The organism is Rhizobium sp. R339 (assembly GCF_002211395.1).
In the GTDB taxonomy this organism is placed as follows: domain Bacteria; phylum Pseudomonadota; class Alphaproteobacteria; order Rhizobiales; family Rhizobiaceae; genus Rhizobium.
Map to the genome: position 1 here is coordinate 57,672 of NZ_LOKV01000023.1, position 55,177 is coordinate 112,848.

At 62.0% G+C, this 55,177-nt stretch carries 56 protein-coding genes and 1 other RNA gene (2 of these 57 only partly in view); 24 read left to right on the forward strand and 33 right to left on the reverse strand.

The window, feature by feature from the left end:
- From ATY76_RS19475 to ATY76_RS19490, 4 genes are all read left to right on the forward strand, one after another.
- Window positions 1–829, forward strand: partial view of an HlyD family secretion protein gene (locus tag ATY76_RS19475; protein WP_088676378.1) — the 3' portion only. It extends 329 nt beyond the left edge of the window; 829 of the gene's 1,158 nt are visible here — the last part of the coding sequence; its start codon lies off the left edge, out of view; the stop codon is at window positions 827–829.
- A gap of 105 nt (window positions 830–934) precedes the next feature.
- Window positions 935–2,635 carry a SulP family inorganic anion transporter gene (locus tag ATY76_RS19480; RefSeq protein ID WP_245310016.1) on the forward strand — a complete coding sequence of 567 codons (1,701 nt, stop codon included), beginning with the start codon at window positions 935–937 and terminating at the stop codon, window positions 2,633–2,635.
- A 19-nt stretch (window positions 2,636–2,654) separates the two neighbouring features.
- Complete coding sequence (gene ppk2 / locus ATY76_RS19485) at window positions 2,655–3,491, forward strand: polyphosphate kinase 2 (protein WP_088676380.1); 837 nt, start codon at window positions 2,655–2,657, stop codon at window positions 3,489–3,491.
- Window positions 3,492–3,631: 140 nt separating this feature from the next.
- Window positions 3,632–4,786 carry an AI-2E family transporter gene (locus ATY76_RS19490; protein ID WP_088676381.1) on the forward strand — a complete coding sequence of 385 codons (1,155 nt, stop codon included), beginning with the start codon at window positions 3,632–3,634 and terminating at the stop codon, window positions 4,784–4,786.
- 29 nt (window positions 4,787–4,815) lie between these two features.
- On the opposite strand, the gene ATY76_RS19495 is transcribed toward ATY76_RS19490, so the two are convergent.
- Entirely contained in the window at window positions 4,816–5,052 is a 237-nt protein-coding gene (locus ATY76_RS19495; RefSeq protein ID WP_088676382.1) for a hypothetical protein, read from the reverse strand.
- 269 nt (window positions 5,053–5,321) lie between these two features.
- Here ATY76_RS19495 and ATY76_RS19500 point away from each other — a divergent pair, with 269 nt between their 5' ends.
- Entirely contained in the window at window positions 5,322–7,085 is a 1,764-nt protein-coding gene (locus tag ATY76_RS19500) for a hypothetical protein (RefSeq protein ID WP_190233699.1), read from the forward strand.
- A gap of 26 nt (window positions 7,086–7,111) precedes the next feature.
- Here the strand turns inward: ATY76_RS19500 and ATY76_RS19505 are convergent, their stop codons facing one another.
- The 4 genes from ATY76_RS19505 to ATY76_RS19520 all read right to left on the reverse strand — a co-directional run bounded on the left by ATY76_RS19505 (window position 7,112) and on the right by ATY76_RS19520 (window position 12,490).
- Window positions 7,112–8,077 (reverse strand): hypothetical protein, encoded by a 966-nt coding sequence (locus ATY76_RS19505; RefSeq protein ID WP_088676384.1) that lies wholly within the window; start codon window positions 8,075–8,077, stop codon window positions 7,112–7,114.
- Window positions 8,078–8,142: 65 nt separating this feature from the next.
- Complete coding sequence (locus tag ATY76_RS19510) at window positions 8,143–10,077, reverse strand: mechanosensitive ion channel family protein (RefSeq protein ID WP_088676385.1); 1,935 nt, start codon at window positions 10,075–10,077, stop codon at window positions 8,143–8,145.
- 11 nt (window positions 10,078–10,088) lie between these two features.
- Complete coding sequence (locus ATY76_RS19515; protein ID WP_088676386.1) at window positions 10,089–11,306, reverse strand: alpha/beta hydrolase; 1,218 nt, start codon at window positions 11,304–11,306, stop codon at window positions 10,089–10,091.
- Between the two features lie 152 nt (window positions 11,307–11,458).
- Window positions 11,459–12,490: an AraC family transcriptional regulator gene (locus tag ATY76_RS19520; protein ID WP_088676387.1), complete on the reverse strand. Its 1,032-nt coding sequence runs from the start codon at window positions 12,488–12,490 to the stop codon at window positions 11,459–11,461.
- A gap of 239 nt (window positions 12,491–12,729) precedes the next feature.
- Between ATY76_RS19520 and ATY76_RS19530 the strand changes: the two genes are divergently transcribed.
- Complete coding sequence (locus tag ATY76_RS19530) at window positions 12,730–13,881, forward strand: ROK family transcriptional regulator (RefSeq protein WP_088676389.1); 1,152 nt, start codon at window positions 12,730–12,732, stop codon at window positions 13,879–13,881.
- Window positions 13,882–13,901: 20 nt separating this feature from the next.
- On the opposite strand, the gene ATY76_RS19535 is transcribed toward ATY76_RS19530, so the two are convergent.
- The 3 genes from ATY76_RS19535 to ATY76_RS19545 form a co-directional block, all read right to left on the reverse strand.
- Complete coding sequence (locus ATY76_RS19535) at window positions 13,902–14,261, reverse strand: carboxymuconolactone decarboxylase family protein (RefSeq protein ID WP_088686701.1); 360 nt, start codon at window positions 14,259–14,261, stop codon at window positions 13,902–13,904.
- A 220-nt stretch (window positions 14,262–14,481) separates the two neighbouring features.
- The gene (locus tag ATY76_RS19540; protein WP_088676390.1) at window positions 14,482–15,024 is read right to left on the reverse strand and encodes a YbhB/YbcL family Raf kinase inhibitor-like protein; all 543 of its coding nucleotides are present in this window, start codon (window positions 15,022–15,024) and stop codon (window positions 14,482–14,484) included.
- A gap of 38 nt (window positions 15,025–15,062) precedes the next feature.
- On the reverse strand, window positions 15,063–15,917 hold the full coding sequence (locus ATY76_RS19545; protein ID WP_088676391.1) for a helix-turn-helix transcriptional regulator: 855 nt from the start codon (window positions 15,915–15,917) through the stop codon (window positions 15,063–15,065).
- Between the two features lie 213 nt (window positions 15,918–16,130).
- Between ATY76_RS19545 and ATY76_RS19550 the strand changes: the two genes are divergently transcribed.
- Window positions 16,131–16,853: a YoaK family protein gene (locus ATY76_RS19550; RefSeq protein WP_088676941.1), complete on the forward strand. Its 723-nt coding sequence runs from the start codon at window positions 16,131–16,133 to the stop codon at window positions 16,851–16,853.
- Between the two features lie 69 nt (window positions 16,854–16,922).
- On the forward strand, window positions 16,923–17,708 hold the full coding sequence (locus ATY76_RS19555; RefSeq protein WP_088676392.1) for a YdcF family protein: 786 nt from the start codon (window positions 16,923–16,925) through the stop codon (window positions 17,706–17,708).
- Between the two features lies 1 nt (window position 17,709).
- Here ATY76_RS19555 and ATY76_RS19560 read toward each other — a convergent pair whose 3' ends face one another.
- A complete protein-coding gene (locus ATY76_RS19560; RefSeq protein ID WP_088676393.1) occupies window positions 17,710–18,183 on the reverse strand; it encodes a hypothetical protein in 474 nt (157 codons plus the stop codon).
- A gap of 171 nt (window positions 18,184–18,354) precedes the next feature.
- Between ATY76_RS19560 and ATY76_RS19565 the strand changes: the two genes are divergently transcribed.
- The gene (locus ATY76_RS19565; RefSeq protein WP_088676394.1) at window positions 18,355–18,990 is read left to right on the forward strand and encodes a trimeric intracellular cation channel family protein; all 636 of its coding nucleotides are present in this window, start codon (window positions 18,355–18,357) and stop codon (window positions 18,988–18,990) included.
- 12 nt (window positions 18,991–19,002) lie between these two features.
- On the opposite strand, the gene irrA is transcribed toward ATY76_RS19565, so the two are convergent.
- A complete protein-coding gene (irrA, locus tag ATY76_RS19570) occupies window positions 19,003–19,422 on the reverse strand; it encodes an iron response transcriptional regulator IrrA (protein WP_088676942.1) in 420 nt (139 codons plus the stop codon).
- Between the two features lie 301 nt (window positions 19,423–19,723).
- Between irrA and fabA the strand changes: the two genes are divergently transcribed.
- The 3 genes from fabA to fabI are packed head-to-tail and all read left to right on the forward strand — an operon-like array spanning window position 19,724 to window position 22,327.
- On the forward strand, window positions 19,724–20,239 hold the full coding sequence (gene fabA / locus ATY76_RS19575; protein ID WP_088676395.1) for a 3-hydroxyacyl-[acyl-carrier-protein] dehydratase FabA: 516 nt from the start codon (window positions 19,724–19,726) through the stop codon (window positions 20,237–20,239).
- Window positions 20,240–20,283: 44 nt separating this feature from the next.
- A complete protein-coding gene (gene fabB / locus ATY76_RS19580) occupies window positions 20,284–21,516 on the forward strand; it encodes a beta-ketoacyl-ACP synthase I (RefSeq protein ID WP_088676396.1) in 1,233 nt (410 codons plus the stop codon).
- Between the two features lie 4 nt (window positions 21,517–21,520).
- Window positions 21,521–22,327: an enoyl-ACP reductase FabI gene (fabI, locus tag ATY76_RS19585; RefSeq protein ID WP_088676397.1), complete on the forward strand. Its 807-nt coding sequence runs from the start codon at window positions 21,521–21,523 to the stop codon at window positions 22,325–22,327.
- A gap of 99 nt (window positions 22,328–22,426) precedes the next feature.
- Here fabI and ATY76_RS19590 read toward each other — a convergent pair whose 3' ends face one another.
- The 11 genes from ATY76_RS19590 to rimP form a co-directional block, all read right to left on the reverse strand.
- Window positions 22,427–23,443: a class I SAM-dependent methyltransferase gene (locus ATY76_RS19590; protein WP_088676398.1), complete on the reverse strand. Its 1,017-nt coding sequence runs from the start codon at window positions 23,441–23,443 to the stop codon at window positions 22,427–22,429.
- A 123-nt stretch (window positions 23,444–23,566) separates the two neighbouring features.
- Entirely contained in the window at window positions 23,567–25,705 is a 2,139-nt protein-coding gene (pnp, locus tag ATY76_RS19595) for a polyribonucleotide nucleotidyltransferase (protein WP_088676399.1), read from the reverse strand.
- 384 nt (window positions 25,706–26,089) lie between these two features.
- The gene (gene rpsO / locus ATY76_RS19600; protein ID WP_064693303.1) at window positions 26,090–26,359 is read right to left on the reverse strand and encodes a 30S ribosomal protein S15; all 270 of its coding nucleotides are present in this window, start codon (window positions 26,357–26,359) and stop codon (window positions 26,090–26,092) included.
- Between the two features lie 150 nt (window positions 26,360–26,509).
- Window positions 26,510–27,361 (reverse strand): alpha/beta hydrolase, encoded by an 852-nt coding sequence (locus ATY76_RS19605; RefSeq protein WP_088676400.1) that lies wholly within the window; start codon window positions 27,359–27,361, stop codon window positions 26,510–26,512.
- 78 nt (window positions 27,362–27,439) lie between these two features.
- Window positions 27,440–28,372: a tRNA pseudouridine(55) synthase TruB gene (gene truB / locus ATY76_RS19610; protein ID WP_088676401.1), complete on the reverse strand. Its 933-nt coding sequence runs from the start codon at window positions 28,370–28,372 to the stop codon at window positions 27,440–27,442.
- A 12-nt stretch (window positions 28,373–28,384) separates the two neighbouring features.
- Entirely contained in the window at window positions 28,385–28,789 is a 405-nt protein-coding gene (rbfA, locus tag ATY76_RS19615; RefSeq protein ID WP_088676402.1) for a 30S ribosome-binding factor RbfA, read from the reverse strand.
- A gap of 114 nt (window positions 28,790–28,903) precedes the next feature.
- Entirely contained in the window at window positions 28,904–29,512 is a 609-nt protein-coding gene (locus ATY76_RS19620; RefSeq protein WP_088676403.1) for a YcxB family protein, read from the reverse strand.
- Between the two features lie 31 nt (window positions 29,513–29,543).
- Window positions 29,544–32,285, reverse strand: a complete 2,742-nt coding sequence (gene infB, locus ATY76_RS19625; RefSeq protein WP_088676404.1) for a translation initiation factor IF-2 — start codon at window positions 32,283–32,285, stop codon at window positions 29,544–29,546.
- A gap of 102 nt (window positions 32,286–32,387) precedes the next feature.
- Window positions 32,388–33,080, reverse strand: coding sequence for an RNA-binding protein (locus ATY76_RS19630; protein WP_190233700.1), 693 nt, complete (start codon window positions 33,078–33,080; stop codon window positions 32,388–32,390).
- Window positions 33,077–34,678, reverse strand: a complete 1,602-nt coding sequence (gene nusA, locus ATY76_RS19635) for a transcription termination factor NusA (RefSeq protein ID WP_088676405.1) — start codon at window positions 34,676–34,678, stop codon at window positions 33,077–33,079. The genes ATY76_RS19630 and nusA overlap by 4 nt, the downstream gene beginning before the upstream one ends.
- Before the next feature lie 59 nt (window positions 34,679–34,737).
- Entirely contained in the window at window positions 34,738–35,343 is a 606-nt protein-coding gene (gene rimP, locus ATY76_RS19640) for a ribosome maturation factor RimP (RefSeq protein WP_088676406.1), read from the reverse strand.
- A 245-nt stretch (window positions 35,344–35,588) separates the two neighbouring features.
- Here rimP and ATY76_RS19645 point away from each other — a divergent pair, with 245 nt between their 5' ends.
- Window positions 35,589–37,220, forward strand: coding sequence for an MFS transporter (locus ATY76_RS19645; protein WP_088676407.1), 1,632 nt, complete (start codon window positions 35,589–35,591; stop codon window positions 37,218–37,220).
- A gap of 8 nt (window positions 37,221–37,228) precedes the next feature.
- Window positions 37,229–37,684, forward strand: a complete 456-nt coding sequence (locus ATY76_RS19650; RefSeq protein WP_088676408.1) for a GNAT family N-acetyltransferase — start codon at window positions 37,229–37,231, stop codon at window positions 37,682–37,684.
- 5 nt (window positions 37,685–37,689) lie between these two features.
- Here the strand turns inward: ATY76_RS19650 and ATY76_RS19655 are convergent, their stop codons facing one another.
- Entirely contained in the window at window positions 37,690–38,928 is a 1,239-nt protein-coding gene (locus ATY76_RS19655; RefSeq protein WP_088676944.1) for a lytic murein transglycosylase, read from the reverse strand.
- Between the two features lie 11 nt (window positions 38,929–38,939).
- Entirely contained in the window at window positions 38,940–39,545 is a 606-nt protein-coding gene (gene recR / locus ATY76_RS19660; protein WP_088676409.1) for a recombination mediator RecR, read from the reverse strand.
- A gap of 57 nt (window positions 39,546–39,602) precedes the next feature.
- Between recR and ATY76_RS19665 the strand changes: the two genes are divergently transcribed.
- Window positions 39,603–40,220, forward strand: coding sequence for an MOSC domain-containing protein (locus tag ATY76_RS19665; protein WP_190233701.1), 618 nt, complete (start codon window positions 39,603–39,605; stop codon window positions 40,218–40,220).
- 84 nt (window positions 40,221–40,304) lie between these two features.
- Here the strand turns inward: ATY76_RS19665 and ATY76_RS19670 are convergent, their stop codons facing one another.
- From ATY76_RS19670 to ffs, 3 genes are all read right to left on the reverse strand, one after another.
- Complete coding sequence (locus tag ATY76_RS19670) at window positions 40,305–40,628, reverse strand: YbaB/EbfC family nucleoid-associated protein (protein ID WP_003571208.1); 324 nt, start codon at window positions 40,626–40,628, stop codon at window positions 40,305–40,307.
- Between the two features lie 22 nt (window positions 40,629–40,650).
- Entirely contained in the window at window positions 40,651–42,522 is a 1,872-nt protein-coding gene (locus tag ATY76_RS19675) for a DNA polymerase III subunit gamma/tau (RefSeq protein ID WP_088676411.1), read from the reverse strand.
- Between the two features lie 42 nt (window positions 42,523–42,564).
- Window positions 42,565–42,661: signal recognition particle sRNA small type (ffs, locus tag ATY76_RS19680), an RNA gene on the reverse strand.
- Window positions 42,662–42,749: 88 nt separating this feature from the next.
- Here ffs and ATY76_RS19685 point away from each other — a divergent pair.
- The 5 genes from ATY76_RS19685 (at window position 42,750) to ATY76_RS19705 (ending at window position 45,649) form a co-directional block, all read left to right on the forward strand.
- Window positions 42,750–43,160 carry an HIT family protein gene (locus ATY76_RS19685; RefSeq protein ID WP_088676945.1) on the forward strand — a complete coding sequence of 137 codons (411 nt, stop codon included), beginning with the start codon at window positions 42,750–42,752 and terminating at the stop codon, window positions 43,158–43,160.
- Window positions 43,157–44,116, forward strand: coding sequence for an NAD(+) diphosphatase (gene nudC, locus ATY76_RS19690; RefSeq protein ID WP_088676412.1), 960 nt, complete (start codon window positions 43,157–43,159; stop codon window positions 44,114–44,116). The genes ATY76_RS19685 and nudC overlap by 4 nt, the downstream gene beginning before the upstream one ends.
- Before the next feature lie 4 nt (window positions 44,117–44,120).
- The gene (locus tag ATY76_RS19695; protein ID WP_088676413.1) at window positions 44,121–44,816 is read left to right on the forward strand and encodes a YafY family protein; all 696 of its coding nucleotides are present in this window, start codon (window positions 44,121–44,123) and stop codon (window positions 44,814–44,816) included.
- Between the two features lie 70 nt (window positions 44,817–44,886).
- Window positions 44,887–45,147: a hypothetical protein gene (locus ATY76_RS19700; RefSeq protein ID WP_088676414.1), complete on the forward strand. Its 261-nt coding sequence runs from the start codon at window positions 44,887–44,889 to the stop codon at window positions 45,145–45,147.
- 133 nt (window positions 45,148–45,280) lie between these two features.
- Entirely contained in the window at window positions 45,281–45,649 is a 369-nt protein-coding gene (locus tag ATY76_RS19705; RefSeq protein WP_039617221.1) for a VOC family protein, read from the forward strand.
- Between the two features lie 21 nt (window positions 45,650–45,670).
- On the opposite strand, the gene ATY76_RS19710 is transcribed toward ATY76_RS19705, so the two are convergent.
- Window positions 45,671–46,525 (reverse strand): prephenate dehydratase, encoded by an 855-nt coding sequence (locus tag ATY76_RS19710; protein ID WP_088676415.1) that lies wholly within the window; start codon window positions 46,523–46,525, stop codon window positions 45,671–45,673.
- Window positions 46,526–46,648: 123 nt separating this feature from the next.
- A complete protein-coding gene (locus ATY76_RS19715; RefSeq protein ID WP_088676416.1) occupies window positions 46,649–47,404 on the reverse strand; it encodes a 3-deoxy-manno-octulosonate cytidylyltransferase in 756 nt (251 codons plus the stop codon).
- Between the two features lie 154 nt (window positions 47,405–47,558).
- Between ATY76_RS19715 and ATY76_RS19720 the strand changes: the two genes are divergently transcribed.
- Entirely contained in the window at window positions 47,559–48,122 is a 564-nt protein-coding gene (locus tag ATY76_RS19720; RefSeq protein ID WP_088676417.1) for a cytochrome c family protein, read from the forward strand.
- 69 nt (window positions 48,123–48,191) lie between these two features.
- On the opposite strand, the gene ATY76_RS19725 is transcribed toward ATY76_RS19720, so the two are convergent.
- Complete coding sequence (locus ATY76_RS19725; protein WP_088676418.1) at window positions 48,192–49,139, reverse strand: AEC family transporter; 948 nt, start codon at window positions 49,137–49,139, stop codon at window positions 48,192–48,194.
- Window positions 49,140–49,556: 417 nt separating this feature from the next.
- On the opposite strand from ATY76_RS19725, the gene ATY76_RS19730 reads away from it, so the two are divergent.
- Window positions 49,557–50,549 (forward strand): adenosine kinase, encoded by a 993-nt coding sequence (locus ATY76_RS19730; RefSeq protein ID WP_088676419.1) that lies wholly within the window; start codon window positions 49,557–49,559, stop codon window positions 50,547–50,549.
- Here the strand turns inward: ATY76_RS19730 and ATY76_RS19735 are convergent.
- Entirely contained in the window at window positions 50,542–51,081 is a 540-nt protein-coding gene (locus ATY76_RS19735) for an SH3 domain-containing protein (protein ID WP_088676420.1), read from the reverse strand. The two genes, ATY76_RS19730 and ATY76_RS19735, sit on opposite strands and share 8 nt — an antisense overlap.
- Window positions 51,082–51,267: 186 nt before the next feature.
- Between ATY76_RS19735 and ATY76_RS19740 the strand changes: the two genes are divergently transcribed.
- A complete protein-coding gene (locus ATY76_RS19740; RefSeq protein ID WP_088676421.1) occupies window positions 51,268–52,269 on the forward strand; it encodes a D-glycerate dehydrogenase in 1,002 nt (333 codons plus the stop codon).
- Window positions 52,270–52,288: 19 nt separating this feature from the next.
- On the opposite strand, the gene ATY76_RS19745 is transcribed toward ATY76_RS19740, so the two are convergent.
- From ATY76_RS19745 to recF, 3 genes are read right to left on the reverse strand one after another with little or no spacing between them, the layout of a single operon-like run.
- On the reverse strand, window positions 52,289–52,777 hold the full coding sequence (locus ATY76_RS19745; RefSeq protein ID WP_088676422.1) for a GNAT family N-acetyltransferase: 489 nt from the start codon (window positions 52,775–52,777) through the stop codon (window positions 52,289–52,291).
- Window positions 52,774–53,592 carry a molybdopterin-synthase adenylyltransferase MoeB gene (locus ATY76_RS19750; RefSeq protein WP_088676423.1) on the reverse strand — a complete coding sequence of 273 codons (819 nt, stop codon included), beginning with the start codon at window positions 53,590–53,592 and terminating at the stop codon, window positions 52,774–52,776. The genes ATY76_RS19745 and ATY76_RS19750 overlap by 4 nt, the downstream gene beginning before the upstream one ends.
- Entirely contained in the window at window positions 53,589–54,713 is a 1,125-nt protein-coding gene (gene recF, locus ATY76_RS19755) for a DNA replication/repair protein RecF (protein WP_088676424.1), read from the reverse strand. The genes ATY76_RS19750 and recF overlap by 4 nt, the downstream gene beginning before the upstream one ends.
- 383 nt (window positions 54,714–55,096) lie before the next feature.
- On the opposite strand from recF, the gene ATY76_RS19760 reads away from it, so the two are divergent.
- Window positions 55,097–55,177 carry the beginning of a helix-turn-helix transcriptional regulator gene (locus ATY76_RS19760; RefSeq protein WP_088676425.1) on the forward strand. It continues 285 nt past the right edge of the window, so 81 of the gene's 366 nt are visible here — the first part of the coding sequence; it begins with the start codon at window positions 55,097–55,099; the stop codon falls past the right edge of the window.

The window sequence follows — 55,177 nt, forward strand, 5'->3', positions numbered from 1 at the left end:
CGCCGAAGCCGAGCAGACCGTGCTGCAATTGAAAGCGGCGGTGGACGCCGCCAATTCGGCGGTTACGGGCGCAGAAGCCTCGAGGGACAGGTCCTTGCAGGCCTTCGAAAAGTTCCAGCAGTCGAACGAAAATGCGAAGTCGAGCGGCAGGGGCGCGGTCTTTTCCGAACTCGAGGTCGAAAACCGGCGCGGCATCTATCTGACTTCCGAGGCTGCAGTCGATACGGCCCGCGCGCAAGCGGTGCAGGCAAAGCTTGCCTATGAATCCGAAATCAACGGAACGAATCCGACGGTCGCCAGGTTGCAGGCGGAATTGAAGAATGCCGAATACGAGCTCGACCAGACGGTCGTGCGGGCGCCGACAGACGGCTATGTCACGCAGGTCTTCCTTCGTCCCGGAATGATGGCCAATCCGCTTCCGCTGCGGCCGGTCATGGTCTTCATCGACAGCCAGGACCGCATGCTGGCGGCCGCCTTCATCCAGAACTCGCTGCAGCGCGTCCGCGTCGGCGACGAGGCGGAGGTTTCCTTCAAAGCCGTGCCCGGCAAGATATTCAAGGCCCGGGTGCAGGAAGTCATCGATGTGATGGCCCAGGGCCAGCTGCAGCCGAGCGGCGCGCTGATCGACCCGCAATCACCCGAGCGCCTGGCTGCCGGGCAAACGCTGGCTCGGATCGAGCTGCTCGAAAATACCGATGAATATCAGCTGCCGGGCGGGGTGGTCGCGGACGTCGCTGTCTACACGCACCATTGGCACCACGTCGCCATTCTCCGCAAGGTCCTGCTGCGCATGAGCAGCTGGATGAATTACGTGTTCCTCGAGCACTGAAACGGATGCCGCTCCTGGAGCCGTCGCCGATGCGATTTGGGCGAGGATGGGCACAAGGGCGCCAGGGCAAGGGATAGGGAGCCAGCCGTGATAGGAAGTCTTCCGATGTTGCGGGGCCTTGCCGGCTTCAACAGAGACTGGCTCCGCAGTGACATTCCGGCCGGGCTGTCGATCGCCGCCGTCGGCTTGCCGAGCGCCATCGCCTATCCCGCCATCGCCGGCCTGCCACCGGAAACGGGCATCTATGCCAGCATCGTCGCGCCGATCGCATATGCGATCTTCGGTCCCTCCCGGCTTCTGGTCGTCGGCCCCGATGCCGCGACCATGACGGTGCTGGCGGCCGCCATGGGCGCCATCATCGCAGCCGAACCCGCTGGCGCGGACGCCAATAGGGTCGCCATCGCCGCCGCCCTTGCCCTCGGTGTCGGCATTTTCTGCATCGCGGCAAAATTGCTGAGGCTCGGCGTTCTCGCAAGTTTCCTATCCCGTCCCATCCTCGTCGGATTTTTTGCCGGCGTGTCGCTGTCGATCCTCGTCGGGCAAATCGGCCGTTTCACAGGGGTGAAGATCGAATCGGACGGATTGATCCCGCCGCTCGCCGAGATGCTCGCCAAGAGCGGCCTGATCCACTGGCCTTCGCTCGTGCTCGGCCTCGCCATGTTCATGCTGTTATGGATTGTCCGGGCCTTTCGCTTCAGAATTCCAGGCCCGGTTCTAGTGGTCGTCCTCTCGGTCGTTCTTTCCGCGGTCTTTGACTTTGAGGGCCGGGGCATCGCCGTTGTCGGCGACATTCCAAGCGGACTGCCGAGCCTGTCCCTGCCCGCATTGCATCAGATGCCTCTCGACAAGATCGTGCTCGGTTCGGCCGCGATCTTCCTCGTCAGCTTCGGCGCCGGCATCGTCGCGGCCAGAAGCTTCGGATCGCGGACCGGCGAGGAAGTGGATGCCAATCAGGAGCTGGTCGGGCTTGGTGCCGCCAATATCGCACCCGGCCTTTTCGGTTCGTTTCCCGTCAGCGTCTCGGATTCGCGAACCGCGATCAACCTGGCGACAGGTGGCGTTTCGCAACTCGCCGGCCTGGTTTCGGCCGCGACCTTGATTGCCGCCCTCGTCTTCCTTCAAAGCGCGCTGCGGATCCTCCCGATCCCGGCACTTGCCGCAATTCTCGCAACAGCGGCGATCAGCCTCATCGACGTTCACGAATTGAAAAAGATCTGGCGCATCAGCCGCATGGAATTCATTTTCGCGCTGATCGCCATGTGGGGCGCGATCAGCTTCGGCGTTCTCAACGGCGTCGTCGTCGCGGTTGCCGCAACCCTTGTCTATCTCTTGCGTCGGACGATGTTCCCCCGCGACGGCCTTCTCGGTCGCATCGAAGGGCGGCCCGGTTTCTTCGAGCTCGCGCGCTTTCCGGAGGCTCGCCCCATCGAGGGTGCGGCCGTCTTCACGATCCAGGGCAGCATTCTGTTTTACAACGCCGATTATGTGCGCTTGCGGCTGACCTCGGTCGCAAAGGAGCTTCCCGCCGACACAAGATGCCTCGTGCTCGATGCCGGCGCCGTCACCCATATCGACAGCACCGGCGCGGCTGCGCTCGACGCCGTGGCGAAGGTTCTGGCCAAACGGAATATCGTCTTCGCGGTGGCCGATCTCGGCGAGCAAAGCCGCGGCATTCTCGAGCGTGCGGGCGTCGTCAAGGAGATCGGTCCCGATAATTTTTTCAACGGCAGAGAAGAGGCGTTGAGAGCGCTGACTGGAAATGCCGGCGAGGCCGGCAATGCCGCTTCGGCGGGCCATGCACTTTAGGCAAACGGGAGGGAGAAAGATGGACGAGAATTACGAGCCGAGACAAACGGATGGAGAGGCCCGCGTCGCAAAGGACAAGAAGAAAAAGAAATGGGATTACGACAAGGAAATCGAGCGGCTGCAAGTGGAACTGGCCCATCTGCAGGCCTGGGTTAAGAAGGCGGGCGCCAGGGTCGTCATCATCTTCGAGGGACGAGATGCCGCCGGCAAAGGCGGCATGATCAAGCGTATAACCGAAAGGGTCAGCCCGCGCGTCTTTCGCGTCGTGGCGCTGCCGGCGCCCACGGACCGCGAGAAATCCCAGATCTACATGCAGCGTTATATCGCGCATCTGCCGGCCGCCGGTGAAATCGTCATCTTCGACCGCAGCTGGTACAACCGCGCCGGCGTCGACCGCGTCATGGGGTTCAGCAGCGAAAAAAAGGCGCAGCGTTTCCTCGAACTGGCGCCCCGCTTCGAGGCCGCGATCGTCGAAAGCGGCGTCATTCTGCTGAAATACTTCCTGACCGTCAGCGAGGAAGAGCAGGAACGTCGCTTCCGGCGCCGGATCGATGACCCGGTGCGGCAGTGGAAGCTCAGCCCGATGGATGTCGAATCCTATCAGCGCTGGTGGGACTACACACGCGCCTATGACGAGATGCTGCGGATGACCGACAGCAATCATGCGCCGTGGTGGATCGTGCCTTCGGATGACAAGAAACGCGCCCGGATCAACTGCATCTCGCACATCCTGCAGTCCATCCCCTACGAGCGCGTGAAATTCGAAGCGCCGGATCTCGGGAAGCGCCAGAAGCGGCCGGCCGGCTTCATGGAAGACCGCAGCGTCCGTCACGTCGTGCCGGACGCGACGTCGTAAGGCGACCTCGGCCTGAAGCAATTCCCAGGCGAAGCGCGAAGCGCTTTTGCCAAAAATTGCGTCAGGACAAAAGGTTAGGGCGGTCCTGCTTTTTCCTGAAAAGCTGAGCCGCTCTGGAATGAGGCGGACGGGATGCAGCGATGGAGAATACAGGCGATCGGGCGGCCCAGGCAGCGGGGCCGGGGCAGATTTCGATAGAGGCAAGGATAAGCGATCTCGTCCGATTGGGCATCATCGGGCTTTTCGCTTATTGGACCTTGGTTCTCATCGCCCCTTTTGCACTGATCGTCATCTGGTCGGCCATCCTTGCGATAGCGCTGTTCCCGATGTTCGAGGCGCTCTCCCGGGTGATGGGAAACCGGCCCGTCATCGCGGCCATCATCATCGTCCTCTTTTGTCTCGTCCTGATCATCGCGCCGCTCGCCCTCGTTGCGGTCAATTTCGCCGATGCCGCGCAGGCGCTGATCGGCAAATTATGGACAGAGAACTTTACGCTGCCCTCGGCGCCGGCCACCATTCGGGAATGGCCTGTCGTCGGCGAACGGCTTCATACCATCTGGAATCAAATTGCAGGCGATCTGGCTGCCACCGTCGTCAAATTTCAGGCGCCCATTCGTGAAGTTGCGGCCGTTATCGTCGCAAAGCTCGCCTCGATCGGCGGCGGCGTATTGAGCTTTGTCGCTTCGATCATTCTTTCCGGCATCTTTCTGACGAGAGCGGCACGGCTGGCTGGAGCAATACAGGTGCTGGCGAGCCGGATCGCCGGTGAAAAGGGCGTCGGCTTTGCCCGGCTGGCGGGAGCCACGGTGCGCAACGTATCCCGAGGCGTCATCGGCGTTGCCTTCCTGCAGACGCTCCTCTGCGGGTTATGCTTTGCCGTCTTCGGCGTCCCGGCACGCGGTGCGCTGACGTTCTTGATCTTCATGCTTTGCCTGATGCAACTGGGACCTGGCCTCGTGCTTCTTCCGGTCATCATCTGGTCGTGGTTTTCGTGGTCGCCCTCCATTGCCTTCGCCTTCACCGTCGTTGCGGTGCCAATCATGGTCATCGACAACATATTGAAGCCCATCCTGATGGCGAGAGGCCTCTCGACCCCGATGCCGGTGATCCTGATCGGCGTCATCGGCGGCACTCTTTCCCACGGGCTTCTGGGCCTGTTTCTGGGGCCGATCGTGCTCAGCGTCTTCTATGAGCTCCTGAGGGCCTGGGCATGGCCGCAAGTGATCTCGAGCGAGCCGGAAAGCAGCACAGCCGGTTTCGATGTCCAGACGGGACGCATCGGGCCCGCTGAATGAGTGGTTGTCGCAGCCTGTACCAGCCGAGTTCACCGGCTCTTGCAGTAGACCACGACCTCCTGCTCGATTTCGCGGCAGAGCTGTTCATACTCGCTGATCAGTTCTTCTGCCATCGGGCTCTGTTTTCGAAACCGCTCCAGCGCATCGACGGCAAGATCATAGGCTTCGAACATTTCCCCGAGCGCCTCACTGGTCATGCCGGCCAGAAGATGCCGGATATCGGGGAGTCTCAACATCAGTTTTCTGCGACCGCGCTCCTGGCTCATCGATCAGCTCCGCATTCAAGACATGCCCCGCAATGAATACGAAGCGATGAAAGCGTCGGATCGTTCCCGGGATCACAAAGAAATGTGCCGGATTTGGCAACGAATCCTCGGTTGTTGCGCTCGGGAAAAAATCCCGGCGACTTGCCGCAGGTCCGCTTGCTTCAACGTGTGCTCGATAATGCGAAGCGGCTCTTGCAACTCCAGGCTCCTGGGATATGATGCTTTAGAAGGTGCTTACATAATTGCGTGATCTTGTCGTAGGGGCGAGCATGAGAAACGCAACGAAGGTCAATGCGTTCAGCAGCCTTGGGCCGACGGCTGAGGAAATCTGCCGACAAGTCGAGCGAATTCTCGCAAGCGAGGAATTTCACGCGCCGAAGCGCGGCCGAAATTTCCTGGAATTCGTCGTCAGCGAAACGCTCGCCGGTCGGTCGAGCTTCCTGAAGGCGTTCACCATAGCCAATGTGGTGTTCGGCCGGGAAGCTTCGTTCGACCCGCAGAATGATCCGGTCGTCCGGATCGAGGCCGGACGGATTCGAAAGGCGCTGGAGCGTTATTATCTCGTCGCAGGCCAGGCGGACGAGGTCATCATCACGGTGCCTAAAGGCGGATATGTGCCGCATTTCGAATATCTGCGGGACGAACCGGCTCCGCCGCCGGCTGAGCCGGAACCTTCCCGCATCGAAGAATCGGCCGATCCAAATCCTCCGCTTCAGCAAGCGCCTTCTCCGGCTCCGCCGGCCACTCGCCGCCTTGGAGCCGGTCTCCCGACTGCCCTCGTGCTTCTCCTCCTTGCGCTTGCATCTGCGGTTTTCATTCTGCGAGGTGTACCGACAGGCTCACAGCCATCAGCCATGCCGACCGTTGCTGTCGAGGCGTTTGCGGAGAACAGTTCGGTTGAGCCGGGTTCGGATATCGCCCGTGGCCTGAGAGACGACGTTATCGGCCAGCTTGCCCAGCTCGATGACATTGTCGTGATGGCCGATCCCATAACCGGCGGTCGTGCCGGCTACGTGCTTCAGGGCAATGTCCAGATGGACGGGACGAGGCTGCGCTCCGTTGTGAGGCTGGTGCGCCAGGCGAACGGAGCCGTCATCTGGGCCGATAATTTCGATGGCGATCTTCGTGTTCAGAACAAGCTTGCAATTCAGGCAAGTATCGCCCGGCAGATCGCCGACGCGATAGCGCAGCCGCAAGGCGTCATTTTTCAGGCCGAGACAGATGTCGTCGCAGAGCCGGCCCGGAAGGCGGATCAGCATGTTTTTGCCTGCCGCCCCGCCTATGCCGGCTATACGAGGGCGATGACCGCGCAAAGCCACAGTGCGGTGCGCGAGTGCCTGCAACAGGCCACCCGGCGGGATCCCGACGATGCTGCGTCCTGGGCGCTCTTGTCTTTGGTCTACCTCGATGAAGTGAGATTCCGCTACAAGCTCGGCACGCCGGTTTCGGCCGCACCTCTCGAACTGGCAAACGCTTCGGCGGAGCGGGCAGCATCGCTCGCCCCCGACGATCCCAGGGTGCAGCGCGCCGTCATGCTGGCGAACTTCTTCAGAGGAGATATCGACAAGGCGCTGGCGGCAGGGACCGCGGCCTATGCCGCAGATCCCAACGACGTGGAAGTCGCGGGCGAATATGGCTTGCGGCTGGCGATGTCCGGAAAATGGCAATCGGGTTGCGAGTTGGTAGCCATCGCCATTGACAAGAATGCCGGCCTCAGAGGCCATTACGAGGGCGGGATGGCGATGTGCGCATTGATGAGGGGCGATCTGGAAGCTGCGGAACAATGGGCGCGAATATCCGATCTCGACGGCAACCCCATGCGTCATCTCGCATTGCTGTCCATTCTCGGAGCCGCAGGCAAGATGGACGAGGCCAGGCTGGAGCGCGATTGGCTCCAAAACCACGCACCGGCATTGATGACGAACATCCGCCAGGAGATTTCCCTGCGCCTGCAACGGCCGGAGGACCAGGAGAAGTTCTTCGACGGGCTGCGCGCCGCCGGGGTGACCGTCGCCTCGCCGGCGGAAAGGTGACGAACGATTTGGAACGGACGATTCCGCTACGGAAGAAGGCCCGCGGCGCCGAGCTTGCGGCTGCGTGAAATCTCCATGGCGATTTGAGCCGCAATCTCGTCCTCGACATCGAGAATTGTTTGGCCGCGCAGGTCGCGATCATATTGATTGGCCCAGACGACCGCGCCGTCGGCGCCGTTTATCAGGCGGACTTGCAGATGCAGGACCGTGCCGTCGATAAGAGCGCTTCCCTGCAGATTAAGCAGCGAACCGAGCGTCTCCATGCCGGATCGGCCGGGCGCAAGCACGACAAGGCTGTCCACCTTCATCAGTTTGGCGATCAGCTGATCGACCAATCCCTTGGCAAAATCCGCTCCTCGCTCGGTGCCGCCGAGGGCCGCGAAGGGTTCGACGACAATCCTCGTCTTGCCGTTCACCGGCGAGGCGGTGGAAGTCGGCGGGGCTTCGGGCGTTGCAAAGTAGGATGCAAGCGGACGGACGAGGATGAGTGCCGCTACCGCACCGATCAGGACGGCAATGCCGGCCGGCAGCAGAAGATCGCGATAAGCTATCGGTCGCCGATGCCCGGGCCGTCGCTGGATGTTCTCGCGATGGGACGCAACGACCGCTTCGCCTGCATTCGAGATGGCTTCACCACTCGAAAAGCGCGGGGAATAGCCGCCTTTGGGAATGGTGATGTTTATCGGGTCGCTGCTTCCGCATACGAGATAATATCGTTCGAGTGCGCGGCGGATGCGTCCGGCCTCGATTCGGACGACAGGATCGTTCTGCGCATCGAAGGAGGCGTCGCGCCCGAAGACTGCCTGTGCGATTGCAAAGGCCTTGATCTGTTCGCCATGCCCTTCCAGCGTCTGTTCCACGATATATTGCAGGAAGCGGCGGCCGCGTTCGGAGGCAAGAAATTCCGGGCTTGCCAATATGCGATCAAGCTGCGCGCGAATGCTTGCAGGTTCATGACGCGCCTGGCCGTGCCCGTTCTCCATCGGTGCCATTTCGATCTCCCGCGATATCGCCTAACGGCGACAGCGTTCTTCCCTGCAGCCGCCAGCCGACCAGATCATTTAGCCGGCGTCGCAGCGCTCGCCTGCTGCGCGCGGATCGCTTGCGTGGCCGCCGCCGCGCCGCCGCCCTTGTCGTCGCCTCCGACTTGCACCGTCGGCTGCGCGAACGAGATCCCGTTTGCCAGAAACACCTCCCGGATCTTGGCGTAGGCCTTGCGGCGGATATAGGTCTGCATGCCGGGAACCGTCGTCATGGCAAAGCTCAGCACGATGCCGTAGTCGGCGAATTGCTCGACACCCTTCATCTTCAGCGGTTCGATGAAATGCTGGCCGAGTTCAGGATCTTCCATCAGTTCGGCACCGATCTTCTTGGTCAGCTTGCGCGCTTTTTCGATGTCGGTATCGAAGCCGACGGTGATCCTGAATTTGTCGATCACCCAATCCCGGCTCAAGTTCTCGACGGCGCCCAACTCGCTGAAGGGCACCGTGTAAACCGGCCCGCGATGATGGCGCAGGCGGACCGAGCGCAGGCTGAAGCTCTCCACCGTTCCCTTGTAGTCCTTGGCTTGGATGTACTCGCCGACGCGGAAGGCGTCGTCCAGCATGTAGAATACGCCGTTGATGACATCCTTGACCAAAGTCTGCGAGCCGAAACCGATGGCCACGCCGAAGATTCCCGCGCCAGCGATCAGCGGGCCGATCTGCACGCCGAGTTGCGCCAGCACGATCAATCCGGCCATGACGGCAACGGCGACGGCCAGCGCGTTGCGGAAGATCGGGAGAAGCGTGCGGAACCGCGCACGCCGGGCCGCGTCGGCGGGCGCGAGCGATGTGGTCGTGGTCGATACCCGGAGCGTTCGGTCGATCCAACCCCGCGCCACCTGCCAAAGAAGGTCGGCGACCACGAGGATGAGAACGCTCTTCAGGCCACCGTAAAATAGAGCGACGACCGTCGGGTCGCGCTGGCCCAGCGTATCGGGATTGAGGCGCCAGACGAGCGCAAGCCATCCGACGGCGAGCGCGATAACGGCGGCGCGCGCGCCGCGGGCGATGAGGATGCCGCGCAGGCTGCCGGAATCGCTGGTGAAGGACAGTGCGATGCGGCCGACGGCTCTCAGGATTCCCGGCAATACGAGCGCATAGATGCCGATCCAGAACAGGCCCTTCATGCCGACACACCAGACGAGCCACAGGATGACGAGGAAGCCCGTTATCGCCACTTTCCAGCTGCGGCTTCCCGCCCAGATCGACCACACGGCCTCGATGGCAAGCAGCAGTCCAAACACCGAGAAACAGTAATTGATTGCCTCGCTGACGGCAGCGGAAACGCCGAGTGACTCGCCGACGGCCGCTGTGGCGACCGCAAAACAGATTACTCCGAAGAGGATCAACAGCCTTCTGCGCAGCGGGGAGTCGATTGCCGCCGCCGACAGCAGCACCGCCGTCAGTCGAAACAGGATGAACGCCGAGAGATAGGCAAGAAGCGTCAGGCGCGCGAGAGGCGGCCATTCGATCGCGAAAAACACGATGCTCATGGCGCCCGCGAATATGCCGACCGGGATAAGCCGGCCAACCAGCGTATCGCGGCGAACGGCAAATCTTCGATACGCAGCCTCGGCAACAAGGCCAAAGGCGATGAGGCCGGCGAAAATGACGAAAACCGGTGCATAGCCTCTACTGATGGCATCCTGCCTTGCCCTTGTCGCCGCCGCCGCCACTTCGACAGGTATGGCGGGTATGGCCGCCACGATCTCGTTCACCCGCGCCCGCGCACCGGCCTCCCATCTGGCCAAGCCTGAATTGGCCGATGGTGAGGCCGGTGTCGCAGGCCCGCTCCCCTGTTTGCGGCTATCAAGCCAGGCCTTGACATCGGGATCCTGCAGAAGGCGCACAAGTTCGTCGATCTTCTCACCGGGATCGGCCGCAGGCGTTTGCGCGAAAGCGTTCAACGCGAAGAGCAAGGCGGCGGTAAAGGAAAGAAGCCATCTCAACCCGGAACTCCTCACTGCGTCAGCGTCTGTTGCTTCAGGTCGCCGTCGAGCGTCTGGTCGGCGGAACGAGGCGGTCTTTTCTTCGTCACAGGCTGTTCGATGATCGCAACCGGTGCTGCGACTGCGGTGGCGGCGACGGTGCCGATATTCGTCATCGTTCCGCCGACGACGGCCGTAATGCCCTGGCCCAAAGTGACCTTGGAATCCGTCAAGGTCTGGCCGGTCATGAGGCGTTCGCCGATGAGCTGGACGATCTCGGGACTTTCGGCAAATTTGCCGTGATTGAGCCTGTCGTGCGTTTTCACCTTCGTCAGGTCGATGGCCGTGATGCCGGCTTTTTCCAGCCTCGAGCGGTAGGGCTCTTCCGCCGGATTGATGGCGCCGAGACGGGAAACGCGTCCGGTGATGAAGCTGGAAACCGCAAGAGCCTTATCGTCCTGAGAGACAAAGATCGTGAATTTCGGACGCGGATCGCCCATCTCCACATATTGCTTGGCGAAAACCTGGATATCGATGTCGGGCGAGGCGAGGATGACATTGCGGATCTTCGAGTTGACGTGGCCATCGCGTATCCCCATCTGCCGCAGGGATTCCATGGCAAGCCAAGTGCCCATCGAGTGAGCCATGATGGTGATGTCCTTGACGTCAGGATCGGCGGCCAGGGTGCGCAGCGCCTGCTCCAGCGCCGTGCGCGAATAATTCGTGCTTTCCTTGTCGTATTGGTAGGCGGTGATCTCAGCTCTCGACGGCCAGGTGAACAGGATCGGGGTCGCCTGCATCTTGCTGTCGTGCACGATCTGCGCCAGCCGGAAAACCGAATCCTCATAGGTGTTGTTGAAGCCGTGAATGAAGACCAGCGCATGTCCGCCCTTCACATGCTGGCGGAACCACACGCGCCCCTGTGCGACGGTGTCGATCTGCTGAACATGGGTCACGGCAAAATCGGTGGCAGGATCGGGTGGAAGGCGCTTCGGCCACTGCACCGTGCCCGCTTCGCGTTTTGCCGGGATCGAAATCGAGATCTGGGTCAGATGCGGCTTGGAACTGCGTTCGCCGTTGAAGAGCGTTGCCGGATCCCCGGAAGGCGATCGCGTGGTCGCAACCAGCATATCGACCTTGGATGTCCGCGCCGTCGACAATGACGTTGAAACCGGCGTCATTACGCCTTCCGGATATCCGCAACTCGTCAGAATCAAAAGGAAAAAAAGAACCGCATTATGCTTTGCCATTCACGCATCCAGCAATCGCTCGGGGAGGAGGCTTCTGGGCTTGAATATTAGCAGGCGGCACAGGCCGGCGCCTGTAGCATCACGTAATATCTGTTCGCCTTCAAGGCGGTCGACAGGACCGTGCGATTGCTCCTGAGATGTGAGCTCGAAGCCTATGCGGTCGCACCGAAGCCGATGGCGGCGCGCAAGCGCGTGTCCCTGGGGCTTTCTCCGAAAGCGCTGCGGTAGATCGCGGAAAATCTGCCGGGATGAAAAAAGCCCCAGGTCGTGCAGATGTCGCGGAGGGTTTGCTGGTTCAATGGATCTCGCAGCTGGTCGTGAACGGCTTTCAGCCTGATCGTGCGCAGGTAGGCGCCGGGTGACGTTCCGCGGAATGTCTTGAAGCCGGTTTGCAGCGCGCGCAGTGAAATCCCGACTTCATCGGCCACCATCGACATGGTGAAAGGCTCGGCGATGTTGGCATGCATGTAGTCGATCGCGCGCCGGACATGCCACGGCGCAACCGCCGAGATTTTCTTTTTTTCGAAATGGCCGGAAAGACGATGCTGGGCGAAGCGGATCACCAGGTCGGCCAGCGCTTCGCTCATTGTCGACAGGGCGAGCGGGGAGGAGAGAAGGGGACCGCCGTCGCGCATGCCCTGGATGATCGTCTGCGTCAGATTGCCGATGAGCCGGCCCGCCGGACTTGAAAGGTCCACGACGGGCTCTAGGTCGAGCGATTCGAAGGTCGGCGTTTCCAGGAGCGAGAAGAGCGTTCGTCTCATGACCTTCCAATCCAGGAAAAGCACGTCCGAACGGTGCGGACCGTGCACCAACCGATCGTCGGCCTCATGATTGTTGGCCATGAGAATCTGGCCTGGTCCGCCATCTGCGGTCCTCTTCCCGATCGTCAGCTGAAAGGACCCTTTATGGGGAATGAAAAGCGCAAGATGTTGCGGGCTTTCGTCGAGCGTCCGGATTTTCCAGGACGTCGGGTAAACCGAGTGAACCGCCGTCAGCGGGCCACCTCGTCTCATGTCCGCTGCCCAGTTGAAGGCTCGGTCGTCGCCCAGCGGCTTTGCGCCGAAGACGCCGTAGCCGGTTGTGAAGGCTCGCACCATCGACTCGAAGTCGTCACCTTCAAGAGTCGGTACAAAGCCATAATCATGCTCGCGCCGCGAGTTATTAGATCTTAGCCATACCATGCAGCTCGGCTCTTTCCGTTTTCCACACCCTGCCGGTCGAAACGCCCTCTTCTATCTCGGGCGGCATGGCTATATCCTTCCCTCCAACGCTCAGAATCAGTCTCCCTTTCTCTTCCCAAAATACTGTCGTCCCGGCTGGCTCGGCCAATCTCGACGCAGCAGGCAGGACCTCGGTTTGGCAGAAGCAAAGCATCCCCGACGAGTTTCACACCCCCAGTGTAAATCAAAATGATCTGAAAATGAAGTACGTCCCTCTAAACCATGTTGCGCCGCATTTTCTGCGCGACTCTCAACCATTGCGGGTGGCCTCCCGCAATGAGCGGGATCTTTTGCGGTTGATCTGGAAATCTCCTGGCATCGAACGCTCTGATCTGACCGAGCCGCTCGATCTCACCCAGCAATCCTTGCACAGGATTGTCGGGCGGCTCCACGACCGGGGAATGATCGCCTTCTCGCCTTCGGAAAACCGGCGCCCCGGCCCGCCGAGTCCGGAGCTGACGCTCTGCAGGGATTGGTGCCTGACGCTCGGCATTGCCGTGAATGTAGGTTCGATCGGCCTCTGTCTCATGGGGTTCGGAGAACCCCTGGAAAACATGGAAATTCTCCAGTCGGGATCTTCGCTGGCCGAAGAGATGGACAGGATCGAAGCGGCGGTCGAAGAGCTTCTCGCCCGCCGCGGCGCCAAGCGGCGCGACGTATTCGGCGTCGGTCTGGCGGTCGCCGGCCACCGCATGTTGGAAACGGCCTTCAATTGCCCGCTGCCGCTCGCGCACTGGTCATTGATCGATCTGGCGCCTCTGCTCGGAAAGCAGCTCGGCTTGCCGGTCTGGGCCGATAATGTCGCCAGAACCGCAGCTTTGGCGGAAGCGATTTTCGGTGTCGGCCGCGATGTCGCGGACTTCGCCTACATCGCCCATCTTCACGGCTATGGCGGCGGCCTCGTATCCGGCGGCATGCCGTTTCGCGGCAGTTTCGGCAATGCCGGCGAATATTCTGTTCTCTTCGGGCGTCAGGATTACGACGACCGCCCTGCGCTCAGCCTCCTGCTTCAAGAACTCCATGCCAGGGGCTATCAGGACTTGACGCTGAAGGATCTGAAAAACGAAAACCTGGTGGAGTGGGACGGCGTTGCCGAATGGGTCGACCGCGTCGCGCCCGCGCACAACCGCGCCATCAACGCCATCTGCGCGGTGTTCGACCCGGCCTTGATCGTCCTCGGCGGCGAGCTTCCGCATTCGCTGGCAAGAATGCTGATCGAACGGACCGAATTCAATAACCTGCCTCGCCACGGCGCATTGCGCGATGTCCCCAAGCTTACCGTGGCCGAGGTCATCGATGCCCCCGGCGCGATCGGCGCGGCCTTGATCCCACTCGTCGAAACCGTCTTGTGACGACGCGCTGCGCCTCCGCTTCATCGTCCAGCGGTTATCGCCCCTTCCGCAACAAGAACCTCATGAGCGGCCTTGAAGGCTTCCAGCCCGGCCGGAATGCCTGAATAGACGGTGGCGTGCAGGAGAATCTCCTTTATCTCCTCGACGCTGACGCCGTTTTGCAGCGCGCCCTTGACGTGCAGCTTCAATTCGGAAGGCTTCGAGAGCGCCGTCAGCATCGCGAGATTGAGCATCGAGCGCGTCTTTCGGTCCAATCCCTCCCGAGTCCAGGTGGAGCCCCAGCACCATTCCGTCGTCAGCCGCTGGAAAGCCATCATGAAGTCGTCTGCCTTCTCGAGGCTTCTATCGACATATTCGGCGCCGAGCACGGCGCGGCGCATTTCCAAACCTTTTTCGAATAGCTCGTTTTCGGCCACGTTATTCTCCTGATTGAGAGATTTTCCGACGGGCAGGTTCGGCCGGACGTCGAGATAGTCAAGGAAAAACACGTCTAATCGAACCGGCATCGGCTCGCAGACCGCTCGATACGGCGCCATTTGGCCGAGGCTAAACACCTCGGCTAGGCTTCATGGCCGGATCGAACGCAACAGCGAGCGGAGGTCAGCGGCCGTAAGTGACTTCGACAGACGCTTTGCCGATCGTATTGGCCCTGACATAGAATCCGACCATGGCGCCGGGCGCCGTGTCGGGCAGGGGAAGCTTGTCCACCGACAGCGCGTAGACGGTGAACTGATAGTGGTGCGGCGCATCGCCGGCCGGAGGGCAGGCGCCGCCATATCCTGAGGTGCCGAAATCGGTGTGGCCTTCGACGGCACCTTCGGGGAGCTTCTTCTCACCGCTTGCGCCGGTGGCGATCTTCGAGACATTTGCCGGAATGTTGAACACCGACCAGTGCCACCAGCCGGAGCCCGTCGGCGCATCCGGATCGTAGGCCATGATGGCGAAGCTCTTGGTGCCCTCGGGAGCGCCGGACCAGACGAGTTCCGGCGAAATGTTCTTGCCCGGGCAGCCGAAGCTGTTGAAGACCTGCTCCTCGGCCATCGCCTTGCCGGCGGTCAAATCGATGGAGGTGAGCTTCATTTCGGCCTGTGCGGCCGTGGTGCCGATGAGGGACGTGGCGAGAAGTGCTGTTATGAAACGCATTTTGCTTTCCTGCGGTTGATGATGCCGCAGAGCTATCGTCACTGCGAAAGCGCGTCTGCCCCGCTATGCTCAACTTCTGTCCCGATCCGCTCAAACAACTCGGATCCGTTGCGCACATGGCGCGGACTGACGCCGAACCGCTCCTTGAAGCGCGCCGCGAACTGGGACGGCGAGTCGTAACCGACTTCGAATGCGACCTGCGCCATGGAAAGGGCGGTCGTCTGAACAAGGGCGAGGGCCCTGTTCATCCTTGTATCGCTCAGGATTTCGCTGAAGCCGCTATTCTCGGCCGCCAGCCTGCGCCTGAGTGTTGCTTCGCTCATGTTGAATGCGTGCGCCGCATGCCGCAGCGTCCAGCCGAAGGCCGGATCGGTTTCGATCATCTGCCGCAGCCGGTCTTCGAGCCGAGAGCTCCGGCTTTGGCCCAGCACCGCTCCTGATAACGCGAACCAGGTGACGAGTTCCATCAAGCGTGCCTTGGCGATGGCGACGGGAAGCCTGGCCAGATTGCCGGGCTGACAGCAATAGTCGAACAAGGCGGCCGCTTCCGCCGGCATGTCGGAAGAACGCGCGGGAAGAGGCATCGGCGGGACGGCAATCGAGCCCATGCGGGCATAGGCATCCTCGAACAATTGTCTGGGAACGGGAAGGGCGACGGTCTGATAGTGCTGCGGTGCCTTGGGGATGTTTTCCATCATCAGGGGTTGATAATCGGGCAGCAGGCCATAGGCGCCCGCCTCGAACCGCAAAGCGTCGTCATTGGCGGCGACGATCTTCGTTCCCGACTGAACCTGTATCAGCAAGGGGCTCGTATTGACGAGACGATAGAAGCAGGCCCGCCCGCCCTGTCGGATCAAGGCTCCGGTTGGAATGGGAAAATCCTCGTGCTCCATGCATTCCCCAGCGATACGATGATGGCTCATGAGCTTCATCTGCCAGATCGCGGGACCGAAGCCAAGACAGCGAACACCACCACGGCGATTCCGGCAATATGCCGGTCCGTGCAGAATTTTCCCGCCTATCCCACCGTCTTTGCCAATTCCTCAACGAGAGGATTTATCCTTGTTGCGGGAATCTCAGCGATTCGGCCTCAGGATCCTCAGCCAATGACCAGAGCAAGACGCCGCCGCATCATCCGCACCCGACGAACCGTGACCGGGGTCGCGCTCGTCGGCGCGATCTCCTTTCTTGCCGGCATGACCGATGCAACCGGTCTTCTGCTGACCGGCGATTTCGTGTCCTTCATGACGGGCAACACGACGCGCGCTGCACTCGCCCTGAGCGACGGCAATCTCCATCACGCCGCTGTGCTGGTTTCGGCCATCCTCGTTTTCGTGCTCGGCAATGCGGCCGGAATCGTCATCTCGCACGTCTCTCACCGCCGTATTTTCGTGGTGCTCGGCAGCGTCAGCCTCGTTCTGGCGCTCGCGTCGATGCTGAACATGCGGGACATGCTGATGATGCGCTTCTACATGATCGTCTTCGCCATGGGCATGGTGAATGCGGCCGTCGAGCATATCGAGGGCCTGCCGATCGGCCTGACCTATGTGACCGGCGCCCTGTCGCGGTTCGGCCGCGGCATCGGCCGCTGGATCATCGGCGATCGCCGGCTAGACTGGACGATCCAGATCGTGCCCTGGGGCGGCATGGTCCTCGGTGCGATCGCCGGTGCCGTCCTGACGCGGCTGGTGGGCGCGCAGGCCCTGTGGCTGGTCTCCCTCTTCGCCATGGCATTGGCATTCGCCGCCATGCTCATCCCGCGCCCGCTGCAACGGCGCTTCAACCAGAAGATCGCGGCGCATCGCTCGGCCGTTGCCTCGGAGAAGTAGGACCGTCGCATTCCTGTCACCGGCGAATCGGATAGGAAGGATCGCCGTCCCATCCTCGAGGAGTAGGTCTTGTTCGTCGTCTCGAAGCTTGTCTGGGTTTTTGGTCAGCCGCTGTCGCTGGCATTCTTTCTCGTCTTCTTCGCCCTCGTCGCCGGTCTTCTGCGCTGGCGCGTCCTGAGCGTCCTCAGCGCCACGGGCTCCGCGCTTATCCTCTTCGTCACGCTCTACACCACGGCCGGCAACCTGCTGATGCAGGATCTCGAACAGCGCTTCGTCAAGCCGGCCGATCCCGATAGCCTGCAATGCATGATCGTGCTCGGCGGCGGCTTCGAAAACGAGGTCAACACGGCGCGCCATGGCATAGAATTCAACGCCGGCGCCGATCGTTTCATCGAAGCCTTACGGCTCGCCCAGAAATTTCCGCAGTCGCGCATTCTGATCTCGGGCGGCGACGGCTCGCTCTCCGGCATCTATGAAGGCGATGCGGCCGCAGCCGAGCGCTTCTTCCCGCTCTTCGGCATCGGCAAGGATCGCCTGATCGAGGAGCGGCAATCGCGCACGACCTTCGAAAATGCCGTCAACACCAAGGAATTCCTGGCGAGCCAGGGGCTTGTCCATTGCCTGCTGATCACCTCGGGGTTCCATATGCCGCGCTCCGTCGGCATTTTTCGCAAGCTCGGAATCGATGTCGTGCCCTGGCCGACCGATTACCGCACCGATGGCAAGGTAAGGCCCGGCCTCGATTTTACCCAGCCGAACCTCAATGCCCAGAACATGGCGACCGCGATCCGCGAATGGTACGGCCTCGTCGGCTACTACCTCGCCGGCCGGACGTCGGAGCTCTATCCGCGCTGAACTATTTCTTCGAGATGGTGACGAATTTGGTGCCGCGCACCCGCGCCGTCACGATGCAGGGATCGCCCTCGGTGCGGTCGCAGAAACGCGGATGCATCTTCATCGCCAGCACCATGTTGCCGAAGCGCTGGACGAAGTCGTAGCCGTAGATTTGCGCCGTCGCGATCATGAAATAACCGCCTTCGGCAACCTGCAGATAGAAGTTATAGGTGCAGCCGTCGTCGTTGCATTGCGGCCCCTTCTGTCCGTCGCAGGTCAGCAGGCCCTCGTTGACCACCGCGTCGATCAACCCGTCATTGTTGATGTCCTGCCTGGTAATGAAGCCGTCGGCGAATTCGGCCGTCTTGCACTGCTCCTGGAAGTGCTTCTTCTCGTAGATCTCCGGATCGGAGATCAGCGATTGCTGGCCGAAGGCGGCAACGGGCATGGCAAGCAGCAGGACGATATTGAGAAGGGCGAGCACCAGCGGTTTCACGGCTTTCCTCTTTTGGATAAAGGCTCCCAATGCACGCCGCCCAAAAGTGTGTAGCGGTTTTGGGACAACGACATGCATCAAATAAAGACTTCGGCTTTATGGCCGCGCCGCCTTGCGCCGCCCTTGCCGCCGTGGTTCTTTCGGTGGATTTCTGCCGGTTCCGGGGTTCGCATGTCCTTGCTCGTCTATCTCGATTATGCCGGCATTGCGCTCTTCGCTGCCACCGGCGCGCTCGCCGCTTCGCGCAAGCAGCTGGACCTGATCGGCTTTCTGTTTTTCGCCATGGTGACGGGCACCGGCGGCGGCACCGTGCGCGATATCGTGCTCGGCCGCGTGCCGGTCTTCTGGGTGCTGAACCCTGCCTATATCCTTGTCTGCTGCGTCATGGGCGTCCTCGTTTTCTTCACCGCCCATCTGCTGGAATCGCGCTATCGCCTGCTGATTTGGCTGGATGCGATCGGTCTTGCCGCCTATTGCGTGCTCGGCGCGGCCAAGGGCCTTGCCGCAACCGGTTCGCCGACTATCGCGATCGTCACCGGCACGCTGACGGCGACCTTCGGCGGCATCCTGCGCGATCTGATGGCAAACGAGCCTTCGGTTCTACTGCGGCCGGAAATCTATGTGACGGCCGCTCTCGTCGGCGCGAGCGTCTTCACGCTCGCCAATGCGCTGGAGATGCAGCTCTATCTGGCGTCCGCCTGCGGCGTCGTGGCGGCCTTTGCGGTGCGCGGCGGCGCCCTCTGGTTCGGCTGGACCTTCCCGACCTACAAGCACAAGCCCGGCCGGCATCCCGACGATGTCATGTGAGGCGGCTTTCAGTCAGCCTTGCTTCGCCCGCAGGCGGATCACCACGTCGACATGGGCGATCTCCATGCCTTCAGGCGGCTCCGGCAGATTGCCGATCGTCAGGTTGCTGACGGGAATATCCAGCACCTCGTTCTCGCCTTCGACGAAGAAATGGTGATGGTCGGAAACATTAGTGTCGAAATAGGTCTTGGCGCTCTCGACGGCGAGAACGCGGATGAGGCCGGCTTCGGTGAACTGGTGCAGCGTATTGTAGACGGTCGCGAGCGACACCGGCACGCCGGCGGTGACCGCCTCCTCGTGCAGTTCCTCGACGGTCAGATGCCGGTCGCCCTTGGCAAACAGGAGGTCGCCGAGCGCGACACGCTGGCGGGTAGGGCGCAGACCCGCGCCGCGCAGCCGTACCTCTATTGCGATCGGGGATGCACCCGTCATCAAGACCAACTCCGGTTATTCCTGCATAAAGCAATCATGTTTCTTCAAGCGGTATAACTTTTGCATCGCGGCCTTTCAATAGTTCAATGGGGACAGGAGCCCGATAAAGGCGGCAAAAACGGGCTTCTGACGCAAATAGGTCTGGTCGCGGCCCTAGCCTTCCTGTATGCGACCACCAAATAAAGGCGAGAGCCTAGTCCGGAGCCATGAATGAAGCTGCCTTGCTCATGCTTCATTTTCTGAAGAACTTGGACTACACGTTCACATCCATCGGCTTCACGCGGGGGGAAAAAGAAACTTTATGACCACCAGACAGTCCAGCTTCTCGTACGAAGAACTCATCGCCTGCGCACATGGCGAGCTGTTCGGCCCCGGCAATGCGCAGCTTCCCCTGCCGCCCATGCTGATGGTTCACCGCATCACGGAAATTTCCGAAACGGGCGGAGCCTTCGACAAGGGTTATCTGCGCGCCGCATACGACGTACGCCCCGACGACTGGTATTTTCCCTGCCATTTCGAAGGCAACCCGATCATGCCGGGCTGCCTCGGCCTCGACGGCATGTGGCAGCTGACCGGCTTCTTCCTGGGCTGGCTCGGCGAGGAAGGCCGCGGCATGGCGCTGTCAACTGGCGAAGTGAAATTCAAGGGCATGGTGCGTCCGCACACGAAGCTGCTCGAATACGGCATCGACTTCAAGCGCGTGATGCGCGGCCGGCTGGTGCTCGGCACCGCCGACGGCTGGCTGAAGGCGGACGGCGAAACCATTTATCAGGCGACCGACCTTCGCGTCGGTCTGTCGAAGGAAAAGACGGCCTGAACCGCATTTCCAGCGGCTGACGAAAACAACAAAGGTTTGATCAGATGAGACGGGTAGTTGTTACGGGTCTGGGTATCGTGTCCTCGATCGGAAACGACGCGGCCGAGGTCACCGAATCCTTGCGGCAGGCAAAGTCGGGTATTTCCTTCTCCAGCGATTTCGCGGAACACGGCTTCAAGTGCCAGGTTTGGGGCAGCCCCAAGCTCGGCGCCGCCGAGCTGGCTGAACTGGTGGACCGCCGCGCCATGCGCTTCCTTTCGCAAGGCGGCGCCTGGAACCATGTGGCCATGAAGCAGGCCCTTGCCGATTCCGGCCTGGAAGAAAAGGACTACGCGCAGAACGAGCGTGTCGGCATCATCATGGGTTCCGGCGGTCCGTCCACCCGCACGCTCATCGAGGCCGCCGATATCACCACGAAGAACAACAGCCCGAAGCGCATCGGTCCCTTTGCCGTGCCGAAGGCTATGTCCTCCACCGCATCCGCGACGCTCGCCACCTGGTTCAAGCTCCATGGCGTCAACTATTCGATCTCGTCGGCCTGCTCGACTTCGGCGCACTGCATCGGCAACGCGGCCGAGATGATCCAGTGGGGCAAGCAGGACATGGTGTTCGCCGGCGGCCACGAGGATCTCGACTGGACCATGTCCAATCTCTTCGACGCCATGGGCGCCATGTCGTCCAAATACAACGACACGCCCGACACCGCCTCGCGCGCCTATGACGCCAACCGCGACGGTTTCGTCATCGCCGGCGGCGCCGGTGTGCTGGTGCTCGAGGAGTTGGAGCACGCCAAGGCTCGCGGCGCCAAGATCTATGCCGAAATCGTCGGCTACGGCGCAACCTCGGATGGCTACGACATGGTCGCCCCCTCGGGCGAGGGCGCTGTCCGCTGCATGCGCCAGGCGCTTGCGACAGTCAAAGGCGACGTCGACTATATCAACACCCACGGCACGTCGACGCCGGTCGGCGACAGCAAGGAAATCGGCGCCATCCGCGAGGTCTTCGGATCCAAGATCCCGCATATCCAGTCGACCAAGTCGCTGACGGGCCATTCGCTCGGCGCCGCCGGCGTGCAGGAATCGATCTATTCCCTGCTGATGATGCAGCAAGGCTTCATCGGCGAAAGCGCCCATATCACCGAACTCGATCCCGAATTCGAAGGCGTGCCGATTGTGCGCAAGCGTATCGACGATGCGAAGATCGATATCGCTCTTTCGAATTCCTTCGGCTTCGGCGGGACGAACGCCACGCTCGTCTTCCAGCGCTATAACGGATAATAATATGACTGGAATCATGCAGGGTAAGCGCGGCCTCATCATGGGCGTCGCAAACAACCATTCGATTGCCTGGGGGATTTCAAAAGCGCTCGCCGCACAGGGTGCGGAACTTGCTTTTACCTATCAGGGCGATGCGCTCGGCAAGCGTGTCAGGCCGCTTGCTTCCGAGGTCAATTCGGATTTCGTGCTGCCTTGCGATGTCGAGGATATCGCTTCCGTCGATGCCGTGGTCGACGCGCTCGGCGAGCGCTGGGGCAAGCTCGATTTCATCGTCCATGCCATCGGCTTCTCCGACAAGAACGAGCTGAAGGGCCTCTACGCCGATACGACGCGCGAGAATTTCAGCCGCACCATGGTCATTTCCTGTTTCTCCTTCACGGAGATCGCCAGGCGCTGCGCTCCGCTGATGGAAGACGGCGGCGCGATGCTGACGCTGACCTATAACGGCTCGACGCGCGTCATCCCGAACTACAACGTCATGGGAGTCGCCAAGGCAGCGCTCGAAGCTTCTGTGCGCTATCTCGCTGCCGATTACGGCCCGCGCGGCATCCGCGTCAACGGCATTTCCGCCGGCCCGATCCGCACGCTCGCCGGCGCCGGCATTTCGGATGCCCGCGCGATCCTCTCCTGGAACCAGCGCAATGCGCCGCTGCGCAAGACCGTGACGATCGACCAGGTCGGTAACTCGGCGCTCTACTTGCTCTCCGACCTCTCCGCCGGCGTGACCGGCGAGATTCACTTCGTCGATGCTGGCTTCAACATCACCTCCATGCCGACGCTGGACACGCTGCGCAAGGCGGACGTCGAATAAGCGCATCCCGATCGATAACAAAAAGGCCGTGCGCAGACGATGCGCACGGCCTTTTTGTTTCAACGATCTGCAACCGGCGCCAAGCCGGTTGAGTGTGTCTTATTTCTTCGCCCATAGCACCTTGAAGCGGGCGTTGCGGCAGGTTTCTCCGCTTTCCCTGAAATTTGCGGCCAGAACCGGTTCATAAGGCAGGCCGCGATTGGCGACGAGCATCAGGCGGCCGCCGCCGCGAAGGGCGGATGCGGCGGCCTTGATCATCGCCTGGCCGAGTGACGGCTCGGCCGCGTGGCCCTCATGGAAGGGCGGGTTCGTGATGACGAGATCGTATTTGTCCTTGACCGGCTCGCCCGCCAGATCGTGCCAGAAGAAGCGCACCGGCGCGTTCGGGCAGTTTTCCGCCAGATTGTCCTTGGCGGCTTCCAGGCTCGCGTGGTTGGCCTCGTACAGGTCGAGGCGCGCGAGTCCGCGTGATCTCTCCGCCATCTCGACGGAGAGATAGCCCCATCCCGCGCCGAAATCCGCGACGTCGCCGGTGAAGTCCTGCGGCAGGCGCGAGGCAAGCAGTTCCGATCCGGCGTCGATCCGGTCGTGCGAGAACATGCCGGCGCTCGCATGGAAGCGGCCGTCGACCCGCACCGGCGCCTTCGCCAGCTTGGAGACGACCTCTCCGGTCTCTGCCGGCCGGCCGAACCAGAAGGCGACGCCGTGGTACTTCGGCATATGGTCGATGGCGAGGCCGAAGCCTTCCATGCGCTTGCGCAGCGGCTGGATGCCGTCTTCCTTGGCGCCGGCAACGACGATCAGGCCGCCGGCCCGCGTGCGGGTGATCGCGGCGGCGAGGTTGGCCTCGTTCTCGCCCTTGTGTTTCGTGCAGAGCACCAGAGCGGCGTCATAATCCTCGCCGTCGATCTCAGGCATCGCTTCGATCCGCTGCGCCAGCAGCTGCCGATAGAGCGGACGGAAGCCCTGGACGGCGCTGAGCGAGGCTGCAAAGCCTTCGGGCAGCTGAAAGCCTGCCTCGGCGCCGAGGAAGAGCACGCGCTCGCCCTCGCCAGGCGCCTGGACTGTGCCGCTGGCAAAGGGATGGAACAGGGTCTTCAGCGTCTCGCGGCTCATGGATCTCGTCTCGACTTCGGATGCAAAAAGGGCGCGGAAGATTCCCGCGCCCGGAACTAAGTCTGCACATAAACTTTGCGAAAATCGAATTCGATTTTCGAGCCTATGCGCGGGAAGGGCGGCTTATTCGGCCGCTTCTTCCTTCTTCTTCTCGTTCGGGATCTCCTGGCCGGTGGCCTGGTCGACGACCTTCATCGACAGGCGAACCTTGCCGCGCTCGTCGAAGCCAAGCAGCTTGACCCAGACCTTGTCGCCTTCCTTGACGACGTCCTGCGTCTTGGCAACACGCTCGGAAGCGAGCTGCGAGATATGGACGAGGCCGTCGCGGGCGCCGAAGAAGTTGACGAAGGCGCCGAAGTCGGCGGTCTTGACAACCGTGCCTTCGTAGATCTGGCCGATTTCAGGCTCGGCGACGATCGAGTGGATCCACTTGCGGGCCGCTTCGATCTCCTTGCCGGACGAGGAGGCGATCTTGACGGTGCCGTCGTCCTCGATGTTGATCTTGGCGCCCGTCTTCTCGACGATTTCGCGGATGATCTTGCCGCCGGAGCCGATGACTTCGCGGATCTTGTCGACCGGAATGTTCATCACTTCGATGCGCGGAGCGAATTCGCCGAGCTCGCCGCGGCTTTCGGTAATCGCCTTGGACATTTCACCGAGAATGTGGGTGCGGCCGCCCTGGGCCTGGCTGAGCGCGACCTTCATGATCTCTTCGGTGATGCCGGCGATCTTGATGTCCATCTGCAGCGAGGTGATGCCGTCGGCCGTACCTGCAACCTTGAAGTCCATGTCGCCGAGGTGATCTTCGTCACCGAGAATGTCGGAGAGAACGGCGAAGCGATCGCCTTCGAGGATCAGACCCATGGCGATACCGGCAACCGGCTTGGCAAGCGGTACGCCTGCGTCCATCAGAGCGAGCGAGGTGCCGCAGACGGTTGCCATCGAGGACGAGCCGTTCGACTCGGTGATCTCGGAGACGACGCGCAGTGTGTAGGGGAACTGCTCAGCGGACGGCAGCATCGGACGGATGGCGCGCCAAGCGAGCTTGCCGTGGCCGATTTCACGACGGCCCGGGGAGCCCATACGGCCGGTTTCGCCAACCGAGTAGGGCGGGAAGTTGTAGTGGAGCAGGAAGCGTTCCTTGTACATGCCCGTCAGGCTGTCGACATATTGTTCGTCTTCGCCGGTGCCGAGCGTGGCAACGACGATCGCCTGGGTTTCGCCGCGGGTGAACAGCGCCGAACCATGGGTGCGCGGCAGAAGCCCGACTTCCGAAACGATCGGACGAACGGTTTCGAGGTCGCGGCCGTCGATGCGGCTCTTGGTGTCGAGAATGTTCCAGCGGACGATCTTGGCCTGCAGGTGCTTGAAGATCGCGCCGACTTCCTCGGCCGTGTACCGGGCTTCGCCTTCCTCGGGGAGGAAGTGGGCCTTCACCTTCGCCTTGACGGCATCGACGGCGGCGTAGCGGTCTGCCTTCTGGGTGATCTTGTAGGCTTCGCGAAGTTCACCCTCGGCAAGGCCGAGCATCTCGGCTTCGAGCGCGGAATAGTCTTCCGGCTGGAAGTCGCGCGGCTCCTTGGCGGCGACCTCGGCGAGCTTGATGATCGCGTCGAGAACCGGCTGGAAACCCCTATGGCCGAACATGACGGCGCCGAGCATGACGTCTTCGGGCAGTTCCTTGGCTTCGGACTCGACCATCAGCACGGCGTCGTAGGTGCCGGCGACGACGAGGTCGAGGCTCGACTCGTCCATCTCGTCGAGATGCGGGTTGAGAACATATTCGCCGTTGATGTAGCCGACGCGCGCGCCGCCGACCGGGCCCATGAAGGGAACGCCGGACAGCGTCAGGGCTGCCGAAGTGGCGACCATCGACAGGATGTCGGGGTTGTTTTCAAGGTCGTGCTGGATAACGGTGACGACGACCTGCGTGTCGTTCTTGTAGCCTTCGGGGAAGAGCGGGCGGATCGGGCGGTCAATCAGGCGTGAAACGAGGGTTTCGTTTTCGCTCGGGCGTCCCTCACGCTTGAAATAGCCGCCGGGGATCTTGCCGGCTGCATAGGTCTTTTCCTGGTAGTTGACGGTGAGCGGGAAGAAGTCCTGGCCGGGCTTCGGCGCCTTGGCCGAAACGACGGTGGCAAGAACGACGGTCTCACCGTAGGTGGCGAGAACTGCGCCGTCGGCCTGACGGGCGATCTTGCCGGTTTCGAGCTTCAGCGGGCGGCCGGCCCACTCGATTTCCACTGAATGTGTATCGAACATGTCTTGTCCTTCAATGCGGGAGCACGCGCCGCCACCGATAGCAAGGCGCAGCGCACAGTCGACCGCAATCAATGCGACGTATCACGGGCAAGACAACGGGAGGCTTTTCATTTCAGATTTCGGAAACCTCGGTTCCCGGGAAATCTCAGCTTCTCAGAAAACGCGAGCTTTCGGAGAAACTGGGCCAAAGCCGCTAAGAACTTTGGCCGAAAGCATCCGGCAATCCTGCCCCATGACAGGTCAGCGGTTGGTTTGGCAGAACCGGCCCATCCGGGTCTGTCGGTCGTTCCACCGCTTGAGATAGGGCGCGGCTGGAACATTTCATCGGGAGCATCGTCCCGAAACAAAAGCCGGCGGACGCTCGGAAGCGCCCGCCGGACAATCTTAGCGGCGGATACCCAGGCTGGTGATCAGCTTGGAGTAGCGGCCTTCATCCTTCTTCTTGAGATAGTCAAGAAGCGAGCGGCGGCTCGAAACCATCGTCAGCAGGCCACGGCGGGAATGGTTATCCTTCTTGTGGTCCTTGAAGTGTTCGGTCAGGTTGTTGATGCGTTCGGTCAGGATCGCGACCTGAACTTCCGGCGAACCGGTGTCGCCTTCGGCGGTTGCGTATTCCTTGATCAGCGCAGCCTTGCGCTCAGCAGTGATCGACATCGGATGATCCTTTCTATGAGAGGAGATGAAGTCGCCAAAAGCCGGGATGCCGTCCAGCTTTGGCCGTGAATGCGAGCAGGCGTACCTGACGCTGGCGCTGCCTATAAACCAAATATCCGACGATGGAAAGGGGGATACCCGCAGCGGCCTTCAACGACCGGCCATGGCATCCCGGATCATCGCATCGTAGCCCTCGGGATCCTGCAGCATGGCGAAATGGCTGGCGTCTTTCAGGATGACCAGCTTCGCGCCCGGAATGTCTTTTGCCATCATCTCTGTATGGTCGAGCTTGACGGCCTCATCATGGTCGCCGATGGCAAGCGTGACCGGCACCGTGATCTTCCCAAGTTCCGCTGCCGTCCAGTTGGGCTGCGTCGCCCACATCTGCGAAATCTGGTTGACGAAGGCCTCGTATTCGTTGGGTGTCGGCGACTGCTTCCGATATTGCTCGCCGGCGACGGTGATGTAGTCGTTGAAAGTCTTGTTGTTCATGACGTCGGGCTTGACGCCATCTGTCGTCACATTGGCCGCCTGGGCAATGACCCGCGTCAGCTTTTCCGGGTTTTTCATCGCCATGTCGATGCCGATGATGCCGCCGTCCGACCATCCCACAAGCGTCACCTTGTCGATCTTCAGATAGTCGAGAAGGGCCACATAATCCGAGGTCATGAGATCATAGCCGAAAGGCTGCTGGCTGCGCGTCGAGCGGCCGTGACCGCGGCTGTCGGCGACGATGACGAGATGGTCTTTTGCGAACTCGGCGATCTGGTTGCCCCAGACATCGGTATTTCCAAGGCCGCCATGGATGAAGAGGATCGGTTCGCCCTCGCCATATTCGGCGTAATACATCTTGATGTCGTTCACATCGGCCATGCCGCTCGTTTTCGCCGCCGGCATCGCGGGAAAGGCCGGAAGCTCGGCCCAGCGCTCGGCGGAGCGAGCGCCGGCAACGGTCAGGAACAGCGAAAAGAACGTCAGCATTCCAACTGCGATTGCACGCATAATTTTCCCCTCGGGCCGTTATGGCCCGAAAGGAAGATATCGCATCGCCATCGCATGACAATCGTCAGCTGTGCAGACTCAGGCGAAAACCCGCTTTGGGCGAAACTCGCCCTGGCCGATTTCGCCGATCGCGATCAGCCGGCCGCGGGCCGTCGCATAGGCTTCGCTTTCGGCAATCGGCGCATCGCGGCCGCGCACGAGGATCGGATTGCCCATCTTCAGCCGATGGGCCTGGTCGTCGTTGATGACGAGATGGGGGAGCGCCGAAAGCGCCTCGCATGTATCGATCAGCAGTGCGTCGAGGGCGGCGAGCCGCTCGTCCATGTCCTCGATCGCTTCCAGCGCTACGAGGTCTGCGAGGGGCACCATGGCCCTTTCCGCGAAGGGGGCGACGAAGGTGCGCCTGAGCCCTGATACATGGCCGTAGCAGCCGAGCTCCCGGCCGAAATCGCGGGCGAGCGCGCGCACATAGGTGCCCTTGCCGCATTCCACTTCGAAATGCGCCGTATTGGCATCGGGACAGGCAAGCAGCGTCAGGCGGAAGATTTCGACCTCGCGCGAGGGAATTTCGACGGCTTCGCCCTCGCGCGCCAGGTCATACGCGCGTTCGCCCGCTATCTTGATGGCGGAAAACTGCGGCGGCACCTGGCTGATCGTGCCGATATAGCTGGGCAAGATATCGCGGATCTGCTGTTCGCTGGGGCGCTTGTCCGAGCTTTGCGTGACCTCGCCTTCGAGATCGTCCGTCGCGCGCTCCTCGCCCCAGCTCACCGTGAATTCATAGATCTTCCGGCCGTCCATCACGTAAGGGACGGTCTTCGTCGCATCGCCGAGCGCGATCGGCAGCATGCCGGAGGCGAGCGGGTCGAGAGTACCGGCATGGCCGGCCTTCTGGGCCTTGTAGAGCCACTTGATCTTGGAAACGGCTTCCGTCGAGCCGAAATCCACCGGCTTGTCGAGGATCAGCCAGCCGGAAATCGGCCGGCCCTTGGGTTTGCGTGGTTTGGACATGCGTCTCTTCTATTATTTTTCGTCGTTATCGCCGTCGAGGTCACGGCTCACCTCGGGCGAACGCAAGAGCTCGTCGATCTTCTTGTAATTGTCGAAGCTGGTATCGTCCCGGAAGCGCACCTCCGGCATGTATTTCATCTGCCGAAGCTGCGGCCCGAGCCGGCCGCGGATGAACTTGGCGTGGCGGTTCAATGCCTCGATGACGATGCTGTGGTCGGAAACGCCGAGCGGCGTCACATAGGCCGTGGCGATCTTCAGGTCGGGCGACATGCGCACTTCCGAAATCGAAATCACGGTCGCCTCGATGACGTCGTCGCGCACTTCGCCGCGCTGCAGCACCTGGGTGATCGCGGCGCGGACCTGTTCGCCAACGCGCAGCATGCGCTGCGAAGGCGCGGAAGAAGTTGGTCTGGTCATTGTTATCTCTATTTGCCGATGCGGCTGGGAATCGAACCCGTCAAAGGAGAGCGTCCATGACTCTTTTGGTTGAAAAGGTCAAGGCGGCCGACGCCAAAAGTCACGCGAGCAATCCTATTGGCTGCGGGCTTCGGCAAGTGCGCTGCGACATAACTCCGCAAAAGACGCAGCATCGGTTTCGCTCAAAAATGCGGATCGCGGAACAGCAACAAAGTACCCGACCACATGAGTTATAATAAAATGGCTCTTTGTTTCAATGAATTCCGAGACGGCGGCCCAATGCCACTCGCTTCTTACGTTTGGCAGTTCGTTGACGATTGTCTGTCTGCCTATCACTTGGGCGCGTGGGAGACTCATCTTGCTGCCGGGCGGCAACATGGAGCGGTTGTGGTATCGGTAGAAAAGTGGAAGCAGGAGATAGAGCGACAGCATCGTTGCAGAAAACAGCAAGAAGAAATAGTGCCCAAATAAAGCCTCGTCGATACCGGAGGGGCTAAGCTTGAAAATGATGCCGGCGATCAGAAGTGACGAAACTAGGAGCGTCGCAGAATAAAGTAAAATAAAGCAAAGCACAAAAATCTGCGTTGCAAACCTCCAGATTTTCGGCCGGTTCAATTGACGAAAGACATCCAGCGCCTGACGGGCAGCTATAGTGTCGCTCAGACTTGATTCGGATTCGAGATGCCAAAAGCCATCCACCAGTGTGGCGGATGGCTTTCTCATTAGTTTATTCTCGTATTGAGACATTCAACGATCAGAGCGTGCGCGTAATGTGTTCGACGCGGAAGCACTCGATGACGTCGCCGACGCGCATGTCCTCGTAGTTTTCGAAGGCCATGCCGCACTCCTGGCCCATCGGCACTTCGGAGACTTCGTCCTTGAAGCGCTTGAGGGTCTTGAGCTTGCCTTCGTGAACGACAACGTCGTTGCGGATGAGGCGCACGCCCGCTCCACGCTCGACCTTGCCTTCGACGACGCGGCAGCCTGCGACCTTGCCGACCTTGGTGATGTTGAACACCTCCAGAATCTCGGCATTGCCGATGAAGGTTTCGCGCCGTTCCGGCGACAGCAGGCCCGACATCGCTGCCTTCACATCATCCACGAGATCGTAGATGATGTTGTAGTAGCGGATCTCGATGCCCTGGCGTTCGGCGAATTGGCGTGCCTGCGCATTGGCGCGAACGTTGAAGCCGATAATGGCCGCGTTCGAAGCTTCGGCGAGCGAAATATCCGACTCTGTGATGCCGCCTGCGCCGGAATGGACGATGCGGGCGCGGACTTCGTCGGTGCCGAGCTTCTCCAGCGCGCCGGCAATCGCTTCGATCGAACCCTGCACGTCGCCCTTGATGACGAGCGGGAATTCCTTGATGCCGGTGCTCTGCATCTGCGTCATCATCTGTTCCAGCGAACCCCGCTGACCCGACAGTCGGGCAGCCGCCTTGTCGCGGGCAAGACGCTGGCGGTATTCGGAGATTTCGCGGGCGCGGCTTTCGCTTTCGACGACGGCGAACTTGTCGCCCGCCTGCGGCGTGCCGGAAAGACCAAGCACCTCGACCGGAGTCGCGGGACCCGCTTCCTTCACGTGATCGCCCTTGTCGGTGACGAGAGCGCGCACGCGGCCCCAGACGTCGCCGGCGACGATGATCTGGCCGGGGCGCAGCGTGCCCTTCTGGACGAGCACGGTGGCGACCGAGCCGCGCCCGCGGTCGAGCTGGGCTTCGATAACGGTGCCTTCCGCCGTCCGGTTCGGGTTGGCCTTGAGGTCGAGGATTTCGGCCTGCAGCAGGATCGCCTCGAGCAGCTTGTCGAGGTTCTTGCCTGTCTTGGCCGAGACTTCGACGTCGAGCACTTCACCGCCCATGGATTCCACGAAGACTTCATGCTGCAGCAGCTGGTTGCGCACCTTCTGCGGATCAGCCTCGTGCTTGTCGATCTTGTTGATCGCCACGATGATCGGAACATCGGCCGCTTTGGCATGGTTGATGGATTCGATTGTCTGCGGCATCACGCTGTCGTCAGCCGCGACCACGAGGATCGCGATATCGGTCGCCTGCGCACCGCGGGCACGCATCGCCGTAAAGGCAGCGTGGCCGGGAGTGTCGATGAAGGTGATCTTCTGGCCGTTCTGTTCCACCTGATAGGCGCCGATATGCTGCGTGATGCCGCCGGCTTCGCCGGAGACCACGTTGGCATGGCGGATGGCGTCGAGCAGCGAGGTCTTGCCGTGGTCGACGTGGCCCATGATGGTGACGACGGGCGGGCGGGAAACCAGTTCGCCCTCTTCGTCGGACAGGTTGAAGATGCCGAGCTCGACGTCGGATTCCGAGACGCGCTTGACGGTATGGCCGAATTCGCCGGCGATGAGTTCGGCGAGGTCGGCGTCGATGACGTCGCCCGGCTTCATCATCTGACCTTCCTTCATCAGGAACTTGATGACGTCGACGGCGCGTTCGGACATGCGCTGCGACAGTTCCTGAATGGTGATGGTTTCAGGCAGAACGACTTCGCGGGAGATCTTCTCGCGGGTTTCCTGCATCTGGCTGCGGCGGAACTTCTCCTGCCGGCGGCGCATCGCCGAAAGCGAACGGCTGCGGCCGGCGTCTTCGCCGTCCACGTCAGCGGTGGTGATCGTCAGCTTGCCGCGACGACGCTCTTCGTCCGTTTTCGGACGCGTCGTAACCGGCTTTGCGGGTTCCGGACGGACGACACGGCCACGAGCCGGACCGCCGCGTGCGCCGCCGCGATCATCGTCGCCGTCTTCATTGCGACGGCCGCGGACGCCTGCCGGCGCCGCAGCGCCGGGGGCCGGACGGGCGGCAGCAGGTGCTGCGCCGTCGGGCCGGCGGGCAGCTGGGGCCGATGATGCCGGCCGCGGCGTGCTCGCAGGGGCTTCAGCCGCAACCGGAGCCGGTGCCGCCGGTTCGGCGACGGCAGGAGCCTCAGCCTGTCGGGCAGCCTCTTCGGCCGCCCTGCGGGCGGCTTCCTCGGCCTCGGCCGCCTTGCGGATGGCCTCTTCAGCGGCGCGGCGCTTTTCTTCCTCGGCGCGGCGGATCGCATCCTGGGCGTCACGCGCCTGGGATTCGGCGAGCGCACGGCGACGGGCGTCCATCTCTTCCGGCGACAGGTGGTTCAGCACGACAGGGCGCGGACGGTCGTTCGAGCGCGGCTGCTGATAGGACTGCTGCGGACGCTGGTTGGTCTGGCTGCCGCCCGGCTGGTGAACGCGCGGCGCCGGCGTCGGCTGCTGCGGACGTGCCTGTGCCGGCGCGGGTGCCGGTTCGGCGGCGCGGACCGGGGCCACGGGGGCGGCGGGCGTGATCGGCTTTTCGTCTTCCGGGCGCATCGGACGCCGCTTGCGGGTCTCGACGACGACCGCCTTGGTGCGACCGCGACCCATATCCTGGCGAACGGTGCCCTGGCTCATCCCCGATGGTTTCAGGGTAAGCGTCTTCTTGCCCGTTACGCTGAGTGTCTTGTCGTCATTGCTATCGGTCATTCGTTCCCGTTCCTTCGGACAGGGAGCGATGACTAGATCAGACCCTGTCGTTCAAATACTGTCGATCAATGAGAATAGGACCGGCCGATGCCGGTGACCTTCTCATTGCTTTTGCCGGCCAGCGCCGCCCGCTGCCCGGGACTGACCGCCAATACGGTACTGTTCGAGCATCTTTGCGCGCTTCACTACACCCTCACCCGCCTGCCCTGCAAGCACTGCGGCATGGATAAAAGCATTCTGGCCCATCAGGCCTTCCATTTCGCTCTCCGAGAAGAGACGGAAGGAAGGTATCTCCTCCTCGGTCTCCATTCCGAGGTGCCAGGCCTTGCGGGCCTGGTCGATCTTCCGGACGCCGTCGTCCGCTGCATCAGTCGCATGGAACACCGCAAGCGCTGCTCCGCTTCTCACCGCGGCATCCACTTTCGAGGAGCCGCTGACGAACTGGCCGGCTTTGCGCGCCATGTTCATCATCTGCATCAATTGCGCCGCCAGCAGCCGGTCGACGCTCGCGCCGAGATCGTCTGCTGCCTTCGCGTCGCTCTTCAGCGCGCGGGCGAAGAGCTTCTTCGCCACCGCTTTGTCGACCAGCGACCGGTCGGCTTTCACCCAGCATCCGCGTCCCGGAAGCTCGCGCTTCAGGTCGGCGACGACGGTTCCGTCGGGAGCCGCGACGAAGCGGATCAGCTCATCCGGCGATCCGCTTTCACGCGTCACGATGCACATGCGTCCGTTCACGTCATAACCTGCAAGATCGTCCTCCTCAGGGAGAGCGTCCGGCTCATGCGCGGTCATCATGCTTCCTGTTCGGCTTCGGTGACCTCTTCCTCGGTCCCCTTTGCCAGGTCCTCTTCGGTGATCCAGCCGGCTGCAAGGCGGGCCTGGACGATCATCTGTTCGGCTTCGACGCGCGAGACGTCGAACTTCGAGAACAGGCCCTCGAACTTCTTCGTTTCGCCGTTCTTGCGCTCCGTCCAGCCGACGAGATCATCGGCGGCGCAACCGGCGAAATCCTCGATCGTCTTGATGCCGTCTTCACCAAGCGCCACCATCATCTGGGCGGTCATGCCGTCGATCCCGCGCAGCTCGTCCTCAACGCCGAGCGCCTTACGCTTCTCGTCCATCTCGGCTTCGAGCTTCTCGAGATATTCACGGGCGCGGGTCTGGATTTCCTGAGCCGTATCCTCGTCAAAACCATCGATCGAGGAAATTTCGTCGAGATCGACATAAGCGAGTTCCTCGACGGCGGCAAAGCCTTCCGACGCCAGAACCTGACCGACCATTTCGTCGACGTCGAGCGAGTCCATGAACAGGTTGGTGCGCTCGTTGAATTCCTTCTGACGGCGCTCCGATTCCTCGGCCTCCGTCATGATATCGATGTCCCAGCCGGTCAGCTGCGAGGCGAGGCGGACGTTCTGGCCGCGGCGGCCGATCGCAAGCGACAGCTGCTCGTCCGGAACGACGACTTCGATGCGCTCTGCATCCTCGTCGAGAACGACCTTGGCGACTTCGGCCGGCTGCAGGGCGTTGACGACGAAGGTCGCCGGGTCCTGGCTCCAGGGAATGATGTCGATCTTCTCGCCCTGAAGCTCGCCGACGACGGCCTGGACGCGCGAACCGCGCATACCAACGCAGGCGCCGACCGGATCGATCGAACTATCGTTCGAGATCACGGCGATCTTGGCGCGCGAGCCCGGATCGCGGGCAACCGACTTCACCTGGATGATGCCGTCGTAAATTTCAGGCACTTCCATGGTGAAGAGCTTCACCATGAACTGCGGATGCGTTCGCGACAGGAAGATCTGCGGACCGCGCTGCTCACGGCGGACGTCGTAGACATAGGCGCGGACGCGATCGCCATAGCGCACGTTCTCGCGCGGGATCATTTCGTCGCGGCGGATGATGCCTTCGCCGCGGCCGAGGTCAACGATGACGTTGCCGTATTCGACGCGCTTGACGGTACCGTTGACGATTTCGCCGACGCGGTCCTTGAATTCGTCGAACTGGCGGTCGCGCTCGGCTTCACGCACCTTCTGCACGATCACCTGCTTGGCGGACTGTGCGGCGATGCGGCCGAAATCCATCGGCGGCAGCGGATCGGCGATGAAATCACCGAGTGCGGCGTCCGGGTTGCGGTCGCGGGCGAGTTCCAGCGGGATCTGCGTCGAATAATCCTCGGCCTTGTCGACGACTTCGAGCAGGCGCTGCAGCCGGATTTCGCCGGTCTTCGGATTGATGTCGGCCCGGATGTTGGATTCGGTGCCGTAACGCGAGCGTGCCGCCTTCTGAATGGCATCGGCCATTGCGGCAAGCACGATCTCGCGGTCGATGACCTTTTCGCGCGCCACTGCATCTGCGATCTGCAGAAGTTCGAGCCGGTTCGCACTGACTGCCATTGTCTTGTTTCTCCGTCTTTACTCCCGGGTTCCCGTCCCTGGAGCGGTCTGTTGATCGGTTATTCCTGCTCGTCCGCTTCGTTCTGGTTGGCGGCCTGCGCTTTCGCCAGCTTGTCGGCGCGCAGCGCATCGCGGATCAGATCGTCGGTCAGAATGAGTTTCGCATCGCTGAGCGCCGTGAAAGGAATGGTGACGTTCAGCTCTTCTCCGTAGGCAACCTGGTCACGCTCGAGCGTGAAACCATCTGCGTCAGCTTCGACGATCTTGCCGCGGAAGCGCTTGCGGTTGCCGATCATGATCGACGTCTCGCATTTCACCAAGTGACCTTGCCAGCGAACGAAATCGGATTTCCGCACCATCGGACGGTCGATGCCGGGCGAAGACACTTCGAGATGATACTCTTTATCGATCGGATCTTCCACATCGAGCACGGGAGAAATCGCCATCGAGACTTCTTCACAGTCCTCGACCGTCATCGTGCCGTCGTTGCGTTCGGCCATGACCTGCATCGTCATGCCGTTCTGGTTCAGCATGCGCACACGGATCAGCCGGAAGCCCATCCCGATGAGAACGGGTTCGATGATATCGGCAAGACGCTGGTCAAGCCCGGTTTCGGTAATCAGCCGCGGCTCAAATTCGTTGTCTGCGTTCGTCATGTCCGACAAGCGGTGCGCTCCTCGCAATTTCTGCTGTTCAGGCGATCGAGCTAATAAAAAAGAGCGGGTCCTTGCGGCCCACTCTTCATCAAGCGATCAAGAATTTGAGAGCCATATAGTCGGGTTTTTACGAAATTGCAAGGTCTGCGGCGGATTCCGCCAATTCGCCTCCGGCAAGGCGAACGCGCTATGGCCAGCGCCGGTCATGCGCATATATTGCCGGGTCGGGGGCAACGACAAAAGCGGGAGAAATCGTGGCGTATACTTCGTCGACATTGGCGCCTTTGCGGCACGATACCTATCGCGCCATATGGTTTGCGAGCCTTTCCTCGAATTTCGGCGGCCTGATCCAGGCAGTGGGTGCTGCCTGGATGATGACGACGATCACCGCTTCGGAGGATATGGTCGCGCTGGTGCAGACCTCGACCGCACTGCCGATCATGCTGTTTTCCCTGATATCGGGCGCGCTCGCCGACAATTACGATCGCCGCCGCGTCATGCTGACGGCGCAGTGCATGATGCTCGTGGTCTCGGGCCTGCTGACGGCCTTCGCGCTTCTCGGCTGGATCACGCCCTGGCTGCTGCTCTTCTTCACCTTCCTGATCGGTTGCGGCACGGCGCTCAACAATCCCTCCTGGCAGGCCTCGGTCGGCGATATGGTGCCGCGCGCCGATCTTCCGGGCGCCGTCACCTTGAACAGCATGGGATTCAACATCACCCGCAGCGTCGGCCCGGCGATCGGCGGCGCCATCGTTGCGGCAGCCGGCGCCGCTGCGGCCTTTGCGGTGAACACGCTGAGTTATCTGCCATTGATTTACGCGCTGTCGCGCTGGCGGCCGAGCACACCGGTCTCGACCCTGCCGCGGGAGGCGCTCGGCAGCGCCATCTTCGCCGGCCTGCGTTACGTCTCCATGTCGCCCAATCTCGAAAAAGTTCTGGTCCGCGGTCTCATCTTCGGCATCGGCGCGAGTTCTATCCTGGCGCTGCTGCCGATCGTCGCTCTCGATCTCGTCGCCGGCGGCCCGCTGACCTATGGCTTCATGCTCGGCGCCTTCGGCATCGGCGCGATCGGCGGCGCGGTGCTGAATGCGAGGCTTCGCCAGATGCTGTCGAGCGAGATCATCATCCGGCTGGCCTTTGCCGGTTTTGCGTTGAGCGCCGTCATCGCCGCCTTCAGTCCGAGCGCCGTCCTGACCTCCGCCGGCCTGCTCATATCCGGCGCCTGCTGGGTCTCCGCGCTGTCGCTCTTCAACACCATCGTCCAGCTTTCGACGCCGCGCTGGGTCGTCGGCCGCGCGCTGTCGCTCTACCAGACCGTCACCTTCGGCGGCATCGCCGGTGGCAGCTGGCTCTGGGGTGTGGCCGCCGACCGCTACGGCGTTGCAAATGCGCTGTTGATGTCGTCGGTCGTCATGCTGCTCGGCATAACGATCGGGCTACGTTTTTCGATGCCGGCCTTCGCCTCGCTCAACCTCGATCCGCTGAACCGCTTCACCGCGCCGGCCTTGAGCCTCGACATCACGCCGCGCAGCGGCCCGATCGTCGTCCAGGTCGACTACGAGATCGCCGACGACGACCTTGCGGAATTCATGGCGTTGATGGTGGAGCGGCGGCGTATCCGCATCCGCGACGGCGCGCGGCACTGGGCGCTGATGCGCGATCTCGAAAATCCCGGGCTCTGGACCGAAAGCTACCATACGCCGACCTGGGTCGAATACATCAGACACAACCAGCGGCGTACGCAGGCCGATGCCGAAAACATCGACAGGCTGCGCGCCCTTCACCGCGGCGAAGGCCTGCCCCATGTTCATCGAATGATCGAACGTCAGGCCATTCCGCCCGGCGATGACGTCTTCCATAAGGCGCCGATCGATCTGCATCATTGAGAACAGCCATGTATAATTTCAGGCTCGCCCGCCAATCCGATCTTGCGGCCATCGTCCGGCTACTGGCCGATGACGATCTCGGCAGCGCCAGGGAGATCGTCTCGGACCCCATCGATGCGCGCTACCTCTCGGCTTTCGCCGCGATCGAGGCGGATGCCAACCAGATGCTCGCCGTGGCAAGCGATGCGGACGATCAGCTTGTCGGCTGTCTGCAGCTGAGCTTCATTCCCGGCCTGTCGAGGGCGGGCATGTGGCGCGGGCAGATCGAAAGCGTGCGCATCGCAAGGGAGCTTCGCGGCTCCGGCCTCGGCTCCGACTTCATCGAATGGGCGATCGCCCAATGCGCCGAGCGCGGCTGTGGCCTCGTGCAGCTGACATCGGACAAGACGCGGGCGGATTCGATCCGCTTCTACGAGAAGCTCGGCTTCGTCGCGAGCCATGAAGGGCTGAAGCGCAACCTCTGAAACGGCTACTTCAGCTTGCCCTTCATCGTGGCCTCGGGAAAGCAGGTCGGCTTCATGCCGTTCTTCGCCTGCCATTGGCCGATCGACCGCCGCGTCTTGTAGCCCGGCAGGCCGTCGGAACCGCCGACGTCATAGCCCTGCCGCTCCAGCGCCTTCTGCATGGCGGCGACATCCGAGCGCAGCATCTTGCCGACATCGCCCCATCGGCCATGGAAGGCGCCGGCATTCGAGCCGATCCGGTCGGCGAGATTGCCGATGTAAAGCGCATAGAGATCGGAGTTGTTGTATTCCTTGATGATGTAGAAATTCGGCGTGACGATGAATTCGGGCCCGTCGCGGCCGGCCGGAACCAGCATCATGCCCTCGGCCTTCATCTCGCTTGCGGGAAAGTCCTTGCCGGAGATGCGCGCGATGCCGAGCGAAGCCCAATGCGAAAGTGGCTTCGCGAGGTCTGGACCCTCCTGAGCGCAGGAAACCGCCTCAGGGATCGAAACCTCGAAGCCCCAGTCACGATCGCGCTGCCAGCCCTTCTTGACGAGGTAATTGGCGATCGAGGCAAGCGTATCCGGCACCGAGGTCCAGATATTGCGATGACCGTCGCCGTCGAAATCGACCGCATATTTGAGATAGCTCGTCGGCATGAATTGCGGCTGGCCGAGCGCGCCGGCCCATGAGCTCTTGAACTCGGCGGGCGTCACGTCGCCGCCGTCGAGAATATGCAGGGCCGCCACCAGCTCGGTGCGGAACATTTCCTTGCGGGTCGACATGAAGGCCTTGGTCGCCAGCACCTCGACCGCCGAGTTCGGGATCTTCGCCGCGCCGAAGCCGGTCTCCCGGCCCCAGATGGCAAGCACGATCGAGCCTGGCACGCCGTAAGTCTTCTCGATCCGCTTCAGCGTCGAACCATATTGCGCGGCAAAGCCGCGCCCCGTCGCGGCAAGCTTCTTCAGCCGGTCCTCGTTGAAATAGGGACCGGGCGATGAAAACTCCGCCTGCGTCTGTTTCTGCTCCTTGGGCGGCGGGAAGCCGGGCGGAGCGAGATCCGGCAGGTTCCAGTTCAGCGTGACGCCCGAAAAAGCCGCCTTGAAAGTCTTCTCGGAAATGCCGCCCGCCTTGGCTTCCGGCCAGAGGTCCTTCTGCACCCAGCTTTCGAATTGCGCTTCGACATCGGCTTTCGATGGGGCTGCGTGGGAGGGGAGGGGGAGGAGGGCCGCCGCTATGGCGAGTGCGAGTATTCGCGGCATATAAATTCCCCTCATATCACCGTCCTCGCCCGCAGCGCCGCCGCAAGTGTGCCCTCGTCGAGATAGTCGAGTTCGCCGCCGACAGGCACGCCGTGCGCGAGCCGCGTGATCTTCACTTCCAGCCCCTGCAACTGATCGGTGATGTAATGCGCCGTCGTCTGCCCCTCGACGGTAGCGTTGACGGCGATGATCAATTCCCGGATGCCGCCTTCGCCGATCCGGTCGACCAGCCCGCGAATGTTGAGATCGTCAGGCCCGATCCCGTCGAGCGGCGAGAGTGTGCCGCCGAGCACGTGATAGGCGGCGTTCATCGCGCCCGCCCGCTCCAGCGCCCAGAGGTCCGAAACGTCCTCGACAACGATGATGACGGATTGATCGCGCTGCGCGTCGGTGCAGACGGTGCAGGGATCGACGGTGTCGACATTGCCGCAGCGTGAGCAGATCTTCACCTTGTCATAGGCTTCGCCCATCGCATTCGACAGCGGGCCGAGAAGCTGGTCCTTCTTCTTGATCAGATGCAGCGCCGCCCGGCGGGCCGAGCGCGGCCCAAGGCCTGGCACCTTCGCCAGAAGCTGGATGAGTTTTTCGATTTCGGGGCCGGTGACTCGTTTTGCCATGCGCCGTTCTTAACTGATATGGAACGAAAACGGAATCGCGGAAGGATCGGCCGTCCCATGAAAATCCTGGCGCTGTGCAGAGGCAATCCGGAACGGCTGCCCGGCAAGAGCTACAAGACCGGCATCTTCAAGCATGGCGTCAATGGCGCCGTCATGATCGATGCCGAGGGGCTGGTCGGTGACGCGATCTGCAACCGCAAGCACCATGGCGGCGTCGATCAGGCTGTCTATATCGAGGGATCGCTGACGCTCGACTGGTGGGCGAGGGAGCTCGGCCGGCCTTATGAGCCCGGCACCTTCGGCGAAAACCTGGTGATCTCGGATCTCGACAATCGCGACGTTGCCGTCGGCGACCGCTTCGTATCAGGCGACCTCGTTCTCGAAGTCACGGCATGCCGCATGCCCTGCGCCACCTTCGCCGCCAGGATGGCCGATCCGAAATTCGTCAAACGCTACACGGTAGCCGCCCGCCCCGGCATTTATTGCCGGGTCATCCAGGGCGGCGTGGCCGAGGCCGGAATGCCGGTGCAGCACCAGTCATTTGCCGGCGAGAAAATCACCATGCCGGAGCTGATGGAAACTTTTGGGCGACGGCTTTCAGAGGCGGACCGGGTGCGATATCTCGCCGCCCCTATTCACTATAAGCTGCGGGCGATGCTGGAAGCGCAGCCTTAGCCTCAATTTCACCTGTGCACCGCGAACGCAATTGTCACAGCGTCGGCGCAGCAGCGGTGAAAATAAAAATCGAATTGCCTGCTATCAAAACGGCAGCTTGAAACCGGGCGGGATCGGCAGGCCGGCGGTCAGAGCCTTGGTCTTTTCGGCGGCGAGCGCCTCGGCCTTGTCCTTGGCGTCCTTGTGGGCGGCAACGATCAGGTCTTCGAGGATTTCGACATCGTCTTCCTTGAACAGCGACGGGTCGATCTTCAGGCTCTTGAGTTCGCCCTTGCCGGAGATGATGACGGTGACGAGGCCGCCGCCCGCCTTGCCTTCGGCCGTGAGCTCGGCGATCTCCGCCTGCATCTGCTCCATCTTGGCCTGCATTTCCTTGACTTTGCCCATCATGCCCATGATGTCGCGCATCGTCTCGCTCCTTCTTGAAACGCTAGAATTCTATGTCGTCGCCCGGCAGGATGTCGCCTTCCTCGGATTCGGCGGTGGCCGGCGGTGTCGCCTCGTCCGCCTCTTCCTCCGGCGTCGGTGCCCGCACGCGCACGTCGATGATTTTCGCGCCCGGGAATTGCGCCAGGATCGCCGCGACGTCGGGATCCTGTCGCGCGTCGATAACGTGCTGTTCCCGCGTCCTGGCCTCTGCTTCCACCATCGTCGGCCCGCCTTCTTCGCGGCTGGTGCTGACGATCCAGTGGATTCCAGTCCATTCCTTGAGCTTGACGGCGAGCTCGTTCAGCAGCGTGTTCGGCGCGCCTTCGGTGAGGTTCACATCAAGCCGGCCCGGCTCGATGCGGACAGGGCGCACGAAGTTGCGCACCAGCGCCTTCAATTTGACATCGCGCTTTTCGCCGGCGAGGTCGACGATGTCGCCAATGGAATTGATGCGCACGAGCGGCTTTGGAGCCTCTGCGGGCTTCACCTCGGTGCGGCCGATAGTCTGCGGTTCCGGATTGGGCACGGCGCGCAGCATCGCCGTCGGCCCTGAAGGCTGCGGCCGCGGTGTCGGCTCGGCTGCGCGCGCCGCCACACTGCTTTGATAGGGGACGCGCGTTCCGTTGCCGCCGCCATTGCCGGACGGCGGGGAGGAGGGACGCGAACCGGCATTGTCGCCGGAAAATTCGGCAAGCCGGCGCGCCGCATCCTCGGGCGCCGGCAGATGGGCCGCATGCGCAAGCCGGATCAGTACCATTTCGGCCGCCCCTGCCGTGCGTGACGAGCCTTCCGTTTCGGGAATGCCCTTCAGCAGCATCTGCCAGATGCGCGACAGCGTCGTGACCGCGACACCCTTGGCGAATTCCGTCGCCTTGGTGCGCTCGATTTCGCTGAGCGAGGGGTCGTTTGCGGCATCTGGCACATATTTCAGCCGGGTCACCAGATGGGTGAAATCGGCAAGATCGGTGAGCACGACGACAGGATTGGCGCCTGCCTCGTATTGGCTCTGGAATTCGCCGAGTGCGGCGGCCACGTCGCCTTTGACGACATGCTGGAAGAGATCGACGATCCGGGCGCGGTCGGCAAGACCGAGCATCCCCCGTACCGCTTCCGCCTGCACCACGCCCGCGCCGTGAGCAATCGCCTGGTCGAGCAGCGACAGGCCGTCGCGGGCCGAGCCTTCGGCCGCGCGCGCGATCATCGCCAGCGCGTCCGCTTCCGCCTCGATGCCTTCCTTGGCCGCGATCGTGGTGAACAATCCGACGAGATCCGACGCGCTGATGCGGCGCAGGTCGAAGCGCTGGCAGCGCGACAGCACGGTGATCGGCACCTTGCGGATTTCGGTGGTGGCGAAGATGAATTTCACATGTTCCGGTGGTTCTTCAAGCGTCTTCAGCAGGCCGTTGAAGGCCTGCGTCGAAAGCATGTGCACTTCGTCGATGATATAAACTTTATAGCGCGCCGAAACCGGCCGGTAGCGCACCTGCTCGATGATCTCTCTGATATCGTCGATACCGGTATGCGAGGCGGCATCCATCTCGATCACGTCGACATGGCGGCCTTCCATGATCGCCTGGCAATGTTCGCCGGGCACGCGCAGATCGATCGTCGGCTTGTCGATTTCGGCCGTCTTGTAGTTCAGCGCCCGCGCCAGGATGCGCGCCGTCGTCGTCTTGCCGACGCCGCGCACACCGGTGAGCATATAGGCCTGCGCGATGCGGCCGGTCTCGAAGGCGTTGGTGAGCGTACGGACCATCGGCTCCTGGCCGACCATCAGGTCCGTGAAATCCTTGGGGCGGTATTTTCGTGCCAGCACCCGGTATCCGGTGCCCGTCGAGGCGGCATCTTGTGATTGTCGCTCGGTCTCGCTCATCGCCCTGCTTGCGCCCGAAGCTCGGGCTTCTTGGAAGAGAAGGTGGGAGGCTGGCACGATGACCCGTGCCGGGCTCGTTAGGGCTGCTTCCTTCCGGACCTGACCCGGTTGGCGAGTGGCTCGTCCACCACCAACCTCCCGAGTGCACATATCGGCAATATCGTCATCAAAAGCAAGCCAACATGATAAAAAACTGCTAGTCCTTGGAAAAGATAGGAGGAATGCCCTTGAACGGTTTCGAGCTCGACCCCCGGCTGGAAAAAGACAGCATCAGCATCATGGTGACCGGCCTCTGCGATGTGAGATTGTCCCGGGATGCCCGCTGGCCCTGGCTCATTCTCGTGCCGCGTCGGGCAGGCATTGCCGAAATTTTTGAGCTGACGCCGCTCGACCAGGTGCTGCTCGCCTTCGAGACGGAGCTCGTTGCCAAGGCCCTGAAGGAGGTCACGGGTGCAACAAAAATCAATATCGGGGCTCTTGGCAATATCGTCCGCCAGCTTCATGTTCATGTCATTGCCCGCTTCGAAGGTGATGCCAACTGGCCGGGTCCTGTCTGGGGCTTCGGGCGCGCTGAGCCCTACGAGGATGGGAAGAGAGATGAATTCATAGCGAAGCTGCGGGAAGCCCTTTCATCATGAGTCATTCGCTTTTCGATTCGGATGTGCCGCATCCGGAACCCAGCAATCTCACCGCCTTTGCCGCCAACGACCTCAATCGTGATTCCGAACATCGCGATGAAAAGTCGGTCGAAAGGGCGCTGGCGAGGGAAGGGACGCATATCTTCGCCTTCGCCAGGGACAAGCTGGTGCTGAAGCATGACGGGCAGGTGCTCGATCCACTCTTTGCCCGCTACGAGCTGCAGGAACTGCAGCCGGATTGGGACGAGACGGTGCTTCTCGGCTACCGCAAAACCGGCGAGCCCCGCCTCGCCGTTCCCGTCGGCGTCGATGTCGAGGATCTCGCCAGCCAATACAAGCCCGCCGACGGCCGCACGCTGTTTCGCGAGATGCTGATCGACGAGGTGCTGCTCGGCGAATTCGCCCAGGCCGCCAGCCTTATCCGCTGGAACGGCGACAACCGCTTTTGCGGCCGCTGCGGCTCGGCGATGGAAATCCACATCGGCGGCTACAAGCGGGTCTGCACCGCCTGCGAGCACATGATCTTTCCTCGCACCGATCCCGTCGTCATCATGCTGACGATCGACGAGAGCCGCGACCTCTGCCTGCTCGGCCGCAGCCCGCATTTCGCGCCCGGCATGTATTCCTGTCTTGCTGGCTTCGTCGAGCCCGGCGAGACCATCGAGAACGCCGTGCGCCGCGAAACCTTGGAAGAGTCGGGCATCCGCACCGGCCGTATCCGCTACCACGCCTCGCAGCCCTGGCCGATGCCGCATTCGCTGATGATCGGCTGTTACGCCCAGGCGAAATCCACCGAGATCAAGCGCGATGAGACCGAATTGGAGGATTGCCGCTGGTTCACCCGCGAGGAAACGCTCGAGATGATCGAGCGTCCAGGCGCCAACGGCAAGGCCTCGCCGCCGAAAGGGGCGATCGCCCACCGCCTGATGCGCGACTGGGTGGAGTGGAAGCGCTAGTGCCATGCCGGTCGCCCGTTCGGAACGGCTCCTGACGCTGCTCCAGACGCTTCGGCGTTATCGCAGGCCGGTGACCGGAACGGTGCTTGCCCAAGAAACCGGCGTCAGCCTGCGCACGCTCTATCGCGACATCGCCAGCCTGCAGGCCCAGGGCGCGATGATCGAAGGCGAGGCCGGCATCGGTTATGTGCTGAAGCCCGGCTTCATGCTGCCGCCGATGATGTTTTCCGAGGAGGAGCTGGAGGCGCTGGTGCTCGGCTCGCGCTGGGTGGCCCGCGCCGCCGAGCCGCGCCTTGCCGGCGCCGGTGCCGATGCTCTAGCCAAGATCGCCGCCGTTCTGCCGGACGACTTGCGCGAAATGATTGATTCGGCCGCTCTCTTCGTCGGCCCCAAACGCCGGGATGAAGATAGCGCGGATGTCTCGGCCATCCGCAGGGCGATCCGCCTGGAGCGCATTCTCGAACTGCATTACGGCGACGAGCAGGGCCGGATCTCGCGCCGCCGCGTCTGGCCTTTCGCGCTCGGCTATTTCGAACACGTGCGCGTCCTTATGGCCTGGTGCGAGCTGCGCCAGGATTTTCGCCACTTCCGCACCGATCGCATCATCGACATGGCACTGCATGAAGTGCGTTATCCGCGTCGCCGCACGGTGCTTCTCAAGGAGTGGCGAGAGACGCAGGACGTGCCGATCGAGCGGTGAAATGCTGCTGCCATAAACTGTCAGCAGTTGGCGTTATGATCAGTCTCAATTCATCAGGAAAGGACTGATCATGGCAACGTCTTCACTCATCCGCCAAGCCAGCGACCGTTTTGCAGTTGACGCCTTTGCCGATGTCATTTCGGCAGAAACTTTCGCTGATGTCGGCCAGTCCGAGCACTCCGGCCTTCGGCGCCTGATCATGAGCATCTTTCGGATTCGCAGCGCAAACCACACCATCCTCGATCTGGAAGCGGCGCCGGATTGCCGCAAACGCGACCTTGGCTTCATGGATGGACGCGACCCGCGCCGCCAGAGCCGTTTTTCGCTCTAGACCATCTGATCGTCATTCACATCGCCGGTAGAGAACGGGGCGCGGCTTTGCAGCGCCCTCAGGCGCCTGCTGCCATAAACTGGCGGCAGGCCGTTCCTCGCCGTGTCCAATTACCAGCAACGGGAGAACCGAAATGACCAGCCCCAATCTGATTATCCTTTACGTCAAGGACCCCGGCGAAAGCGCCAGTTTCTACCGGAACCTGTTGAACCGCGAACCGGCCGTGGAGGCGCCGAATTTCGTCGCCTTCCCGCTGGATGGCGGCTTCACGCTCGGCCTCTGGCGGCGCAGCAAGGTCGAGCCGCAGCCCTCCGCCATCGGCAACCGGGGCGAAGTGGCCTTCATGGTCGCGGGAGAAAATGCCGTTGCCAGGCAATATGAGGACTGGCGCCAGCGCGGCCTGCCGATCGCCCAGGAACTGACGGAACTGGATTTCGGCCCGACCTTTGTGGTGCTCGATCCGGACGGGCATAGGCTGCGCGTCTGTGAGCCGGATAAGTAATAGCTGATGGACGGGGCCTGCCTAGAGCAGGCCCCGCATCGCATGCCCCTTATAGACGCCGAGAATGCGCACCTTCTCGGAGAAGAACCGCAGCTCCTCCAGAGCCCGGCGAACGTTCGGATCGTTCGGATGGCCCTCGATATCGGCGTAGAACTGCGTCGCGACGAATTTTCCGCCGAGCTGGTAGCTTTCGAGCTTCGTCATGTTGATGTTGTTGGTGGCAAAGCCGCCGAGCGCCTTATAGAGCGCGGCCGGAATGTTGCGGACGTTGAAGACGAAGGTGGTGACGACCTTCTCTTCCGCCGAATTGCGCTGCGCCCATTCCTCATCCCGCGACAGGATGACGAAGCGAGTAACATTGTTTTCCGTATCCTCGACATTTTCAGCGACAATCTCCAGCCCGTAGAGATCGGCGGCAAGACGCGGGGCAAGCGCGGCCATCGAGCGATCGCCGGTTTCCTTCACGAGTTTCGCCGCGCCTGCGGTATCGCCGGCGATAACAGGCTTCCAGCCATGGGCGCGCACGATCTTGCGGCACTGGCCGAGCGCGTGGATGTGGCTGTGCACCGTGCGAATCTCGTCCTTGGTGACCCCGGGGAGCACCATCAGCTGGAAGCGGATCGGCATGAAATATTCGCCGATGATGTGCAGCCGCGATTCCGGCAGCAGATGGTGGATGTCGGCGACGCGCCCGGCAATCGTGTTCTCGATCGGGATCATCGCAATGTCGGCGTCGCCGTTGTCGACCGCCGTAAATGCATCCTCGAAGGTCTGGCAGGGCAGCGGCTCCATGGTCGGGTACATGTCGCGGCTGGCCATGTCGGAATTGGCGCCGAATTCGCCCTGGAAGGCGATCCTGTTGGTCTTGATGTTCATGGTGGTTCCGTCAGTTCGACTTAGAGCATGAAGCCGAAAAGTGTGAGCGGTTTTCGGACGACATTATGCTCTAACTCTTTAATTGAGAACAGGATTCAGATTTTAGGCCAACCGAGCCTAAAATCATCCTGTTCTGGCGGCGAGGATGCGCCGCGCCTTTTCGAGGTCGCCGGGAGTATCGACACCGAGCGGAACCGTGTCAACGATCTCGGCGTCGATGCGCATGCCGGCCTCCAGCGCCCGCAGTTGCTCCAGCGCCTCGCGCTTTTCGAGTGTCGACGGGCCGAGCGAAACGAACCGTTCCAGCGCCGCGCGCCGGTAGGCGTAGAGCCCAATATGGTGGTAGAGCGGCCCCTTTCCGTAAGGCGCGGTCGCGCGGGTGAAATAGAGCGCGTGCAGACGGGTCTCGGAGACGGGCGAACCGACGACCTTGACGATGTGCGGCGCGGTCTTGTCCTCTTCATTGTCGATCTCGGTCGTCAGCGTGCCGATATCGACGGCCTCGTTCTCAAGCGGACGCAAGGCCGCCCGCACGGTTTCCGGCTCGATCGTCGGCAGATCGCCCTGGATGTTGACGATGATCTTCGCCCTTCCGTCGGGATCGACCTTCTGCAGCGCCTCGAAGATCCGGTCGGAGCCAGACTGGTGATCCTGGCTGGTCATGACGACCTCGAAGCCGGCGGCGGCGATGGTATCGAACACCTCTTGGTCGTCGACGGCGACGACCAAGCGGCCGATGGCAGCCTCCTTCGCGCGCAAGGCCACCTGCACGATCATCGGCAGGCCGCAAATATCGGCGAGCGGCTTGCCCGGAAGCCGCGTGGACGCCATCCGCGCCGGGATCAATACGAGCACGTCGTCTAAATTTGAATCACTCATGGTTCGGGCCTTCTATTCCGGGCTGAAAAGTGTCAAAAAGTCTCACACGCAAGACCATTTAGACAGTTGCAACGATCAGCCAAAAGACATAGGTTCCGCGCGATTTCAAGATGGTCCGGTTTATGGTCTGCCGGCTGCAAGGGGAGCATTGCAGATGAATTCATACGTCAATACGGCCGTGGGGGCACTGCTCGGAACGATTTTCGTTCTGATGTCGGTCTCGATCGCGTCCGAGGGGATCTTCCATTCCGAAGCGCCGGAGAAGGAAGGTTTCGCGATCGTTGCCGAAGAGGCGCCCGCCGCCGGTGGCGAAGCTGCGCCGGCTGCTGCCGTTCCGATCGCGCAATTGCTCGCTTCTGCAGATGCCAAGGCCGGTGAAGTGGTCTTCAAGAAGTGTCAGGCCTGTCATGACGCCACCAAAGGGGGGCCGAACAAAGTCGGTCCTAACCTCTTTGGTGTCGTAGATCGCCCGATCGCCTCGCATGAAGGCTTCGCCTATTCCGCCGCCATGAAGGATTTCTCCAAGGGCAGCAGCGAAAAGTGGAGCTTCGAATTCCTCAACAAGTTCCTCCTGGCGCCGAAGAAGGACGTTCCCGGCACCGCGATGGGCTTTGCCGGTCTTCCGAAGGACCAGGATCGCGCCAACGTCATCCTCTATCTGCATACGCTGGCCGATTCGCCGGTACCGCTGCCGGATCCGAACACCGCAACGCAGTAAGGCGAAGCGCAATCGCGTGACAATCGAAGCCCGGCCGCAAGCTGGGCTTTCTTCATTCCTGGAGTAAGTTCAGGCGCCGAGGAAATAGGCCCAGAGCGAGACGGTGATGGCGCCGAGCGCCGTCGTGACCGAGATCGTCGAGGCGGCGAGGCTGTGGCCGACGCCGAAGCGATTGGCGATCAGCCAGGCGTTGACGCCTGTCGGCACCGATGAGGTCAGAACGATCGCCGCCGTCCATTCGGGGCTGAGGCCAAGGAGATAGCTTGCCGCCCAGACGCAGCCCGGCAGCAGCAGCAGCTTGCATGCCGATGTGACGCTGGCGATGCCGAGATTGCCGGATACGCCATATTTCTCCAATGCCATGCCGAGCGAGATCAGCGCCGCCGGGCCGGCAATGCCGGCGATCTGGTTGACGACTGTCGCCAGCGTCGCTGTCATGGTCAGACCGGAAAGATGCATGGCCATGCCGGCCGCAAGCCCGATCACCAGCGGGTTGCGGACGAGATTGATGACAATCTGGCGCACCACGAAGACCATGCTGCGGTCGCTTTTGCCGGCGATCTTTCGCTCGGCATGTTCCATCAGAACGGTGCCGGCGACCATCATGACGGGCAGATGCACGGCGAGCAGGATCGACAGCGCCACCAGCCCCTCGTCGCCGACGGTGCGCTCGACGAGCGGCAGGCCGATGAAGACGTTGTTGGCGAAGGCCGAGGACACGCCGGCAAGCACGCCGATCCGTTCGTCGCGACCGAAGAGGCGCGTGGCGGCGATATGACCGACCGCCCAGGTGATCGCGACGCCGGAGAAATAGACGATCCAGAGCCGGAACGGCGAGGCGCCGTGAAAATCCGCCTCGGCAATCGTGCGGAAGAGTAAGAGCGGCACGGCGATCTTGAAGACGAATTCGCTGAGCGCTTCGCCGACATTCGATGCCATCAATCCGCTGCGGACGATCACCCAGCCGATGAGAATCAGGATGAAGATGGGAAGGACGTCGAGAATGATGGCTGACATGGGAGAGGCTGCTTTGCGCGGGAAGTCCCACCTCTAACAGCAAACAGCCCGGATTGAAAAGACAAAGGCGGCCCGACCGGCAACTGGGTCATCCGCAAAGCAAAAAAAGCGGGCTGAGCCCGCTTTCCCGCTCCGGCCCTGCCGGATATCCGAATCACGAAGCTGCCAGTTCATCCGTGGTCAGCGTCGCGCCGGTAAGATCGAAGGGATCATCCCTTACGGGCCCGGCTGCAACCGAAAGCTGCTCATGCCGGTCTTCTTGCGAGTATTTCTAGATTTCGAAGATGACAGAGGCATGACGAATAAGCGGCACTTTTGCGAAGAAATAGCTGCACCATTCACCATTTATCCTTCCAAACCGCGGAAATTTCGCTAAGACCGAACCCCGGCTATCACAAATCCGGGACCCCCCATTTCATGACAAGATTCGATGTTCTGACAGTCGGCAACGCAATCGTGGATATCATTGCCCGTTGCAACGACCAGTTCCTCATTGACAACCAGATCACCAAGGCGGCGATGAATCTCATCGATGCCGAGCGGGCCGAACTCTTGTATTCGCGCATGGGGCCGGCCCTCGAAGCCTCCGGCGGCAGCGCCGGCAATACGGCGGCGGGTGTCGCGAACCTCGGCGGCAAGGCCGCCTATTTCGGCAATGTCGCCGCAGATCAGCTCGGCGACATCTTCACGCACGACATCCGCGCCCAGGGCGTCCACTACCAGACGAAACCGAAGGGCACCTTCCCGCCGACGGCGCGTTCGATGATCTTCGTCACAGAGGATGGCGAGCGCTCGATGAATACCTATCTCGGCGCCTGCGTCGAACTCGGCCCGGAGGACGTCGAGGCCGATGTCGTGGCTGACGCCAAGGTCACCTATTTCGAAGGTTACCTCTGGGATCCGCCGCGCGCCAAGGAGGCCATTCGCGACTGCGCCCGCATCGCCCATGAAAACGGCCGCGAAATGTCGATGACGCTCTCCGACAGCTTCTGCGTCGACCGTTATCGCGGCGAATTCCTCGATCTGATGCGCTCGGGCACGGTCGATATCGTCTTCGCCAATCGCCAGGAAGCGCTGTCGCTGTACCAAACGGAAGATTTTGAAGAGGCGCTGAACAAGATCGCCGCCGATTGCAAGATCGCCGCGGTGACGATGAGCGAGAACGGCGCCGTCATCCTGAAGGGCCGCGAGCGCTATTACGTCGATGCGATCAGGATCAAGGAAGTGGTGGACACGACGGGTGCCGGCGATCTCTTCGCCTCCGGCTTCCTCTATGGCTATACGCAGGGACGGTCGTTGGAAGATTGCGGCAAGCTCGGTTGCCTGGCGGCCGGCATCGTCATCCAGCAGATCGGTCCGCGCCCGATGACCTCGCTGTCCGACGCCGCCAAGCGGGCTGGGCTTATTTGAAGGCTTCGCCGGGATAGGCGCCCCAGATCTCCGACTGCGCCACCCAACCGGAGGCGCCGTCGGTTTCGGCGCGGCACCAGTCGCCGGTGCATTCGCCGATCGTCAGCATCACGCCGGGTTCCAGCTTGGCGACGACCGAGGCGGAAGGCAGCGCCTCGCGGCGCAGATTGACGTAGACGCCCTTGCCCTTCGTCTTCATCCAGGGCGCGGCGATTGCGGCGCGCTGGCCTGACAGCAGCGACTGGTTGACCCAGCCTTCGGTGCCGTCGGCATCGCGGATGCGCCGCCAGTTGTCATATTCCTGAATGATTTCCACCGGCAGCCCGGATTTCAGGTACATCCACGAAACGGCGTAATCCGTTCCCGGACCGATGCGCAGATTGACGCGTTTGGATTTCAGCGTCACGAAACGCGGCAACGGCAGTCCGCTCGGCCCCTTGGCCGCCTGCGCATGGGCAAATTCGACAGTTCCCAGGGATGCGGCCAGACCGATCGCGAGGGCGAGGCAGGACTTCAGGACTTTGCTGCGCATGGAAGCTTCCGTTTGCTCGAATCTGCGGGCCAGGCCCTGCCTGCTCGCTGGCCGGGCACTGACATTCCCCGGCTGCACCACGAGTTTTGTTTGTCTTCGCGTGCGGGTCTGGTAGAAAATGCCCGGAATGGGAAAATTATCACCCCTCTTGGTTAAAGACCTCTGAACAAGGCACGACAGGCAGCCATGACAGCGAAGAAAAAACCGAAGGTCTACATCACCCGCAAGCTGCCGGATGCCGTCGAAACCCGCATGCGGGAACTCTTCGACGCCGAGCTCAACATCGACGACACGCCGCGTTCCGTTCCCGAGCTGATCGCCGCCGTCAGGACCGCCGACGTGCTGGTGCCGACCGTCACCGATCGCATCGATGCGGCGCTAATCGATGAGGCCGGGCCGCAGATGAAATTGATTGCGAGCTTTTCCAACGGCACCGACCATATCGATGTCGAGGCGGCGGCGCGCAAGGGCATCACCGTCACCAACACGCCGAACGTGCTGACCGAGGATACGGCCGACATGACGATGGCGCTCATTCTCGCGGTGCCGAGACGGCTCGGCGAAGGCGCACGCGTATTGACCGACAAGCCCGGCGAATGGGCCGGCTGGTCTCCCACCTGGATGCTCGGCCGGCGCATCCACGGCAAGCGCATCGGCATCGTCGGCATGGGCCGCATCGGCACGGCGGTCGCGCGGCGCGCCAAGGCTTTCGGTCTTTCGATCCACTATCACAACCGCAAGCGCGCCAATCCGGCCGTCGAGGACGAGCTCGAGGCGACCTATTGGGAAAGCCTCGACCAGATGCTTGCCCGCGTCGACATCGTATCCATCAACTGCCCCTCGACGCCGGCGACCTTCCATCTGCTCTCGGCCCGCCGCCTGGCGCTCCTGCAGCCGACCGCCTATCTCGTCAATACTGCCCGCGGCGACGTGGTCGATGAAGCCGCGCTGATCAAGTGCTTGAGGGAAGGCAAAATCGCCGGCGCCGGCCTCGACGTGTTCGAGAACGAACCCGCCGTCAACCCGAAGCTCGTCAAGCTCGCCAATGAGGGCAAGGTGGTGCTGCTGCCGCATATGAGCTCGGCGACGATCGAAGGCCGGGTCGACATGGGTGACAAGGTCATCATCAATATCCGCACCTTCATCGACGGCCACAGGCCGCCGAACAGGGTGCTGCCCGGCCGTTGAGACGCCGCGTCGAACGCGATCAGGTGGGGCTGATCTCGGGCGCAAGGACCTTGCGCATCTCGATGAAGGTTGTCCTGGCAAAACCGGGATGGGCCTTCTCGGCGGTTCTGGAAAAGCCCCAGGCGGCAAAGACGGCGTGATTGTCGGTAAGCTCGATGCGTGTCTCCAGCCGCAAGACGGGAAGGCCGAGCGCTGCGGCCGTCTCCTCGGCGATGTCAAGCAGCCGCCTGCCGAGGCCTCTTCCTTGCGCCGAGGGGAGAACGGCGAGCTTGCCGACATAGAGGCAACCGGCCTCCGGCCGCAGGAAAAGGCAGCCGGTCAACCTGCCATCGTCGATCGCGACATGACCGATCTCGGCTTCGGCCTTCGCTGCCAGCGATTCCGCCGTCAGGCTGAGCGCCGACGATGGCGGGTCGATCCTGCCGTTCATCGAGGCAAAGGCGGTCAGGATGAGGGCAAGCAGTTCGTCCCAGCGCGTGAAGCTGGCATCGAGGCGGATGATCGTCATGGTGCCTGCCTTGCGCGACGCCGCCTGTAGCGCACGGTCTCGAACCGTGCCGAGAGGGCGTCGTAAAGCAGCAGCCGCCCGATCAGCGGTTCGCCAGCGCCGGTGACGAGCTTGATCGCCTCCATCGCCATCATCGTGCCGATGACCCCGGTGAGCGCGCCGATGATGCCGGCTTCGGAGCAGGCAGGGATGAGACCCGGCGGGGGAGCCTCGGGAAACAGGTCGCGATATCGCGGGTTGGGCGTCCCATCCTCAGCCGTCTCATAGGGCTTCAGTACCGTCAGCGAACCATCGAAACGCCCGACGGCGCCGGTGACGAGCGGGATGCGTGCTTCTTCCGCCGCATCGGCTGCGGCATAACGCGTGTCGAAATTGTCTGAGCCGTCGATCAGGAGATCGAAGCCGGACAAGTGACGGCGGGCGGTTTCCTGAGAGAATCGCTCCTCGAAACGGATCAGCCGGATATGCGGGTTGAGCCTGGCGATCGCCAAGGCGGCGCTCTCCGTTTTCAGCTCGCCGATCGTGCCGGAATCATGGATCACCTGGCGCTGCAGGTTCGAAAGAGAGACCCTGTCGTCGTCGACGATTCCGAGCGTGCCGACGCCGGCCGCGGCCAGATATTGCAGGATCGGCGCACCGAGGCCGCCGGCGCCGATCACCAGCACGCGGGCGGCTTTCAGCTTCTGCTGGCCTGCGCCGCCGATTTCGGGGAGCAGAATGTGGCGGTGATAACGGGTGATTTCATCGGGGCTGAGCGGTTCCATGGCGCCGATCGTATCATGGCGTCCGACGCCGGGAAAAGCCGCCTTCGTCATTCGAACACCTTGCCGTCGGACACCGTGAAGACCTGCGCCCGGTCGCCCAGCGCCGAGAACATCGCGCGATCTGTGCCGGTCATGAAAGCCTGGCCGCCGAGCCCGTCGATCAGGTCGAACAGCGCGGCGCGGCGGCCTTCATCCAGATGCGCCGCGATCTCGTCGAGCAGCAGGATCGGCGCGTGGCCGGTGAGATTGCCGACGAGCCGGGCGTGCGCAAGCACCAGGCCGACGAGCAGCGCCTTCTGCTCGCCGGTCGAGCAACGTTCGGCCTCCATCGCCTTTTCGCGGTGGTGCACGATGAGATCGGCGCGGTGCGGTCCTTCCAGCGTGCGTCCCGCGCCGGCGTCGCGGTAACGGCTCTCGGCGAGCATCGCCGCGTAATCGTCCTCGAGATCGACCGACGGGCGCGAGAACTGGCCGTCCATGAAACCGGAGAGCTGCAGGGACGCAGAGGGAAAGGGAGAGGTCTCGCGCGTTTCCTCGATCAGCCGGGCGAGCAGGCCGAGCATCTCCTGCCGGGCGAGCGCCATGGCGATGCCGAGGCTTGCCATCTGCTCCTCGATGCCGGTGAGCCAGGACGGATCGAAGCGGCCTTCGTCGAGCAATTTGTTGCGGCTGCGCATGGCGCGCTCGAAATCGCTGGCGCGGCGGCCATGGGCGGGATCGAGCGACAGCACCAGCCTGTCGAGAAAGCGCCGCCGGTCGGAGGAGGCGCCGGTAAAGAGGCCGTCCATCGCCGGCGTCAGCCAGAGAAGGCGCAGGTGGTCGGTCAATTCGTCGGCAGTCCTCGCCGGCGTGCCGTTGATGCGCAGCTTGCGGGTGGTGGTGTCCTCGCCGGTTTCGATACCGGTGCCGATCTCGACTTCCCCCTCCATGCCATCGAGCGCGGCGAAGATCGAAAAGCCGCCGGCCGCGCCGACGCGGGTAATATCGCCATAGGCCGCGCGCCTGAGGCCGCGGCCGGGCGAAAGCAGCGAGACCGCCTCCATCAGATTGGTCTTGCCGGCACCATTATCTCCCGTCAGCACGACGTGCCGGCCATTAAGGCCAAGCGTCGCCGCCGCATAATTGCGGAAGTCGCTCAGCTTGAGGCGGGAAAGGGAAACCTTGTGCGGCATCGGATGTCCGGAATCGTTAAGCGTGACAGCTAAGCCGAAGCGGTGCCGATGGCAAGGCTCGCCGTTTCTTTGCAATCGTAACGTCCTGTTGGCGCTGGCGAAAAATCAGCGCTGCAGCGGGCGGCGATAGAACGGGGAGTGCTCTCAACGTTTCAAAAAAATACAACCTGGGAGGCCATGGTTGGGCGACTCCAGGCTACGCCGCCTGCAAGGAACGGCTACGGCTCGCGCGCCTTGATATCAGGGGCTTTGACGCATTTTTGCGAAACGGCTGACGTAACGTAAAGCCCAGAAAAAGTCGGTTGAAATTTGCAACTTTCGGGTTGAGTTATCCCGCAGAAACGATATGGTGAACAAAGCGTTTATGTAAAGAGAGTGGTGAAGTGCCAGATCCGGTTGATATTATCGTTGGTCGCAACATCAGACAGCTTCGCGCCCTTCGCCGTGTTTCCCAGCTCGAACTT

Bases quoted from the DNA above. Each gene is read 5' to 3' on its own strand.
- ATY76_RS19550 (WP_088676941.1), top strand. From the start codon at position 16,131: ATGACCAGAGCAAGACGCCGCCGCATCATCCGCACCCGACGAACCGTG.
- ATY76_RS19710 (WP_088676415.1), bottom strand. From the start codon at position 46,525: ATGAACATCAAGACCAACAGGATCGCCTTCCAGGGCGAATTCGGCGCC.
- ATY76_RS19675 (WP_088676411.1), bottom strand. From the start codon at position 42,522: ATGAGCGAGACCGAGCGACAATCACAAGATGCCGCCTCGACGGGCACC.
- ATY76_RS19715 (WP_088676416.1), bottom strand. From the start codon at position 47,404: ATGAGTGATTCAAATTTAGACGACGTGCTCGTATTGATCCCGGCGCGG.
- ATY76_RS19750 (WP_088676423.1), bottom strand. From the start codon at position 53,592: ATGACGAAGGCGGCTTTTCCCGGCGTCGGACGCCATGATACGATCGGC.
- ATY76_RS19650 (WP_088676408.1), top strand. From the start codon at position 37,229: ATGTATAATTTCAGGCTCGCCCGCCAATCCGATCTTGCGGCCATCGTC.
- ATY76_RS19590 (WP_088676398.1), bottom strand. From the start codon at position 23,443: ATGAGCCGCGAGACGCTGAAGACCCTGTTCCATCCCTTTGCCAGCGGC.
- ATY76_RS19695 (WP_088676413.1), top strand. From the start codon at position 44,121: ATGCCGGTCGCCCGTTCGGAACGGCTCCTGACGCTGCTCCAGACGCTT.
- ATY76_RS19620 (WP_088676403.1), bottom strand. From the start codon at position 29,512: ATGAGAAAGCCATCCGCCACACTGGTGGATGGCTTTTGGCATCTCGAA.
- ATY76_RS19740 (WP_088676421.1), top strand. From the start codon at position 51,268: ATGACAGCGAAGAAAAAACCGAAGGTCTACATCACCCGCAAGCTGCCG.
- ATY76_RS19705 (WP_039617221.1), top strand. From the start codon at position 45,281: ATGACCAGCCCCAATCTGATTATCCTTTACGTCAAGGACCCCGGCGAA.
- recR (WP_088676409.1), bottom strand. From the start codon at position 39,545: ATGGCAAAACGAGTCACCGGCCCCGAAATCGAAAAACTCATCCAGCTT.
- ATY76_RS19500 (WP_190233699.1), top strand. From the start codon at position 5,322: ATGAGAAACGCAACGAAGGTCAATGCGTTCAGCAGCCTTGGGCCGACG.
- rbfA (WP_088676402.1), bottom strand. From the start codon at position 28,789: ATGACCAGACCAACTTCTTCCGCGCCTTCGCAGCGCATGCTGCGCGTT.
- ATY76_RS19700 (WP_088676414.1), top strand. From the start codon at position 44,887: ATGGCAACGTCTTCACTCATCCGCCAAGCCAGCGACCGTTTTGCAGTT.
- ATY76_RS19565 (WP_088676394.1), top strand. From the start codon at position 18,355: ATGTCCTTGCTCGTCTATCTCGATTATGCCGGCATTGCGCTCTTCGCT.
- irrA (WP_088676942.1), bottom strand. From the start codon at position 19,422: ATGACGGGTGCATCCCCGATCGCAATAGAGGTACGGCTGCGCGGCGCG.
- ATY76_RS19655 (WP_088676944.1), bottom strand. From the start codon at position 38,928: ATGCCGCGAATACTCGCACTCGCCATAGCGGCGGCCCTCCTCCCCCTC.
- ATY76_RS19520 (WP_088676387.1), bottom strand. From the start codon at position 12,490: ATGGTATGGCTAAGATCTAATAACTCGCGGCGCGAGCATGATTATGGC.
- ATY76_RS19665 (WP_190233701.1), top strand. From the start codon at position 39,603: ATGAAAATCCTGGCGCTGTGCAGAGGCAATCCGGAACGGCTGCCCGGC.
- ATY76_RS19480 (WP_245310016.1), top strand. From the start codon at position 935: ATGTTGCGGGGCCTTGCCGGCTTCAACAGAGACTGGCTCCGCAGTGAC.
- ATY76_RS19535 (WP_088686701.1), bottom strand. From the start codon at position 14,261: ATGCGCCGCGCCGTGCTCGGCGCCGAATATGTCGATAGAAGCCTCGAG.
- ATY76_RS19745 (WP_088676422.1), bottom strand. From the start codon at position 52,777: ATGACGATCATCCGCCTCGATGCCAGCTTCACGCGCTGGGACGAACTG.
- nusA (WP_088676405.1), bottom strand. From the start codon at position 34,678: ATGGCAGTCAGTGCGAACCGGCTCGAACTTCTGCAGATCGCAGATGCA.
- ATY76_RS19730 (WP_088676419.1), top strand. From the start codon at position 49,557: ATGACAAGATTCGATGTTCTGACAGTCGGCAACGCAATCGTGGATATC.
- infB (WP_088676404.1), bottom strand. From the start codon at position 32,285: ATGACCGATAGCAATGACGACAAGACACTCAGCGTAACGGGCAAGAAG.
- truB (WP_088676401.1), bottom strand. From the start codon at position 28,372: ATGTCCAAACCACGCAAACCCAAGGGCCGGCCGATTTCCGGCTGGCTG.
- ATY76_RS19490 (WP_088676381.1), top strand. From the start codon at position 3,632: ATGGAGAATACAGGCGATCGGGCGGCCCAGGCAGCGGGGCCGGGGCAG.
- ATY76_RS19605 (WP_088676400.1), bottom strand. From the start codon at position 27,361: ATGCGTGCAATCGCAGTTGGAATGCTGACGTTCTTTTCGCTGTTCCTG.
- ATY76_RS19720 (WP_088676417.1), top strand. From the start codon at position 47,559: ATGAATTCATACGTCAATACGGCCGTGGGGGCACTGCTCGGAACGATT.
- fabI (WP_088676397.1), top strand. From the start codon at position 21,521: ATGACTGGAATCATGCAGGGTAAGCGCGGCCTCATCATGGGCGTCGCA.
- ATY76_RS19725 (WP_088676418.1), bottom strand. From the start codon at position 49,139: ATGTCAGCCATCATTCTCGACGTCCTTCCCATCTTCATCCTGATTCTC.
- ATY76_RS19495 (WP_088676382.1), bottom strand. From the start codon at position 5,052: ATGAGCCAGGAGCGCGGTCGCAGAAAACTGATGTTGAGACTCCCCGAT.
- ATY76_RS19530 (WP_088676389.1), top strand. From the start codon at position 12,730: ATGAAGTACGTCCCTCTAAACCATGTTGCGCCGCATTTTCTGCGCGAC.
- ATY76_RS19540 (WP_088676390.1), bottom strand. From the start codon at position 15,024: ATGCGTTTCATAACAGCACTTCTCGCCACGTCCCTCATCGGCACCACG.
- rpsO (WP_064693303.1), bottom strand. From the start codon at position 26,359: ATGTCGATCACTGCTGAGCGCAAGGCTGCGCTGATCAAGGAATACGCA.
- ATY76_RS19515 (WP_088676386.1), bottom strand. From the start codon at position 11,306: ATGGCAAAGCATAATGCGGTTCTTTTTTTCCTTTTGATTCTGACGAGT.
- pnp (WP_088676399.1), bottom strand. From the start codon at position 25,705: ATGTTCGATACACATTCAGTGGAAATCGAGTGGGCCGGCCGCCCGCTG.
- nudC (WP_088676412.1), top strand. From the start codon at position 43,157: ATGAGTCATTCGCTTTTCGATTCGGATGTGCCGCATCCGGAACCCAGC.
- ATY76_RS19670 (WP_003571208.1), bottom strand. From the start codon at position 40,628: ATGCGCGACATCATGGGCATGATGGGCAAAGTCAAGGAAATGCAGGCC.
- recF (WP_088676424.1), bottom strand. From the start codon at position 54,713: ATGCCGCACAAGGTTTCCCTTTCCCGCCTCAAGCTGAGCGACTTCCGC.
- ATY76_RS19505 (WP_088676384.1), bottom strand. From the start codon at position 8,077: ATGGCACCGATGGAGAACGGGCACGGCCAGGCGCGTCATGAACCTGCA.
- ATY76_RS19735 (WP_088676420.1), bottom strand. From the start codon at position 51,081: ATGCGCAGCAAAGTCCTGAAGTCCTGCCTCGCCCTCGCGATCGGTCTG.
- ppk2 (WP_088676380.1), top strand. From the start codon at position 2,655: ATGGACGAGAATTACGAGCCGAGACAAACGGATGGAGAGGCCCGCGTC.
- ATY76_RS19630 (WP_190233700.1), bottom strand. From the start codon at position 33,080: ATGATGACCGCGCATGAGCCGGACGCTCTCCCTGAGGAGGACGATCTT.
- fabA (WP_088676395.1), top strand. From the start codon at position 19,724: ATGACCACCAGACAGTCCAGCTTCTCGTACGAAGAACTCATCGCCTGC.
- ATY76_RS19545 (WP_088676391.1), bottom strand. From the start codon at position 15,917: ATGGAGCACGAGGATTTTCCCATTCCAACCGGAGCCTTGATCCGACAG.
- fabB (WP_088676396.1), top strand. From the start codon at position 20,284: ATGAGACGGGTAGTTGTTACGGGTCTGGGTATCGTGTCCTCGATCGGA.